A 57,396-nucleotide genomic window follows, 5' to 3' on the forward strand; every position below is an offset into this window, starting at 1 on the left:
CGAAAATCCAAAGAAAAACCTCAGCCAAAAGTCACACGCATAAGTTGAACGCCGACTTTTTCTGACCGTGGAAATTTACACATAATTTTGGACTTGATCAAATCCCCGGGAGGTTCACAGAAAAAGCAAGTGAAAATAGGATTTTAGAATAAAATACAGAAAGATAAATAAAAACGGCAGTTGATAGATTTATTAGAAAATATTATTTTGAATTAATCTCCTTAAAGAACAACATTATAATTTCTACGACAGAAGAAAGGGGTGACGTTCTTTCAAATGCGTGTTGAAGTGAAATTTCATTTAGCGAAAGAAATCCTGTTGCCTTATGATCTGAGCTACTACATAAGCAGTTATATCTATCGTTGCATTAAGCAAGCCGCACCTGAACTGTCCGAATGGTTGCATAACACTGGTTTGAAATACAAAGGAAGAAGATACAAACCGTTTGTTTTTTCCCGGTGCAACTTCGCTTCAAGAGTGAACTTGGATTCGGTCATGAAAGTGAAAGGTACGCTTTCTTTTCAGATCGATTCGATCATGCCAGAGATCGTTCACCGGTTTGTTGAAGGTGCATGGGCAAATGGGCATTTGGATCTGTTTGAATTCAAGTTCCCATTACAGGAGACCTGTTTCCTGCCCCCTGTATCTTTTAGCGAAACCATGGTCTACAAAGCGTTAAGCCCAATTGTGATCCCGATACAAAAAAATAACCAAATCGTCTTTAGCCATCCCTTGGATAGCCGTTTTTACGACAGTATGCGAAATTCATTAAAGAATTGGTACTACCTGCGCTGGCAGGAAGAGTTTCCGGAAGGGGAGGAGATACACATTCAACTTTACCGCCCCGAAAAATTCCAACTGGGTAAAGCGGCTGTATTAACCCGTTTTAAGGATAAAAATATCAAGGGATATCTTGTTCCATTGGAAGTAGAGGCCCCGGTGAAGATGCAACAAGTGATCTATGAGGCGGGGATCGGCTCTTATGGTTCACAAGGGTTTGGCATGGTTGAAGCTCTAAAGGAGGTGAAATGAATGGGAGCAATCCTGCGGTTTGCCACCTTACAAGTTAACTGGCATCAAATAATCGAGTCACTAGGGCGTGTCTGGTGAATCACTAATTGAGCCAAATCATCAGGGAAATCATTGGGCCATGAACCATGGACGTTTAATGCCACTCGTCCGTTGTTATAACCGAAAATGTTGTTGAAAAGCAGGGCAGGAGCTTGGTCTCCAAGATTGTTAACTGCACGAGCTGCTGAACCTAAATCCGGTTCAGGATAAACTTGTTGCGTAATACGCACTAGTTGTCCTTCTTCTTCGAGCTTTTCCAAGAACGAACGCAAGTCCCTGTAAACCATCCGTAAATCACCTCATGCACATTGATTACAAAATGGTAGGTCTATTGGATAACCTTTCGTTTGTTACTTACATTTTTTACGTTAGCACTAGTTCGAAGATAAGTAAAATATATATAATATATCCAAATCATATATATTACATATGATAGAGGCGATTGGCCATGGATTTGAAGAAACTGCTTTATTTTGTAACGATTGTCGAAGAAGGACAAATTACACGCGCTGCGAATCGTCTGCACATCGCTCAACCTCCTCTTAGCCTGCAATTGAAAGCACTGGAGGAGGAGCTTGGCGTAACGCTGATTGAACGCAATAACAAAAAGTTAAATCTTACTCCGGCCGGATGGACTTTTTATCATAGAGCAAAGGAAATTTTAAATTCAGTTGATGGAATGATATCGGAAGTAAAGGAACAAGGGGCCGGTATTCGGGGGAAACTGTCAATAGGTACAGTAATGTCCTGTATATCTTACTTACCCAGATCTATCCAAACTTTTCAGCGAAAGTATCCGCTCGTTTCCTTTCACCTTTGGGTGGAAGATTCCTACAGAGTCGAGGAACTCTTGCAGAATAGGGATATTGAGCTTGGCATAATAAGATTGCCCTTACAAACCACAAATTTATCCATGGTTCGCTTACAAGCAGAACCTCTTGTTGCTGTTCAACCAAGGGATTGGAATATTTTCGAAAAGGAAACGATTGCAATAGAGGAGCTTGATAAGTATCCTCTCATGGTTTTACACGGACAAGGCGGGCAAGGGATCTTTAATCAATTTATTGAGGCCTGTCAAGCATTTGGCATTAACCCAAAAATTATTTGCGAAAGTCCTGATGTTGCGACACTGCTGACACTGGCAGACTCCGGTGTTGGGATTGCCATTGTCCCAAAATTGGCGACTCGTTTAAGACCAAAAGGAACATTATCATATGCGGAAATTACACCTAACATAAAATCAGATACTGCGCTTGTATGGGTTAAAGATCGATATATGTCAAAAGCAGCACAACATTTTAAAGAAATCCTGATCGACTCTGTACAATAGCAACTATTTGTAATAATAAACCGGCTCCTGTACGGATACCTTCTCCTTTTAGGCCTGGAGGCAGCGAACGACGATTGATAAAATGGCTTGAAGCCCCATTTGGTTTCAAGCCATTTTTGCTAGTGGTTTGGAGGAGTGAAGGGGACGATACAGGAATGGAATCGGCCCCCACAGGATGATGCTTTTTAAGCAATCTTGATGGAGATGCCAGCCACGACCGAATAATCGTTAGAAAAATAAAAGTGAGATGGCCAAACCCATCTCACTTTGCTCGATAACATTTCCCAAACATTCACCTGTAATTCATTATCTGACAAGCCGTGAAGATTTTCAAAAAGAATGAGTCAGAGTATTTGGGGATATTGGCAACTATAACTTGTTAACCTTCCATTACAAGCTCATTATTTTTAATTACTTGCCGAATCTCGAAATTTCGAAATCTGTTTTGAGGAAGATATGATTTTGCAGGGGATTTAATAGAAAAACAAAAAAACAAGGACAAAATTTCCTTCCAGCGAATCTCTCGGGGTGCCACGTAGAATCGCGGTCTCTCTTATTTGTTCTTTTTAATCAGATCTTGAATAACCAAATATTCATTGTAAAATTGGCAGTAGATGATTAATTTTTGCGTGGGCGGGGAGATTTCCTGCGAATCAAATAGAAAAACAAAAAAGGGAGAGAGCGCGAGTGGAACTTGCCAATATCCTTTATTTTCTCATGGCGTCGGTCACGCTGACACTTTTGCCCGGCCCGGATCTTCTGTTTGTGATCACCCAGAGCGTCTCCCAGGGAAAACGGGATGGCATTGCTGTTTCCCTTGGATTATGTTCAGGTTTGATCGTCCATACCTTTGCAGCGGCGGTCGGGATTTCCGCTTTGCTCTATCATTCGGCGGTTGCCTTTCAGTTGCTGAAGTATGCCGGGGCTGCCTATCTTTTGTATCTGGCCTGGATGTCGCTGAAGGAGACCGGCCGGTCGGGCTTATCGGCAACTGAACCAAAAAGGAGTTTTTTCTCATTGTATAAGCGCGGCATACTGATGAACGTGCTCAATCCCAAGGTGTCCATTTTCTTTCTCGCGTTTCTGCCCCAGTTTATTTCTCCCGCTGTGGGGAAAATTCCGCTGCAAATGATTACGCTCGGCGGGTTGTTTTTTGTCCAGGCCTTGCTGATTTTTTCCCTCGTCTCTGTTTTTTCCGGAATGGCGGGAGAAAAACTGTTGAAAAAATCAATGGGTTCCAAATCGATCAGCTATGTCAAGGCGGCTGTTTATGCTCTTTTGGGTGTGCGGCTGGCCCTGCTGGAAAAATGAGAGATGCCCCTTTCCCGCAATGGAGACAGGGGCATGTTCTTTAAACGAGGGTGATCCGGTATTCTTGCAACCAGAAGTTGACCTGAACCAGATATTCCATCATTTTTCCCACTTCAAAGGGAGCTTCGGAAAACTTATGTTCGACGATGTCGTCTACCAGCTGCTTGTTGATCAGCGGCAGGATCGGCGCATTGGGATCATTTAGCACTTCTTTCATCCATTCGCGCACCGAGCGGTAATAGGTGGGGTCTTGTGCTGTCGGATATGCGCTTTTTTTGCGCCACCGCACTTCTTCAGGCAGATAGCCTTTGAGGGCGCGGCGCAAGATGCCTTTTTCAATCTCACCGATACTTTTCACTTGCCAAGGCATATTCCACAAATATTCAACCAGTCTGTAGTCGCAGAAGGGAACGCGTACCTCAAAGCCGGTGTACATGCTCATGCGGTCTTTGCGGTCGAGCATAAACGGGAGAAAACGGGTGATAAAGAGATAGGACATTTCGCGCTGCTTGGCGGCGATTTCTGATTCTCCGTCGAGGCGGTCGAACTCATTGAGCGCTTCTTCATAGCGGGCCTGACGGTACTCCTGCGGCTTGATTTTCGCCTTTGCGTCTTCATTTAAAACTTCGGCAAAAAAGGCGATGCTCTGATTCCAAGGGAAGGTTCCCGAATTTAAAAATGCTTCCTGGTGGAACCAGGGATAACCGCTGAACACTTCATCGGCTGATTCACCGGATAAAGAGACGGTTGCTTCTTTTTTCATTTCGCGAAAGAGGAGGTAGAGAGATGCTTCCATTTCGCCGATTCCCGGGAGGTCACGCGCCCGCGTGGGAATGGAGAGATGGTCGATCAGGTCAAGATGGCTCAGAACGATCGAATGGTGACGGGAATGGACAAAGTCGGATACCATCTGAACATAAGGTGCATCCAAACTCACATGCAGCAAATCCTTTTGGAAATGCTGATCACTGCCGACAAAGTCGATTGAGTATGTATGCAGTGTTTTGCCTGACTCGCGGAATTCCTTGGCGGCAATGGCTGTCAATCCGCTGGAGTCCAAACCGCCAGAAAGCATGGAAACGACTGGCATGTCGGAAATCAATTGCCGTTTTACCGTATCTTCCAACAGATGGCGAATATAGTCGATTGCGGTTTCCACATCATCGGTAAAGGGTTTGCTTTTCAATTGCCAATATTGCGTAACCCGGGTTTGCTCCTCGGTGATGGAAACGGCATGTCCGGCACGAACTTCCTTAATTCCTCGAAAAACACCGACTCCCGGGGTGCGCATCGGGCCGAGGGCAAAAATTTCCGCCAAACCGTCGGCATCCACTTCGGGCCGGATCTCCGGATGGGCCAACAGCGCTTTCAGTTCAGAGGCGAACAGCACCATGCCGTCACGCTGGGCATAGAACAGCGGTTTCACGCCGAGATGGTCCCGCCCCAAAAACAGCTTTTGCGTTCTCTCATCCCAGATGGCAAAAGCAAAAATTCCGTTCAGGCGCCGTATGCAATCTTCTCCCCATTCCAGATAGGCGTGAAGCAAAACTTCGGTATCCGATTTGGTTTGAAAGGTATGTCCGAGCGTTTCCAACTCCTCGCGCAATTCACGGAAATTGTAGATTTCTCCGTTATAGGTGAGAGCAACGGTGTTCTCTCCGGTCCGGTAAAGCATCGGCTGCGCACCGCCAACAGGGTCGATCACGATCAGACGACGATGAGCGAGCGCCGCACGCGGGGATAACCAAAAACCTTCAGCATCCGGCCCGCGGTGACGAATGGCATCGGCCATTTTTTGCAAAACGGGACGCTCGTTTGACAGATCCCTTTTCCAATCAATCCAACCGGTAATGCCGCACATGAGTAATCATCTCCTAAATAAAAATTCGTTGATTTATAAATAAAAGAATTAACTACCCAATGATTATTATAAAAAAGTGAAAATCAAAAGCCAAAAGTAAAATTTCCAATATTACCAACTGATTGAAATTGATTTGTGCATGTTCTGCGAGAGAAGAGGGCAAGAAAATAGCCGGCTTCCCGCATATAGCAGGAGAAGCCGGTTGTTTTTTGGGCTGAGGTATTTATTTTTTCTTTTTAATTTTTGGCCAGAGCGGACGCTGAACATACCGGGTCATGGTATTGAAAAGAATCCCCCATTGCGATTCCGTTAAAAACCCGATGGACGTCTCATTTTTGATTCCCAAGTTTTTTCTCAGATGCTTCATTTGCGTCGGTGTGAATATGCCTCTTAACGCGGTTTCGACTGCCGCTTTCGGTTCTCTGAGCGCATAGTCTGCAAGTCCCAAAAAAGCGGAATGGTCTTTCTTTGCGATAATGGGTTGCTTTTTTCTCGTGATCATGACCATGGCGGAATCGACGCTTGGCGGAGGAGAAAAATTTTCTCGGGAAATCTCTTTGATGAAACGGAGATCAAACCACATTCTCCAAGCCAAAACATAGGAGTTTTTTATGAATGTTGATGTGAATCGCTTGGCTGCTCCTTTTTCCATCACGATGATCCCTCTTTGCAGGCTGTTTGAAGGATTGTTAAGCAGCATTTTTAAAATAGGCGTCGTAATGGAATATGGAATATTGGACACAACCACAAACGGTTTTTTTGGCAGGTGAATTTTCAAAATGTCTTGATGAATGATTTTGGTATTTGGATTTTGCGCTGTTTTTCGTTTCAGGACATCGACAAACCTGGCATCATATTCTACCGCCAGTACCTTTCCGGCCCGTTGATTGAGGACGGTTGTCAATGCTCCTTTTCCGGCCCCCAATTCCAAAACGGTGTCTGTCTCGCTGATATTCGCCATTTCTACCATTTCTTTGAGCAACTTTTTATTAATCATTAAATGTTGTCCAAGAAAATTGGGAGGTTCTCCCCGGGTTATTTTCCCCCGGCGGGATTTACGATCTTTTTTCATCAGACTCTCTTCCCTTCAAAAGAAAAAATCACAGACCGGCTGCCTGTGATTGAGAGTAAAGGGAGAATCTGTCTTTATCCCTGTACGGGTTGAAGAGAGAAATAGCGATGAGAAACCTTCGTCTGTTCAGGAAAAGTCCGTTATCACATTAAAAAAGAAAGGCAGATCCGGCTCTGCCTTTCTTCATATCAGACTTCTCTATGCAAAAACGAAGACTTAAAAAAGGGCAGACTGATCCCGTTTACTCTGCAAACACAAGCAGAGCCTTTGAACGTATGAAATTACTTGTTCAAAGTTGGGAATCGCAGTCTGACATGATACATCTTTTTAATAGTCCTCCCAAAATATCGATTTGGAATACATTGCACATTGTAAACAGGCGGACGGTATAAAGTCAATACCGAGTCCGTCAAGTTGTATATTCTCTGTTGCCGCGGATGCGGGCCCTCTCAATTGGTTTCCGGCGTGGACGAGCCTTCCGGAGACGGGTTGGCCGGCAGCCGGTAGAGGGGGAGAATCGTGAGTGCACCTGCGATAAACAGAATGGCTGCGATTTCATACATCACCACGACCGACCACATGTTTTTAAGCGAACCGGCGATGCTCATGGTGACCACCATCGCCCCGGTGAAGAGGGGACTCAAAATCCCGTTGACCCGGCCGACGAAGGATTCATCGGAATTCTGCAAAATCATCGTGTTGATCCCGATCTGGATCATCGGTAACACCAGCCCGGAAATAAATTGGACCAGCAACGTCAGCCACAAGATGGTCGACCATCCCGAAACGGCCATGCCCAATGCACTGATCAGCATGCCCAGCATCAATAATCTCTGGGGCGCAACCGTCTTGGACTGGCTCATGGCGACACCGCCGCCGAGAATCATGCCCAATCCGCTGGCGGTCATTAACCATTGCAGTTGTTCTTTCGGCAAGCCCAATTGTTCCGTGACGAGGAAGATCCCCATCGGCTGGATCAAGCCCAGCGCCAATCCGGCCGCCAGAAAGCAGGCTCCCAGTAGTGTGAGCGTCCGTTTGGACAATACATACCGAACACCATCCATCATTTCCTTGAGCAGGGATGTTTCTGTTTTATTCCCGTCTTCCATCGCGCGGTCCGGCGGGAGGAGGAATAGCACGCAGGCTGACAGCAGGAAGCAGATTCCCATAATGCCGATCGCCACGACGATCCCCCATTGCTGATAAACGAAGGTGCCCAATGCAGGGCCCAGAATCATGAAGACGGCAAACATGGTTTGGTAAATCGACATTCCCATCTGAATCAGTTCGCCGGGCACATGCATCTTAAACAGCTTCATCCCTGACGGCTGGGAAAATTGGGATAAAATCGCCGATACGAGCGTGGCAAAAAAGACGGCTCTCCAGGTGCCAAACACGAGTGTCAGCAACACGGCAAAAATGGATGCCGCACTTAAAAAATCGCACCAGATCATGGTCCTTTTGGGGCGCCAGCGGTCGGCGAAAGTGCCGCCGATAAATGAAAAGATAAAGATCGGGGCAAATTCGGCCACAGAGATCATCGAGATGGCAAACGCATCTCCGTGGGTTTTGTCCATTACAAACAACAATACCGCGAAATTCCGAACCCATATGCCAATTTGCAAAAGCAACCCGGACAACAGGATGACCTGAACAAACCGGTTTTTCAATAAATCTGACCGATTGGGACTGTTTTGCGTCGATTGAACGGGCATCGATATTCCCCCTTGATCCTTGAATCATGACAGTTCCTTTTCGTTTCGCCTCTTCATGCAAAAAGCCGTGAATGCAGTTGCACCCACGGCTAATCAGGCAGATTCCGTTCCGGACGAGAAAGGGAGGAATCTGACTGGACAAAAGATCTCAATACATGGGCACATTCAAAGAGAGCATCAGAAAGGGTTTGAAGACCGCTTTCCAATCCCCGGTTGCTTTTATGCAAGCAGTGTCTGCATTCACCTTCTTCTCTTTGCCTGAAGAGAACCTAGAATACAAACAGATGGCCCATGATTGAGATTAATACCACCTTTCTCCTGTTTGACTGTTTTTGGATTTTAGCATATTCTTCATGCACTGTCAATTTATTTTTGAACCTTTCGATCTGCGGCAAAGTAAAGATGTATTAGCACATTTGCGATTTTGATTTACTTTTCTTATTAATTTAAAATATTAATGAATGCATGAAACTATTCTTATTTTTTATGAATTCAGGGGAGGGAGAAATATGCTGCGAATGAAAACATGGCGGATTTTGCTGTCGATGGTTTTGGCCATTGGCTCAATTTCACTTATGACCGCTTTCCGATTCCCGGCGAAAGAGCCTCATTCCTTGCATGTTCAATTGCTCGGCATCAATGATTTCCACGGGCAGTTGGATAAGACGAACATGGTGGACGGCAAACCCGTCGGCACGGCCGCAGTTCTGGCTGCTTACCTGAAAAAGCGGGAGCAGGAAAACCCGAATACACTGCTGGTTCAAGCCGGTGATATGGTGGGAGCCAGCGCACCTGTATCCGCTCTTTTGCAGGATGAGCCGACAATCCGGATCCTGAACGCCTTGGGGTTTGATGCAGGAACCATCGGAAATCACGAATTCGACGAGGGCATCCCGGAAATGATGCGGCTGATCTACGGGGGATACCATGAGAAAACCGGGGATTTTGAAGGGGCTTCCTTTCCTTACACCTGTGCAAATGTTTTGGATAAACAGACACATCAACCCATTCTTCCTCCATACACCATCAAACGTGTCAAAGGAATACCGATTGGTTTTATCGGGGTGGTGTCCAGGACGACTCCCTCGATCGTCATTTCGGATCACGTCAAAGATGTGGAATTTATCGATGAAGCGACCGCTGTCAATCGCTGGGTAAAAGTTTTGAAGCAAAAAGGAGTTCATACCATCATCGTCCTGGCTCATGAAGGCGGAAATCAAAACCGGGATACAGGAAAGATTGAAGGGCCGATTGCAGATATTGCCCGGAAAATCGATCCGGAAGTGGATGTGATCTTTGCCGGTCATACCCACACTTATCTGAACGGAACCGTTGCCGGAAAATTAATTGTACAAGCTTACAGTTATGGGACTGCTTTTTCTGATGTGGATTTGACGATTGATCGCCGCAGTAAAGATGTGACAAGCAAACATGGGGAAATCGTTACTACGTACCAGGAGAGAATCAAACCCGATCCTCAGGTAGCCAAAATGGTAGCGGAGGCGGAGAAAAAAGTGGGTCCGCTGATCAACCAGGTGATCGGGAAGACAGCTGCCGCCATCACACGGACGCAAAATGAGGCAGGGGAGTCGGCGCTGGGCAACTTGATTGCCGATGCGCAACGTGCGGCCATGAATACCGACTTTGCCTTTATGAACCCGGGGGGGATTCGTGCAGATTTGCCTGCCGGGGATGTGACATGGGGCGATTTGTACACAACACAGCCTTTCGGAAACCAATTGGAGAAAATGGAATTGACCGGAGAACAGATCAAGCAACTGCTCAATCAACAATTCCAGGATCCCGACCGCGTCCATATGTTGCAGATATCCGGTTTGAAATACCGTTGGGATCCCAGCCGCCCGGCTGATGACCGGATCGTTTCCATGACGGGAGCGGACGGTACACCGATCGATTTGAACCAGACCTACACCGTCACGACCAACAATTTTCTGGCAAGCGGGGGAGACAGATTTACGGTTTTCACCGGCGGGAAAAATGTCGTGATCGGACCAACTGATTTGGATGCTCTGATTCAATATATCAAACAATTGCCGCAACCTTTCCATGCGGAGATTGAAGGGCGCATCCAATCAGCTCCTTGACCGGAAAGGCGGGCGGATTTACAACTTTACACAGAGAAGCTTCAACCAAGTATTTTTTCAATAAACGGGAGAGCGGACACGGAGCCGCTCTTTTTTCTTTCCGTCGGGAGTCGGAAAACATTGTCCCCGACCGGAGACCGGGATTTTTTGTTTAATTTTTGCGAAGAAGTAAAGAGTATAAATGGGTGAATGATGTGAACAAGCGAATGAGATCTCCCATGGCTGTCGCATGGGTCAGCCTGGTCAGCAATATTCTTCTCACGTTGGTTAAATTTATGGTCGGTTGGTTGTATCGCAGTCCCTCGCTAGTCGCCGACGGAGCTCACAATGCTTCGGATGTGGTCGCTTCCGCTGCCACGCTGGGTTCCATGCGCGTGTCAACCATGCCGGCCGATCGTGAACATCCTTACGGACATGGAAAGGCGGAGGTGATTGCTTCGGGGATCGTGGCGGTGATTCTTTTTCTGGCTGCCATCTGGATGATTTATCAGTCGATCGAAGCGTTGTTCCTGCCTCCGCCAAAAGCTCATGCCATCTCGTTGATTGCGGCCGTTTTTTCATTGCTGTTTAAACTGGTCTTATATATTTACACCATCCGGATCGGCAGGAAAGTAAACAGCAAAGGATTAATCGCTACCGCCTATGATCATCTGTCAGATGTCTATTCCTCTCTGGCTGCGGCGATCGGGATCGGCCTTGCTCTTTTGGGACGCCAAGCCCGCATTCCCTATCTGGAATACGGGGACCCGCTCGCCAGTATTGTGGTTTCTCTGTTGATCCTCAAAGTGGCCATCCATATGGGGAGGGAAGCGGTCGATATCCTGATGGAGCGCAATGTGGCCCAGGAAAAATTGGATCAATTTGCCGCGATCATATCCGCCGTGCCGGGAGTGAAGCGCATTGACCGGATCCGGGCCCGGGAACACGGGCATTATATTCTCGTGGATGTGCGTGTCGGCGTTCCGGGAGAGATGACGGTTCAGGAAGGGCACGATATCTCCCGTGCCATCAAAAAGAACGTGATGGAGCGTTTTGATGACGTGCAGGAAGTATTGGTGCATATCAATCCGTGGTATGAAAATGAATCGGCAGTGAAAGCAAATGAGGTCGATTACTGAGTAAAGGAGGATTTAGCGATGAGTGAAAACAAACAGGGCAAAAGAGGAGAGAATAACCATCCGCAAACGGCAAAGGTGCAAAAGGGGGAGCATAAAAACGGGAGGTTGAGCCAATTTAAAAACCACCACCCCGAAGGAGAGTCTTATCCGAGCGAGTATCTGAGCCGGGAACGGGATTAAGGAGTGGGAAGGCATCCAGCCTGGGATTGGTAATGATCTCAGGCCGGATGAATAATTTATTGACCGAGCACGTCATTGAAAAACGAGAGGGTTTTTGCAAAGGCATCGCGGGCGGCATCCGCGTGGTAAGAGGGGCGTGTATCATTGAAAAAAGCGTGTTGTGCCCCTGGATAAACTTTATAGTTAAATGATTTCCCCGCTTTTTTCATGTTTTCCACAAACTGTGGCAGACCGGCATTAATGCTCTCATCCAGTTCGCCGAAAAAGCCGATGACCGGACATTCAATTTTGGCAATCCTTTCTTCATCCGGAAAGCGGCCGTAAAAAATGACTGCCCCGCCCAAATCCGGAACTTCCGTTGCCAAAAGAGCGGAAAGGGCACCCCCCATGCAGAAGCCGACGGATCCGATTTTTTTGACGAGACGGTATTCCCCGGAAGAAAGGAACCGAACCGTCGCTTTTAATTGAGCAATGAATTTCGGGAATTTTTCCAGGCTGCCAAACACATTTTGAAACGTCTCGTCAATTTCGCTGCGTACCGCTTCGGGCAGTTTTTTCAACTCCGCTTCACGCTTTTCCGGACTGTGCCAGGCCGTTGGCGGAATTGTATTCAGAAACTGTTTCACCTTTGTGATGCGCTCATTTGTCATCGAAGGCGGACGTTGTCCATTTTCGGCAAACAAATCGGGGGAAACGGCCAAATAACCTGCTTTAGCAAAACGCTCAGTCACGTCCAGGATGTGTTCATCAGTCCCCCATATTTCCTGAATGACGATGATCGCCGGGAGCGGGCCTTCAGCCAGTGCCGGCCTGGCGGTGTACAGTCGGTACGTTTGATCACCATCTTGAAATTGAATCCATTCCTTATGTAAGCTCATGCTAGCACTCTCCTTAAAGTAAGTTATTCTTCCTTCTATTATTTCAAACTTTCCTTCGGTTTGCCACTAATTCGGGAGATTAAATATTTATTTATAAAAAGGTTTGCTTCACAAACAAAGATTTTTCTCTTATAAGAAATACAACAACAGGATGAATTTATCCGAAATGAAAAAAACAAGTCAGCCGATCGGTGCCGTCTTTCATCCAACAAATGGATTGCCCGCAACTCATCCGCCAACCCCGTTTCTGCCGGTCGGAAAACAGCGTATTAGACGAAGCGATCCGGGAAAATGATCACAAAACAATGAAATAAATGCGAAAAACCTGATCACAACCTCTGATCGAGGTTAAAATCAGGTTTTTCCGCAAGGATGTCTATGGCAACTTCTTCAGAAATTCCCTCATGAATCCGGGAAGATCAGGCCATGCATGGGCGGAGACCAAATTTCCTTCAACATGTAATGGTTCCTTTATATATTGTCCGCCTGCACTTTCAACTTCAGGACGGCAAGTGGTATAGGCGGTCAACTGGCGTCCGCGCACGCTATCCGGAACGACGCTGAATACGAGCGCAGCATGGCAAATAGCCGCAACAGGTTTATTTGTTTCAAAAAAATGTTGCACGATGGCCGGTACTTCCTTTTCGAGCCGGATATATTCAGGCGCTCTTCCGCCAGGGATGACAAGACCGTCATACTCAGCCGGGTTAATTTCGGAGAAGGAGGCATGCGCATCCAGACCGTATGCTAATTTTTCCGTGAATGTATCCATCCCCGGTTCAAAATCATGGACCACCGTTTGCAATTTCTTTTTGGTCGGAGCGGCAATCGTGACTTCATGTCCTTCCTCAAGCAGCCTGTAATAGGGGTAAAAGATCTCCAGCGCTTCGACCGCATCGCCGGACAGAATCAACACTTTGGCCATGTCAATCCCTCCATTTATTTCGTTCCATTTCATTACTACGATGTCGGTGTCCGATTTTCCTGCAACACTCAAATTATCCTATTGACCAAGTGGTCGATGGGAATTAAAATGGATTTATCAATCGTGTTGACCAAGTGGTCAATGGAGGGGATATACGAAATTGAATGATCTTTACCAGCAGATTCCTGCAGAGAAAAGAGAAAAAATTCTTCAGGCGGCGATTCGCGAATTTGCGGAACGCGGTTATGAAAATGCATCAACCAATCGGATCATCCAGGAAGCCGACATTTCCAAAGGACTGCTGTTTCACTACTTTGGCAGCAAGAAACATCTTTTCCTGGCTACCTTTGACCATTGTGTGCAGCAGTATATCAGTCAAATGAAGGAGGTGGTTCCGGCATCAGCGGACTGGCCGGATGACATTTTCGACCGGATCCTGTATCTGGGAGAAATCAAGTATCGTTATTTTTTGCAACAACCGCTTCTTTACTCTTTTTTGCTTTCGGCTTACAACGAGATTTTGGCAAAGTTCCCGCGCGAGGCGGAGCAAAGCATCGCTTATTTCCAAAAGATTGCCATGCCGTTTCTGATGGAGGGAGTCGATTGCTCGAAATTCCGCGAGGATCTGGATGTGGAAAAAGCGATTTACCTGATCTTTTTAAGCTTGAATGCCATTGCCCAGCAACTGGTGAAACAGGCTTTGGAACAGCCCGGGAAGGGCCTCGATCAATGGGAAGAGTTGTTTAATGATTACAAACAGATGCTCGATATCCTCAAATACGGCGTTTACCGAACCAGCGAAAAGGCTTGAACAGCCAGGCTGAGTGATTTGGGTGAATATAACCATACAGATTGGGGACGTGAATAGTGATGAGCTATGTTCTTCGCTTTGATGAGATCGATCGCCACTGTTTGCCGATGGTCGGCGGAAAGGGTGCGAATCTGGGGGAAATGGCCAAAGCGGGTTTTCCTGTTCCGCCCGGATTTTGCGTCACAACAGAGGCCTATCGCCAGTTTATCGCCAAAAGCGGGGAGTTGGATGAATGGCTGGACGCGTTAAATCGCTTAAAACCGGAACAGCTTGATGAGATCCGCATGTGGGGGGAGAGAATCCGCAACCACCTGCTTGAGCTTCCGTTAACGGAGGAAATACAATCGGCAATCGTCGGAGCTTGGGAGGCGCTGGGCAAAGAGCACGCTTATGCCGTCCGCTCCAGTGCGACCGCCGAGGACCTCCCAACTGCCTCATTTGCCGGGCAGCAGGAAACATATCTGAATGTAAAAGGGGAAGAAGCACTCCTCGACGCCGTCAAAAAATGCTGGGCGTCCCTGTTTACCGATCGGGCCATCACTTACCGGGCCAATAACGGATTTGACCATCGCTCCGTCTTCCTGTCCGTCGTCGTTCAGCAGATGGTTTTTCCGGAAGCATCCGGCATTATGTTTACGGCAGACCCAGTCACCGGACATCGGCGCACCGTTTCCATCGATGCCGGATTTGGTTTGGGAGAGGCGCTCGTTTCCGGCATTGTGACGGCAGATTTGTACAAAGTCCGGGACTATGAGATTATCCAAAAACAGATTGCCAAAAAAGAAAAAGGGGTTTTTCCGGTTCAGGAGGGCGGAACGGAAATCCGTGAACTGCCGCCTGAACTTCGCCAGGAACAAGTGCTCCCGGACCACAAAATCTTGGAGTTGGCGGAACTGGGACGAAGAATCGAAAATCATTACGGTTCCGAGCAGGATATCGAGTGGTGTTTGAAGGGCGATGAACTCTATATTCTCCAAAGCCGCCCGATTACTTCCCTCTATCCGGTCCCACCGTCAAAGAATGGCGAATATTGCGTCTATCTTTCGGTTGGCCATTCGCAAATGATGACCGATTATATGAAGCCGCTCGGGATCTCGGTTTTTCAATCGCTCATTTCCCTTGATGATGTCACCTCTCAGTTTCCTGAGGTGGGCGGGCGTCTTTACTGGAATTGTTCCGGTTTCCTGTTCCTGAAGCCGGTTCAACGAAAGATTCTCAAAAGCACGGTTGCCGATGATAACCTGGTGGCGCTGAAAAAAGTGATCCAAAGCGAAGATTTTCAAAAGCTGGCACCAAAGCGGGGCGGGATGCGAAAAGCATTCGGTACATTGAAATTGATGTTGGGCCTGTACCGGAAGATCATTCCCCGGTTGATCCAGATTTGGTATTGGGAAGATCCGCAACTCGCGCTGAAAAAGGCCTTTGCCACATATGAACAGGATTTGGCCCGGTTCAGACAGGCATTGTCCCAACGCACCGGATCGGAACGGATTCGGTTGATCCGCGATCAAGCCGTTTTTGAGACGATCGTCGATCCCTTGGCCTACACCTATGCCGGATTCATTGCCTTGCCGGTCATCAATAGAAAACTGAAAAAATGGCTGGGAGAAGAATTGAGCCCCTCCATTCAAAAGTCTCCACCCGGAAACATCACCAGCGAAATGGGGCTGGCGATCGGGGATTTGGCAGATGCGGCCAGACCTTATCCCGAAGTCGTCCGGTACCTGGAACAGGCAGAAGACCGCACGTTTTACGAGGGGTTGAGCCGGGTGGAAGGCGGTGACGCATTCCGGGCGGAATTGGAGCGGTTCATGGAAAGATTCGGCATGAGGGCTCCCGGAGAAATCGACATTACACGGGTTCGTTACAGGGAAGCGCCCACCATGCTCGTCCCGTCCATTCTCAGCCATATGAGAAGCAATGCCCCCGGAGAGCACCGGGAAAAATTTAAAAACGGAGAACGGGAAGCCCATGAAGCGATTCAGGACTTGCTTAAACGGGTGAAGGAGCGCTGCGGCAACAGGAAAGCGAAAAAAATGTCCCGGCTCATCTCTCTTTACCGAAATACAGTGGGCATCCGTGAACTGCCCAAATATATCATGATTCGTTATTTCTCTCTTTATCGGGAAACCATTTTGGAAGAAGCCCAAACCCTTGTGAAAAAAGGGGTGTTTGAGCAGAAAGAGGACGTTTATTATTTGCGGCTGGACGAATTGATCGCCTTGCTGGAAGACCGCCTGAAAAAGGATGAAGTTCATGAACGGATCCGTTCCCGCAAGGCATCGGAAGAGATTTACCGAAAACTGACTCCTCCGTTCGTCATCACCAGTGAAGGGGAAACATTTTCAGCGGTCATCCGCAACGAGCAGGCACCGCCTGGGGCTTTGGTCGGCATTCCTGCTTCCGCGGGTGTTGCGGAAGGCTATGTCAAGGTTGTTCGCAGATTGGAAGAAGGAAAACTGAACAAAGGAGACATCTTGGTCGCTCCCTACACAGATCCCGGTTGGACGCCCTTGTTCCATTCGGCCAAGGCACTTGTGACGGAAGTCGGGGGCATGATGACCCACGGTTCCGTCGTGGCCCGGGAATACGGCATTCCCGCCGTTGTCAGTGTGGAAAATGCGACCCGGATTCTGAAGGATGGTCAGTATGTCCGTGTGGATGGAACCAACGGATATGTGGAGATCCTTGATGAAAATAATTGACAGGAATCCCCGCTGATTGCTTTCCGTTTGATAAATGATTGTTTACCCCGCCAGCATCAGGTGGGGTAATTTTCTTGATCATGCCGGATTACTCCATTTTTTGAAGGATGCGAAGAAGCTTGTGGATTGCGTAGTCCAGATCAATCCTTTCATCTTCACCAAGTTGATTGATCCGGTTGATCAGCAAAGAATGTATATCTTCCCACCGCGTTTTCACCAGGTTTTTTCCTTTTTCAGTCAACATGAGCTTGACATATCGCCTGTCGCTGACATCCTGCCTTTTGATGAGATATTCCTTTTCCTCGAGCTTATTGACCAACGGGGTTAATTGCTGTTTGGAAATATTGATGTTTTTGGCCAATCGGGTCATCGAAATTCCGTCTTCAATCGGGAACAGTTCCTCCAAAATGTGAAATTGCAGATGGGTTAAATCGGACTGTTTTTTAAGATTTGATGCATTCTGCAATGCAGGTTTGAACAGCTTGTCCTGAAGCAAAGGAAGAAGCTGAATAATATTAGCTGCGAGTTGTTCGGTTTTGGCAGGCACCGCTCAACTTCCTTTCCTCTGACTCTGTTGACAATCAGTCAACGATAATTTATGATTGAGTTGATCAGATAGTAAATAATTATTTATTTTTTTTATGGGATTTATCGCACTGATCAAGGGTTAAAGGTTAATTTATGTTTACTGTTTGTGCAGATGAGAAATAAGGAATGATTTCTTAGTTTACCACAACAGAGCAGGTTGTTCCATGTGGGGCAAATTTCAAGTGAGAAGGAGAGATTTTCAATGCATTCACCAGGGTTGAAGTTCGGAATTTATCCGCTTGGTGTGGCCGGCACGCCCGCCGGCTTGGCTGTCGGGCCTGAGGACGACTATGAGCAGATTCAACTTGCGTTAAAACGTCTTCGGGGAAAGGCAAAATCACTGTTGCCCAGAATGTATCTCGTTTATACAGGACCGGCTGACACGGATGAGAAACTTTTATCCATTGTGGATAAATATGTACGGTCGGGATTGATCGGAGACTTGACGGTAGGTTCTTTGGCTCCGGACATAGAGATGGAGCGCTGGCTCGGGCTGATCCGGAAAATCATCAGACAGTACGGTTCCGAGATCGCTTCGCTGCAAATTACCAATGAACCCAATTTGACCTTCATGGACGGAGCAAATCCGAATATTGTGCAAATGTTGGTGCAGGGGGTTATTGCGGCAAAGGAAGAAACACAAAAAGCCAATGTGGGAGTGAAGATTGGTTTTGGCTCCGTACCGGACAACGGCCCAAAAACGGCTGCTGATTTCTGGGAGAAGTTGGCCAGGATCGGAGGGGAGACATTTACAGATTCATTGGATTATGTCGCCCATAATTTTTATGTCGATGTATTTGAAGAGCCACTCTCCGCAGATGAGATTCCCGGTTCAGTAGAGCGCTTGCTGCGTCGTTTGCGCGAAGTGAATCTCAGAACAGCCGGAATTCCCGACACCATCCCGATCCACATCGCTGAAAACGGATGGCCCACCGGCAAAAATCCCTTTACCGGCCATGACCGAACTTACGAAAGGCAGGCTGAAGTGCTTGAGCTGATCATCCGCACCGTTTATCAATTGCGCCATGAACTCAATATTACCCATTATAAGCTCTTCGGCCTGCGGGATGCGGACAGTTCCAAGGATGATCTCTTTCATCAATTTGGCATTATGCGGGATGATTACACGCCGAAACCGGCATTTCATACATTCCAACGTCTGGTGCAGGAGCTGGGGGAATAAGAGAAAGGCAGGAATGCAATCGAGGACGTCATAGGGTCCTCGATTTTTTGGTTTGCGGAAATTTCTTGTGAGCAAGAAACAATTCCATGAATTTGTCGAAACGTTCCGGGTCTTCCAGGCGTTTAAAGCCGAATTGGGCGTACAGGCCGTGCGCATCTCTTGTATATAACGTAAATTGATGAATATCTGCCAAACAGGGGCAATTGAGGATGGTTTCAAGCAGCCATTTTGACAGGCCCTGTTTGCGGTGTTCCGGGAGAATAAAAACATCCGCCAGGTAGCCAAAAGTTGTATAGTCGGTGACCACACGGGCGAATCCTGCCTGATTGCCGTCTGTTGTATAGAGCCCAAAACAGAGAGAGTGGTTTATGGTACGTTTGATCTGTTCCAGTGTGCGGTTTTGCGCCCAGTAGGATTGATGATTGAGAAATTGCTGTATAACGGAAAGATCCAACCGTTTCCGGTCAGTGCTGATATAGTATTGCCCCTTTTCCACGCGATAGGGCCGGGTGAGATCCATCTGTATCACCTTCGCTGGATTGTTTTTAGTAGAAATATGTTTTTTATATCTTACTGTATTGAAACCTTTGAAAAAACAAAAATAAAAGAGAAGTTGCTACAATTTTTTACATCATTTTTGACAGGCTGTGACGCTTATCCGATTTTTTCAGTGCAGACAGATAAATGCCGCCAGCGATGAGCAGTGCCCCCAGATAGAAGTTCCATGAGAGTTTTTCCCCTAGGGTGAATGCCCCCAGCAAACTGCCGACAATCGGTTGGATGAAGAAAAAGAGCGAGCCGGTGGCAGCATCCACATATTCAAATCCTTTGTTCCAGAGATAAAAGGCGAGAGCAGTCGAGATGATGCCGATGTAGAGAATGCCGATCCAGATCCAGAGACTGTGGGGAACGGTAAACGGATGGTTCCGGTATTCCCAGACGAAGAACGGTGCGGTAAATATCACCCCGAATGTGTTTGCCCAGAAGGTAACGGTCAAAGAGGTGTAGGTGACGGTTTTGAGTCGGGATAAAACGGTGTAAAGCGCCCAGGTCAGCGCTGCGCCGATCAGAGCGAGATTTCCTGCAAAGGAAGGGGATGAAGCGGTGAGCCCGGTCAGGTCGCTGACGATCAGCACCCCGATCGTCGCGAGGAGAAGGGCACTTGTTTTGGATAAGTTCAATTTTTCTTTCAAGATCCACCATGCGAACAGGGAGATGAGGGCAGGGGAAGCGGAGGTGATCAATGATCCCATCGCCGCACCTGACAGGTGAGTGCCGATGAACTGCAGTCCGATTGAACCTGTATAGCCGACGAGCCCGATCAGCGCAAACAGCCAAAGATCCCCGGGTTTTACCCGCCATTCCCGTTTGCGGAGAGCCCATAGCCCGAGGATGAACAGGGCGATCACAAATCGCCATTCCAGTAAAATCCACGAGGGAATGCAGGCCAAAACCACCTTGCTGACCACATACATCCCTCCCCAAATGGCAGCGGCAGCCGATAAACACAGGGGCCCGAGCCAATGTTTCAATATTTCCACTCCTTTTGCCAATCCACCGTCAAAAACGAGGTGGATTTGTATGATGATCATGCGTGCTATATAATGGATATGATGTGCTTCATTGCTTATCCACGAAACGGATTTGCGATAACTGCTGTTTGACCTGTCCGCGGATCGCTTTCAGGTAGACTTGATATAATCTGGCTTGTTCCTGCTTTTCCTGGTTTGTCAGTCCTTCTGCTTTTTTCTTGCGGGCCAGCTCATTAATGCGCTGGATCAGTTGTTGATCGATCATTTCGAATCACTCCTTCTAAGACACTTTACCCAAATCTCTGTTTTTGTGCAAGAACTTGAGAGGATGATGGTTTTTACTTTATGAAAGCTTTGATCTATGCGAGGGTCAGCACCAAAAAAGAGGAACAGGAAACAAGCCTGGAAAGGCAAATCGAGGAGTTATCGGAATGGGCGCGGGAATTAAACATGGAGACTGTTCAGACCATCGCGGAACAGCACAGCGGATTTGACCTTGATCGCCGGGGGCTGTATGAAATGCTGGAGGCGGTCAAAAAAGAGAAAATTCAGGCGCTTCTGGTTCAGGATGATACAAGGCTCGGCCGCGGAGAAGCCAAGCTGGCGATCATTCACCAGTTGTCCCGTCACAATGTGCGCATCTTCTGCAAACAACAGGGAGGGGAACTGGAACTCGATGCCGGCGAATCGACCGTTCTCTCGATCATCGCCAAAGTTGAAGAATTGCAGCGCAAAATGATGAACCAGAAAATCAGCTGGGGCATGCGGCGGGCCATTCGGGAAAAAGGATTTAATCCGGCCAAAAATCTGAAAAACCAGGGGATGGGAGGAAGAGAGAAAAAAGAAGTGCCGATGGAGCAAATTGTGGCCCTGAAAGAAAAGAAACTGACGTTTGAAGAGATTGCTGCCACACTAAAAGGATTTGGCTATGATGTGTCCCGTGCGACCGTTCATCGCCGTTATCAGGAATGGAAGAAAAAGTTGGAAGAAAGAGATGGCAGAATCAACGATAGAGTTGGAGGAGTAAAGGATGGCAACGATTCAATGGGAACGTTTTGAAAAGTTAACGCAGACTCCCGGTGCGCCGGGGTTTGAGCATGAAGTGAGAAAAATCATGCGTTCATACATATCCGAATATACGGGAGAGATCATCCAGGACCGGCTGGGCGGCCTTTTCGGGGTGAAAAAAGGTGATCCAAACGGCCCCAAGGTAATGGTCGCCAGTCATATGGATGAGGTTGCCTTCATGGTGACCAAAATCACCAGTGAAGGATTTCTGAAGTTTCAACCCCTCGGCGGTTGGTGGTCCCAGGTGATGTTGGCCCAGCGCGTTGACGTGATCAACCGCTCCGGCAAGCGCATTCCGGGGATCATCGGCTCCATTCCGCCTCATCTTTTGAGCGAGGAGCGAAGACGGAAGCCGGTGGAAATCGGGCAAATGTTTATCGATATCGGAGCGGAAAGCGAAGAAGAAGTGAGAGAATGGGGGATTCGCCCCGGGGATGTTGCCGTTCCCCATTTCCCGTTCGTGGAAATGGAAGGTGGGAAACGCTTGCTGAGCAAGGCCTGGGATAACCGGTTCGGCTGTGGCCTTGTCCTGGAGCTGCTGGACGGCTTGAAACATATTCATCATCCGAACGTGGTCTATGCCGGGGCCACAGTGCAGGAAGAAGTCGGTTTGCGCGGCGCAGGAACAGCAGCCACGTTGATTGACCCCGATATCTTCTTTGCAGTCGATTCCGGACCGGCCGGCGATATTCCGGGCGTGAATGACGGCTTTGGCAAGATTGGAAAAGGAGTGGTTATTCGGCTTTACGACCGTTCCATGATCACGCTTCCCGGGATGAGGGACTTTTTGCTCGATACGGCGGAATCGGAAAATATTCCATACCAGTTTTTCGTCTCCCAAGGTGGTACAGACGCGGGCAGGGCGCATCAGACGGGCATCGGGATTCCCTCGGCAGCGATCGGCATCTGCGCCCGCTATATCCACTCTCATGCAGCAGTTGTGGACAAAGAGGATATCGAAGCGGCTAAAGCATTTGCGATTGCTCTGATGAAGCGGTTGGATCGCGCTGCCTTTGAAGCCATTTTGCCCCGTTAAATTGAAAAGACCAGATCGGAAGGCAATCATTTTGCCGCGATCTGGTCTTTTCTTTTCTCCGCACGATTTTCTTAACTGTTTCCCCGGTTTAACAAACGCATTCCGTTGGTGATCAGGGAATGGAGAGATGGGTCATCCTGCCCCAACTGTTCCAGTTCATGTTGGATCCGGTCGGCGAGAAGGCGGTAAATTCCTTTATCCCTGCAAATTTCAAGGATTTCGAGGCGGAGGAGCCAATCGCCGGGGCAGATATCATCCAGGGTGCGGGCAATTGAGGGCAACGCCTCAACCGATGTTTTGCCTTCGCGGATTTCACGCACCGCCTGGTATAAGTGATCCAGGGTAGAATAGGAAGGAACCGGTTCCTCATCCAGCTTCGGCTCTGCTTCATCGGCATAGTATTTTCCAGGATCAGCAGCTCCGGCAAACACGGACACAATCTCCCGGCCAATTACGAGATCGTATTCGCCCCAATCGGGATGAAAAAGCGTCTCGCCTCTGTAAGTGACTGTGCAGTCGGTCAGGGTGAGCAAAAGCGGATGGGAATGTTCTTCGATCCTGTCTGATACTCTGCCGGTTACCCGGAGACCGCTTTCCCAGTGCCAGTCGATGGTACTTCCCGGCTCCCCGCTTCCATTTTGCTTCACTACTCTTCCGATCGGCGCACCGAATCCGGAAGCATGGCGTTTCGTACCCTGACGGGGTAATTCGTTCCCATGAAAGGCGAGAGCGGTCGGTCCTGTCGTTTTCATGTAAACCGCTTCTCCTCTGTCGTCCCGGATCATGTGTGTAAACACGCCGCTCACTTGTAAACCGGTGTTGTACTCCACCGTTGCCACATCGCCGGAAGCGATCGCTTTTTGCAGTCCTTCCGTTCCGCCTGTGCGAAAAGCCATGCGCGCCGAGAATGTTTCCACCGCATCAATCAGTTGCTCAAAATCCCGGCAGACGAACAGCTGCGGCTGCGGTCTGGTGACATCATAGTCCGTCGCGATGCATGTTTCCAAATCAAACGGAAGTTTTCTGACCTGATCGGAAAGGCAATGCTGCCCTTCGCCGATCGACGAGAGAAGGCCTGCGCCGTAAATTTTGGGATTGTCGCAATCACCGATCAAACCGTATTCCACTGTCCACCAGTACAAGCGGGAAATAAGCGTTGCTTCTGATACGGTTGTGGCGGCGGCCCGTTTTTCCTGCAGTTCCTGTTCGGCTTTCCTGATATCATCGGGAGTGGATTCAGGATTTTCCATTACCTGGGTTAACCGTCTCGTTGCCTGAAAAACCTCGTTTTCTTCCCTGCTGGCCAACGCTTTGGCACCGATTTTCCCAAATGTTTTCACATAACGGGCATAGGTTTCATCGCTGAGAATGGGTGCATGTCCGGCTGCCTCATGAATAATGTCCGGAGCAGGCGTATAGGCGATATGCCCCAATGTGCGAATGTCGGTGGCGATGGGCAATAAGCCGTTCGCCTGAAATTCAAAAAAGGCCACCCCGGGAATCAAGCCGTCAATCGGGACAGCGCCCCAGCCAAACGGGGACAGGCATTGATCCATTTCTTCAATGCGCGGAATCCGTTCGATTAAAATGCCTGTTTTCGCCAATCCGTCCTGGTATGCGGCATGAGCCCGCTCCTTGAAGAAATGAACGTTTTGCCTCATTACATATCGCCAAACGGCCTGATCGATCGGAGTATAGCGTTCATATTTTTGCCGGGCGATATAACGTTTCAGGTGAGGCGGGATTTTCTTCGTTTGCAGTGAGACAAAACTCATGGCATTCACTCCTTTACAAAATAAAAAAAGCTCCGTCACCATAGGGACGAAAGCTCCGCGGTACCACCCTATTTGACAAATCGCCTGATTTGCCCACTTTTATGGTTGCCTCATCTTTGACGGCAAGTTGTAATTCACCGGCAGGGCACCCGGGTTTGCACCAACCCACCCGGTCTCTGTTTGCTGTACGTACTGACGGCTACTTTTTTCTTGCAGATGAGAAAATATACGGTTTTCTTTATTGCTTTTAAGCTTATACGCTTTTAAGCGATAAAGTAATTGTAAATAAGCATGCGTATTTTGTCAATCCTGTTAAAGAATTTTCCAGTATGACACAACCTTTAGGCAATGAATTCAGTTATAATGTTTTCGTTGGGAGGTGAGGCAGTGAAGGAACGTTCATACCATGCTCCATATGGGAAGCGGGAGCTGTTGGATGGCGTATTCCGCATACTGCGCCGTCATCTGAAACCGTACTGGTTGTTGTCATTTTTGGGGAATCTGCCGTTTGCCCTGTGGTTTAACTGGATGGATGTGAAACAGATGGTTTCTCCAAGCGCAGTATCGGCAATGGAAATGATCGGCGTTGAAGTTGCCGAAATATTGGTTTTTCTCCTTTTTCTTTACCCATTTTTGCAAAATGCAATATATCAGTCAGTTCAAAGCGGGGAAGCTGGCCTCCGATTTTTGTTTCGCGCCGCCTGGCGAAACGGTCGAAAAGTGTGGCTTGCCCAGCTGATTTTATGTTTGTTCTATTTTGCCCTTTTTTTGGTGATCATCGGGATCATCGGTGTTCCGATTGCTGTTTTGACACAATCCGGCGCGGATGCGGATTTTTCGGTCTTGGCCGCTTCTTTTGTTTCTTTCCTGGCCATTTGCGTGCCGGGGCTTTATTTCTTTGCCAAATTTTCTTTTGTCATCCCGGTGATCCATGAAGAGGGAGGGACGGTCCTGGGGTCCCTGAAGCGGAGTTGGTCTTTGACAAAAGGCTCAGCGGGGATGATCGCCTTGCATATATTTATTCTTTCCTTCATCCTCTCCATTCCTTATCTCGTGCCCGCGGAACTGTACGGAGTGGCCGTTGTGTCATCGCCAGACTGGCTGCTTTTGACCGTTGTGTACGGATATCAATTGCTCATCGCGCCCTTCCTTTATCCGGTGATCCCGATTTATCTGGCATTGGTTTTTGTGAATGAACGAATCAAGAAAGAAGGGCATGACATTTTGCATCACCTTTGATGGGGGTGAGTGTTTATCGCTGCAGATTTTGAGAAGGCCCACCGGCAATTGGAAGAGATTTTGGCAAAGCCCGAATACGGCAGGCAAACCACGACTTTGCCGCAATTTCACCTTCCCGGCTGGATGAATTCGTCTTTGCTGGAAGACACGATGCTGGGAATTTTCATTCTCTTCCTCTGTTGTCTGGTTCTCGGTATTGGATGGATTTTGCTCCGCTATTGGATGAAGCGGGTGAAAAAAGGACCGGTCCATGAAGAAACTCCGGAACAGGAGATCCCTTGGCTTGAAAAAGCAGAGCGTTATGCCGGTCTGGGCGATTACCGTTTCGCTGTTCGCGCGTTATATCATTATGTGTTGTTTTATACATATAAACGGCGGAAATTGGAAGAACTCCCCGGTCAGACCAATGGGGAACAACGGGATCAGATCAGTCAAACGTGGCCGGAAAAAGCGTCTCTTTTTTGCCGGCTGAGCCAGCGGTTTGATGAAATCTGGTATGGACACATGCGGATTGAACCGGCTGAATATGAGCGCTATTTAGAAGGTGCGATGAAGTTTGCAGAGAGTGGGAACAAAGATGCGGAAGAATAAAATCGGGATTGGAATCGTCTTGGCCATCATTGCCTGCTTCCTCGCCGGTCTGATCTGGCTTGAGTGGTCGAATGTCGCGGAAAAAGTTCCTTGGTCTTCGCAAAACCCGGAACCGACAGGGGTAAAAGCATTGTCGGAGTTTTTGTCTGAACGGGGTGTTCCGGCGAAACCGCTGGAAACCGAAAATAACCTGCCCTCCGGTTCCGGAAATACGTTGATGTTTGTCAATCCGCAAACAAATAAACCGAATCCGGAGCGCCTCCGCGCATTGCTGAACTGGGTGAGCCGGGGAAACCAGGTGGTGTTATGGTCTGCTCCTGATTCGGATTGGAGCAAAGCTTTCCGGTTCTCGGGGCAATCCTGCCGATTCGGTGAGGAGTATGTCAGGGTAAAACCGCAATTTCATCAGGAATGGCTGGACGAAGTTCAATTTCTGAGCTGGAAAAGTGCCACGTGCATTGCTCCCAGACAAGGAATTATTCCGGTTCTGAAGGATGATCAAAACCATCTGTTGGTTGGGTATAAACAGTCAGGTCAGGGGCGGATTGTTTATGTCCCGGACCCCTCGATAATCGCAAATAAAAATATTGATAAGGCCGATCACATTGCCCTGTTGCTGTGGATGGTATCCAATCCCTTTCAGAAGGCGGTTTGGTTTGATGAAACGAGTCACTCCTTGCTGGGACAAGGTGAAGCACCCTCCACGGAAACGGACGAGCTGCCTCCGATTCAGGATGAAGGGATCCCGGAGCCGTCGGCAGTCACTTTTTTGGCCGCATTGGGGATCAACGGCGGATTTGTGCTGGTGCAGATCGTTTTGCTGACACTTTTATGGCTGTTTGCCCGCGGAAAACGATTTGCTTCTCCGCGAATGGAACAAGTGGTCGAAAAACGCGATTCGATGGAATATATTGATGCAATGTCCAGATTGTATCGCCGTTCCAATCTGAGAATGGAAGCACTGCTTTTTATGAAGGAACAGTTGCATTTGGCGATATTGCAAAAACTGCGGATGCGGGGGCATGAATCGGAAGCGGAGTTGCTGCATCAGCTGGAAGTCGCGATGGGATCGGAATTTCGCCGAAACTATGAAAACATTGCCCGCCTGATTCAGGATGCAGCCGATGCAGACCGAAAACTGACCTCCTACATTTTTGTGGAGTGGAGTCGGACATTACGGAAATTGAGAAAGGAGATTGAGCAGTGGGGAGTTACGTCATCAACGTTGACCGCATCCAAAAGGTGAGCGAACAGGCGATGCAAGCCATCAATCAGGTTGTGCTCGGACAGGAAGAGAATATCCGTTTTCTGTGGGCCAGCTTTTTGGTCGGGGGACATGTCCTCTTGGAAGGAGTTCCGGGACTCGGAAAAACGTTGCTCGTCCGGACGCTGGCCCGAATCGTCGACTGTTCCTGTTCCCGTCTGCAGTTTACTTCGGATCTGATGCCCTCCGATGTGACCGGAACCAAAGTGTATGATATGCAATCGGGAAAGTTTACGTTTCGGAAGGGCCCGATTTTTGCCGATATCCTGATTGCTGATGAAATTAACCGTACACCGCCGAAAACGCAATCGGCCCTGTTGGAAGCGATGGAAGAAAAACAAATCACAATTGACGGGGAGACTTACACCTTATCTCCACTCTTTTTTGTCGCCGCAACACAAAATCCGATTGAATATGAAGGTACGTATTCCTTGCCCGAGGCGCAGTTGGATCGCTTTGCCGTCAAGCTGGTTGTCGATTATCCGGAGGAAAAGGAGGAGGAGCAGTTGCTCGCCGGCCACCGGATCGGGGGAAGAGAAGAAATAACCTTGAAACCGATCGTCGGGATGGAAGAGATATTGGCGATACGTAATGACTTGGAGCAAATATCTGTTGATCCTTCGGTCGTTCAATATTTGTTGCAAATGTTGCGCGCCACCCGCCGACATCCCAAAGTGATGCTGGGGGCCAGTCCGCGTGCGGGCCTAGCCATTCTGTCCCTCAGCAAGGCGGAAGCTGCGATGAGCGGACGGACCTTTGTGACACCGGACGACGTAAAGAGATTGATCAAACCGGCGCTCAGGCATCGCATCCTTTTATATCCTGAGGGGGAACTGGAGGGATGGAAAGCGGATGATGTTTTGGCAGAAATTATGGAAGCTTCAATGGTTCCAAGGTAGAGCGGTCATCCCGGCCCCCCGCTTTCTGCGGCTGGTTTTTTTCAGTGTTTTGATCACCGGATTTGGTGCTTGGTGGGGGCTTGGCGGTCTGTTTTTCCTCCTTTCAAACGGAATCCTGCTCGGGCTGGTGGCGATCGAATTGCTCCAATTAAGGAAAATGCCGAAGTTCGGGGGGAAACGGGAAGCAAAGGCTCTGTTTGAACTCGGAGAAGAGAATCAGATCCGCCTGTCGCTCCATGCTTCAGCTCCCGCGGTCGGAACGATGTGGGTGCGGGATGATTTCCCCCATGGGTTTTCGGTCAATCAGCGGACATTTCAAATCGAGTGGAAAAGAGAGACAGAACAGGCGATTGTTTATACGGCCCGGCCACATCGCCGGGGAAAGCATTTCTTTCACGATTTGCATGTGCGCATGGAAAGCAAATGGAAGTTGTTTCATTATGAAGAGCGGATTCCGGCGCGGCTGGCCGTCGATGTTTATCCCCGTTTGGAACCGGTTCGCCGGGTAAAACAGGGATTCTACCGGAGCATGCCCGCCTCTGAAGGGCAGCCGATTGCGCGGGTTTTTGGCCGGGGACAGGAGTTTTCCCATATCCGGGAATACCGTCCGGATGATGATCCGCGCCAAATCAACTGGATGGGCACGGCCCGGCGCGGCAAACTGGTCAGTAATGTCTATCAGCCGGAAACAGGGCAACAGGTTGCGATTTTTATCGACTGCGGACGGCTGATGGGGGTGCAGAATGACGGGGAATCCCGTTTGGATCGCGCTTTGGAAGCTGCTTTGGGCTATGCGGCGATTGCCCTGGACCGGGGGGAGCAAGTGAGTGTGATCGCTTTTTCAAACCGGATGTTGCGGATGATTCCGCCGGGAAAAGGGATGGCCTATCTCAATAAAATCATTGAAGGCGTCTATGATTTAGCGCCGGATGATGTCGAGTCGGATTACTTGGCTGCATGGGAGGCGGCCGCCCCTTTCCTGAAAAAGCAGACCTTGGTCACGTTGTTTACCGATGCGGCAAACGTTGCTTTTGCCGATTCGTTGTACCGCATGGTAACCCTGGCGAAAAAACGCCACCTCGTTTTGACTGTTTCGATGCAGGAACCGAAGTGGACCGAGATTTTGCAAAAAGAACCGAATCATGAACTGGATGTCTACCGGCAAATTGCCGTGGAGGAACTCATGTCCGAACGGAAAAAGGCGCTCACACGATGGAATCATAAGAAAGTGATTGCCCTCGATGTTGAACCGGAGCGATTGGCAAGCAGCGTCATTTATTCTTTTCTCGACATTCGCCGCCGCATTTGGACGTAATACAAAAGCCTGTTCCCGATTTTGCGGGAATGGGCTTTTCCGTTAACGGCAATCGAAATCGGAAGCGGAGTATGGCTCTCGTAGACAAAAACCGCCCGGTTTTCCAATGGGGCGGTTTGGCCAACATCATTTATTTTTTATGAACGTAAATTTCTTTGAATGTTCCGGGTTTATTGTTTTCATCATAATAAAATACGAATTCAAGTCGATATTTTCCTTCTTTGTATTGAAAGTAAATCCCGTCCTCCCCGTAAACGACCTGCTCAGGTTTTCCGGCTGTTTCTTCTACGTCGGTGACCGTGATGTTCTCCAGTCTTTGATCAAAAGAAGTAATCCAGGTGACCCGGTTGTTTTCGAGTTGAAAAGATATTTTTCGATCATTGTAGTAAAGATATGCTTCATCTGAGCCTTGATCAGGCTGTCCCCAAACCTTTTGAATGCAAGTTCCTTTTGAACCGATGCCAAATCTTTCACTGTTGATGGTTTTTCCGTGAGAAGCCAGCTTAACCGTTTTGGCGACAACCTGTTTCGGGCTTTCCGACAAGGCTTTCATTTGTGCCCCTGTTGCAGCATGAGCGCCGGCAATGGAGGTCATGAAAATGGTTCCGGTTACAAAAACGGAGAGTAAAATCAGCTTTATCAGCCTGTTCATGCAACTTCCTCCTTTTAATGCTGTTCAAATATATATTCGTAACGAATGGGGAAATTACTTCTATTTTAATTGAGCGGAGGACAAAAAATATTAAAAACAGATAGGATTATCGCTTTATTAATAGAAAATTACTAAATAGACATCTGATTATATGACAAGTGTGGAAGGATTTTGGCCTGGGTGAAGCGGCAGGTTCTTCGTTTGGTGGAAGCAGGAAGGAGGGGAGAGGAGATGGGGTTGGATCCAAGTATTGTAAAGGAGCTGATTCGCATCACGGATGAGGAGCGAGTTTTGCTTTCGCTCGATGAGCGTTACACCTATGCGTTTGATGCGTCTTTTGGAACCTATCTTCCGGATGTTGTCGTCTTTCCGCAAAGCGCGACGGAAATCGCGGAAATTATGAAGCTGGCCAACCGGGAACAAATTCCCGTGACGCCGAGGGGAGGAGGGACTTCCCTCAGCGGCGGCCCTCTTCCCGTGGCCGGCGGGATCGTCCTGGCGATGACGCGGATGAATAAATTGCTCAGGATTGACCGGGACAATTTAATCGCCTTCGTCGAGCCGGGGATTACGACGGCAGAACTGCAAAGGGAAGCGGAGAAAGCAGGGCTCTTCTACCCGCCCGACCCCAGCAGTTCCAACGTTTCGACAATCGGTGGGAACCTGGCCGAAAATTCCGGGGGCCCCCACGGGCTCAAATACGGGGTGACCAAGCATTATGTTATCGGGCTGGAAGTGGTTACTCCGCAGGGAGAGATCATCCGCACCGGAGGGATGACGGTCAAAAATGTAACCGGATATGATCTCACCTCCTTGATCGTCGGTTCGGAAGGAACGCTCGGCATCATTACCAAAGCGGTTCTCCGCCTTATTCCCAAACCTCCGGCCCGTAAAGCGCTGATGGCCATTTTTGATGAGATTGTCGATTCCGGGCGGGCCATCAGCGGTATCCTGAAAAACGGCATCCTTCCGGCAAAGCTGGAGATGATGGATCAAGCCTCGATCCGGGCCGTGGAAAACTATCAACCGTCGGGGTTGCCGCTTGATGCAGCAGCAATTCTTCTGCTGGAAGTGGACGGGCACCCGGCGGCGGTTGACGAGGAAATCCGAAAAGCAGCGCAAATTTGCCGGCAATATGCAGCCAGGGAGGTGCGGCTGGCCGCGGATGAAGCGGAACGGGCGGAACTTTGGAAAGCGAGAAAGCTGGTATCTCCGGCAATCAGTCAGGTAAAACCGACGAAAATCTCCGAGGATGCGACGGTGCCGCGCAGCAAAATTCCGGAGATGCTGGAGCGGCTCAGGCAAATCAGGGAAAAGTACCAGCTCCATCTGGTCGTGTTCGGGCATGCGGGAGATGGAAATTTGCATCCCAATATTATTGCCGACAGCAGGGATCGGGATGAGATGAAGCGGGTTGAAGAAGCTGTTGCAGAGATTTTCAAAGCCGCGGTGGAATTGGGCGGAACCTTGTCGGGAGAGCACGGCATCGGAACCATGAAGCCTGCCTTTATGGAGATGGAGCTCGGTCCCGCCGGTCTGGATATGATGCGCCGCATCAAACAGGCATGGGATCCGAACAATATTTTGAATCCGTTTAAAATCTTTCCGCAGCCGGGTCAAACGCGGGTGGTGTTGACCGAGTGAATGAATGGCAAAAGCTCCTTCCTCATGATGAGACATTCAAGTGTGTCAAGTGCGGGTATTGCCTTCCGGTTTGCCCGACATACAAGGTGTTGGAAAAAGAATCAGCCTCACCCCGCGGCAGGATCGCCTTGGTAAAAGCGGCGGCGGAGGGGAAAATCGATGTGTTGCAGCATCTGGCCGGGCCGATTGACCTGTGTCTGGGCTGTCGTGCCTGCGAAGTGGCCTGTCCGGCGGAAGTGAAGTACGGCGTAATTTTGGAAGGCGCCAAACAGGCGATTCACGGGGCCAAACAGGAGAAAAAAGCGGAAACGCCGCTGTTCCGCTGGTTGGAGAAACTCATTTTTCAGTGGTTGTTTCCATATCCCGGCCGTTTAAAAGCACTGAGCGGGATACTGTGGTTTTACCAAAAGACGGGGTTTGCCAGATTGGTTGAAGTCTTGGGGTTCAGCCGGTTCTTGCCATACCATTTGGGGGAGTTTGCTGCGGCGTTGCCTGCGGCCCCCTTTCCTCTCTCTTTTTTTGGAAGGAAAGAGAGGCTCGCTCCACGCAAGGGGAAAAAAGCCCGTGTTGCTTTTTTTACGGGTTGTATCATGGACTCGCTCTTTTTTGAGACGAACCGAAAGAGTATCGAATTGTTAGCCGCAGTCGGATGCGAAACCATTCTGCCCAAAGGGCAAACCTGTTGCGGGGCGCTTCATGCTCATGCAGGTAAAATCAGTCAGGCCAAGAAGCTGGCCAAACGCAACATCGAAGCGTTTGAAAGGTCCGGTGCCGATTGGGTGGTTACCAATGCGGGAGGATGCGGAGCAATGCTGGCCGAGTATCACCACTTGCTGTCGGATGAGCCGGAATGGGCGAAAAGAGCGCAGGCCTTTGCCGCAAAGTGCCGGGATCTCAGTACGCTGTTGGAGGAATGCGGGCCGCTCCCCTTTAAGAAGAAGATTTCCTGTCGTATTACCTATCAGGACTCCTGCCATCTCAGAAATGTACAAAATGTTATTTCCGCTCCCCGAAAGTTACTTCACTCCCTTCCGGGGGCCGAAGTGGTTGAACTATGCGGAGCCGGGGAATGTTGCGGTTCAGCCGGTATTTACAATTTGATCCAATATGAGACTTCCATGAAGGTGCTCGACCGGAAAATGGAGGCGGTCAGAGAAACCGATGCGGAGATTTTGGTCACTTCCAATCCGGGTTGTTTGCTGCAGATGCGTCTGGGGATCAGGAGGGCCGGTTTGGAAAACCGGATGAAAGCAGTCCATCTCGCCGACTTGCTCCATGAAGCCTGCACGGGGGAATAAGTGAGTGGCAGGAAGATAACTTTTCATTCTATGATTAGAAAGAGAAGGAGGAATGAAGCAATGGATTTGGGATTAAAGGGAAAATCAGTTCTGGTTACAGCAGCAAGCAAAGGACTGGGGAAGGCAAGTGCACTTGAGTTTGCGCGGGAAGGTGCCAAGGTGACCATCGCGAGCCGCAACCTGGAAGAACTGAAGCGGGCGGCGGGGGAAATTGAATTGGCGACAGGGCAAAAAGTGACTGTAGTACAAATGGATGTGACGCGGGAAGAAGATATCGAGCGGGCGGTGAAGACGGCAGCGGAGGCCGGAAACGGTCTGGATGTGCTTGTGACCAATGCCGGTGGTCCTCCGGGAGGGACGTTTGACGACTTTGCCGATGAGGCATGGATGGGGGCATTTGAACTCAATTTGCTCAGCGCGATCCGGCTCATTCGGACCAGCTTGCCTTATATGCGGGCCAAGGGAGGCGGAAGGATTGTTACGATCACTTCGACCTCCATCAAACAGCCGATCCAGGGGCTGATTTTGTCCAATACGATCCGTGCCGGGGTAAATGCCCTGACGAAGAGTTTGTCGGTGGAACTGGCCAAGGATCAAATTTTGGTCAATACAGTTGCTCCCGGACGGATCGCCACAGACCGCGTAGCCGAATTGGATCAGGCCAAAGCCGAAGCAAGCGGGAAATCCGTTGACGAAGTGAAAGCGGAAATGAGCGGACAAATCCCGCTCGGCCGGTATGGACTGCCTGAAGAATTCGGCAGGGCCGTAGCTTTCCTCGGTTCCTTCGCCAATACCTATATTACCGGCCAGGCTCTGCTCGTTGACGGCGGAATGGTCAAAGCGCTTTAAGCAACACTGAGTGAAAACCCTTCCCGCTTGATCAAAATAGATGAAGCGGGAAGTCCTGCTTTTTTTAATAAAGATGACAGAAGAAAAGAGGTCCCAGTAATGGAATCGATTCGCAATATTTACTGTGTTGGCCGCAATTATGTTTTGCATGCAGCGGAACTGGGCAATGAGGTTCCCAAATCTCCGATGATTTTTTCCAAACCGACTCATGCGCTTATCCAAGCCCGGGGGCAGGTGATCGATTTGCCCGGTGACCGCGGGGAAATTCATTATGAAACAGAGTTTGTCATTCAGATCGCCAAACCGTACGAAACGGGAATGAAAGCGGAGGATGTGGTGGATCGTTTTGCCCTCGGCATCGATTTTACCTTGCGCGATGTACAGAGCGAATTGAAAAAGAAAGGCCATCCCTGGCTTCTGGCCAAAGGATTTCCCAACTCTGCCGTCATCACGGAGTTTCGGGAATTTCCCGGGACGGAAGTGTGCAAAGCCCGCTCTTTCTCCCTGATTAAAAATGGCGAAGAAGTTCAGCGCGGCAGCCTCAGCGACATGATTTTCGACCTGGATACAATCATTTCATTTTGCGCCGACCATTTCGGCATCGGGCCCGGCGATCTCATCTATACGGGAACCCCGGCCGGCGTGGGAGCAGTTAAAAACGGGGATGAGTTGCAACTGAAGTGGGACGGGGAGATCCTCGGACATTGTTCGATTCACCTATCTGAAAGAATAGAAGGGGCCGTACAATATGAATGACACACTCTTTGAAAATCCGCCTGTTTTGGAAGGGAAAAGAATCCGGCTTGTCCCGATGGAATTCGAGCATGTAAAGCCGCTTTTCAAAATCAACGACCCGTCGATCTGGACCTATACGCTGACCGAGATAAGGACGGAAAAAGAGATGGAAGACTGGGTGGCAGAAGCGATCCGACTGCGCCTGGAAAAGACGGCCTTACCGTTTGTCGTCATCATCAAGGATACAAACCAGGTGGCCGGAGCGACCAGGCTTTTTAACATGAACGGAAAGCAACGATGCTGCGAACTGGGATCGACTTGGTACGGAGTGGAGTATCAGAGAACGTTTGTCAATTCCGAAGCCAAGTTTTTGCTGTTGCAATTTTGCTTTGAAGAACTGGGATTGATCCGGGTTCAGCTGAAGACCGATGAGCGCAATCTGCGGTCTCAAGCGGCGATCGAGCGTCTGGGTGCCGTTAAAGAGGGCATTTTGCGCAATGAACGTATCCTACACAATGGATATATCCGAAACGCCGTGTTGTATTCAATTACCAATCAGGAATGGGAAAAAGTGAAACAAGGGCTGCTGGAACGGGAAAAGCGCTATGCTTTAAGTCTGGTTCATGGCAGGTGATCGATGAAAGTGCCCATCCCCAGCGCACGGGATGAAGTGCTGAACTGCGAGGATATTTTAAAAGGAGCCTTTTTACAGAGGGTTCCTTTTAATTTTTTGGTTGTATCACATAATAAAACAAGGCTTTTCCAAAATACGGATGGATCACCACGTTGATTTCCGTAAAAAAGGAGGGAATCTGTTGGCGAAAAAATCAATGATTGTGAAGTCCGAGCGTCAACCGAAATTCAAAGTTCGCGCCTATACGCGTTGCAAACGTTGCGGACGACCGCATTCGGTATTGCGCAAGTTCGGGCTCTGCCGCATCTGCTTCCGTGAATTGGCTTATAAAGGGCAAATTCCCGGTGTCAAAAAGGCCAGTTGGTGATGGAACGGATCCGGATGCGGGAAAAGAGCGAAAGGCTCCTGCTTTCAAGGCAAGAGCCTTTACTTGATTCCAATAAACGGAAAAACGATCCTACCAAAAGGGGAGAAAGCGGGATTACGAATGAAACACGCTCATTCCATAAGCGAAATGATGGAGATCTGTTTGCTGGCGGGAAAGTTGCTGCTGGAAAGCGGAGCGGAAACCTATCGGGTGGAAGATACGATCGCAAGATTGGCATCGAGCGGCGGGATTGAATCGATTGAGGTTTTTGTGGCTCCAACGGTGATTATCCTTTCGATGAGGAAACCGGGACAAGCGGAGGATTACACCAAATTGGTTCGGATAACGAAACGGTCGACCGATTTGCACAGGGTTACCCTCGTTAACGATCTGTCACGAAAAGTGAGCCGGGAATTTTGTACATTGGAAGAAGTGAAAGAGAAATTGAAACAGATGGAACGGGATTCGTCGCCCTACCCGCCCGGTATGAGAATCACGGCAGCCGCGTTGGTGAGCGGTTGTTTTACCCTGATGTTTCAGGGGAGCTGGAAGGATTTTTTGCCGGCTTTTATCGATGGGGGACTCGGTTATTTTCTTTTTTTGTTTTCAAAGCGATTTGTTTCTGTTCGATTTTTCTCCGAACTTCTGGCGTCCTGCCTCATTGGGGTGGTTGCGAAACTGGCGGTTTTGTTCGGATTGGGAAAAGAGGTTGACCGCATTATCATCGGCTCGGTCATGCCCTTTGTTCCGGGTGTGCTGATCACCGATGCCGTCAGTGATCTCATGAAAGGCCATTTGTCTTCGGGAATGCTGAGGGGAGCTGAAGCTTTTTTAACCGCGTTTGCGATCGGAACCGGCATTGCAGTGGTGATTGCCGTCTGGTAAGCAGTGAAAAAGGAAGGGATATGTTGAATGATCGTTGCGTTCTTAGTCAGTTTCATGGCTTCAGCAGGCTTTGGCATCCTTTTCAATGCTCCTAAAAAAGCGTTGGTTCCCGGCGGGCTGATCGGGGCGATCGGTTGGGTGCTTTATATGGGATTATCGAGCCGGAACCATTTGGCCCAGGTTTTTGCCACGGTAGTGGCCTCGTTTGCGGTAACAGCGATCAGCCAATGTCTCGCCCGGATTTACCGGATGCCGGTTCTCGCCTTTAATGTTTCCGGGATTATTCCTCTTGTGCCCGGGGGGATCGCCTATCACACCATGAGACAACTGGTGGAAAGCAATTACATTGCCGCGATTCAATCGGCGTCGCAAACCTTTTTGATCTCGGGAGCGATCGCGTTCGGGCTTGGGTTGGGTGGAACCATTATCCCGATTATGATCAATAAATGGTGGCCGGTTGCAAAGCAAAAGTGACGTGTCTTTTTAACGGTTTACGGATCCTGGTACCCTTTTCGCTCATTCAGGGCCTTGTCATCCCCGACCACCATCCGCAGATGGCCGGGCAAGATGGAGAGGGTTACAGGGGTATAACTGTTTTTTTCGCCGTCACAGTCCACTTTCAATGGGGGAGTCGTTTTTACACGGACTTTTTTGGCGTGAAAATAAACCAGATCTTTTCCTTCCGGCTCTTCCGAAGTCAGGTAAGATGTGAGCATCGACCAGAAAGAACTGAAGGAAACCTCCTTGAAAATCAGGACATCGAGCCAGCCGTCGGTGACGCTGCTCTGCGGGAAGTAAGCATTTACCCCTCCGATAAAAGAGCCGTTTCCAACCAGCACCATCGTTGCTTTTCCTTTAAAAGCGGCAGTATCCGCTTCGATATCCAGTTCAAACGCTTCCTGATGATTCAGTGTTTGCACGGCGCTGAGATAGTAGGAAAGGCGCCCAAACTTCTCTTTTAAATCACCGCGGATCTCTTCGGAGACCTGCGTGATGAGTCCGATTCCCCAAAAGTTGAGAAAATAGCGGTCTCCGTGTTTTCCGATATCGACTTTCCGCTCTTTTAAATGGATGATCTGTTCAACCGCTTCCCGGTAGTCCTGGGAGATGCCCAGTGTTCTGGCGAAGTCGTTGCAAGTGCCGCCGGGCAGCATGGCGAATAAAGGCGGATTCCTTAACTTTGCCAGCGCATTGACGCATTCATGAACGGTTCCGTCCCCGCCAACAGCAATTACGAGATCCGCACATGCCCCCTGTTCACCGATAATTCTCGCACTGTCCCCCGGCCTGGAAGTATGACAAATCTCGATTTTATCGGCGATCTCTTGAAAGCGCCGGGATACTGCATCGACATTTGTGATCAGTTCTTTGTTTCCGGCGTTTGGATTTACCAGGAAAATGATTTTGTCCATTCGCATCCCCCATCAGAATCGGGCGCCAAGGAAAGCCCCGTCCGGATTAGTAAATCAAGCGTGGTTTCTTCCAGAATAGCAAAAAATGGTTGCACTTGCGAGGGCGGTCACGCTTTGTTCCTGATTCACTTTTTTCAGATTCATGAAGGGCCTGGATCGTGGAGCAGCCCCTGTCGAGAGGGTTATCGTCGTCCGCATCAGGTTTTTTAAAGATGAAAAACCTCTTCTCCAACGTAACAGTGTTATGTTACAATAAAAGCGGAGGGGGTGTTCGCGATGGAGCAAGAGTTGATTTCCAAAAAGGAACTGCTCGAGATGACCGGGATTTCGTACGGCCAGCTATACCGTTGGAAACGAAAAAATCTGATTCCGGAAGATTGGTTTATCCGCAAATCTACTTATACCGGACAGGAAACATTTTTTCCACGTGAAAAGATCCTGGGGCGGATCAACAAAATCAAAAGCATGAAGGATGACCTTTCGCTGGATGAAATCGCCCGCCATTTTATGCCTGATCTTAAACAAGTTACGCTGTCAAAAGAAGAATGTTTGAAACGAAACATTGTTTCGGAGTTGGTTGTCCGGATTTTTACGGAGCAGAACGGGGAGAAGAATGTTTTCACTTTTGATCAAATCTTTCAGTTGTTTGTGCTGGAAAAGGCGTTGCAAAGCGGGCAAATAAGCTTGGAAGAAGGGAAATTGCTGCTTAAAACTTTGGTTCTGCATGCCGGCGGCTTGAAAGGGAAAAACGGAGAACTCGTTTTTATTCGCAAAATGGGGGTTTCGGCGTTTATTTTGGCGGGGGCAACGGAGATCTTTTTTGATCCCGAAGTGAATGTTCTGCTGCGCTTGAGTTTGGCTGATCTCTTGGAAGAATTGAGATTAAGGATGGAATAGAACGGGGGATGCAGAGTGGAACGGGATAAGATGAGAGACCTGGTGATCTCCGGGAGCGGGAGTGCTTCCGGAGGAACGTTTGATCACGTGAAAATCAGTGGGACGGGCAAGATTGCAGGAGATTTGGAGTGCAGCCATTTAAAAGTTAACGGTGCACTGAAAGTGGATGGGAATGTAAAGGCAAAGAAAGTAACGATTAATGGAACAGCAGAATTCTCGGGAAGGTTGGACTCTGAGGAAATTCATATCCAGGGTACATCCAGCAGCGATGACCTGAAATGCAAAACCTTGAAAATATCCGGTGCTGCCAAAGTGAACGGTTGCCTGAGTGTGGAGGAATTGAAGCTGAAAGGGTCGATCGATGTGGAGAAAGATTGTGAAGCTGAAGTTTTTGAGGCCTCCGGAATTTTTACGATCGGCAGATTATTAAACGCCGGCACAATTGATGTGAAGCTGTACGGGACCTGCCGTGCGAAGGAGATCGGTGGAGAAAAGATCAGCGTGAGGAAAGGCGGTTCCCGTTTTAACCGCTTGATCAAGTCGCTGTTCCTTTTGGCTGATGACACCCTGAAAGCGGAAGTGATTGAAGGGGATGATCTCGATCTCGAAAATATCAAGGCCGATGTGGTGCGGGGAAATAATGTCATCATTGGGGAAGGATGCGAAATCGGCTTGGTTGAATACAAGCAAAACTATAGCGGAGAAAATGGGGCAAAGGTAACAGAGGCAAAAAAAATATAGGTTCAGTCTCACTTGGTTTGGAATCTTAACCGGCGTCAACCCTCGGATCGGGGAGCCGGTTTTTTCTTTTTTGCCGGTCTGGTAGAGTAATGGTGATGAAGGAGATGATGAGATGAAGAGCAAAGATGAGATGACAAAGATCCCTGTTTTTGTTTACGGAACATTACGTTCCGGCTTGGAAAATTATAAACGGATTCTGCAAAATAAAACGGCAAGCGAAATACCGGCTGCGATGAAAGGAAAGATGTACAGTGTAAATACGGAATTAAGTTATCCGTGCGTGATTGAGGGAGAGGATACGATTCAGGGGGAATTGATGGTGATTAAAGAAGAGTACTATTGGGATGTATTGAAAGATTTGGATTGGCTGGAGGATTATCAGGAGGATGATGAAGAAGGTAGTCTCTATTTACGGCGATTAAGGGAAGTGAATTTGCAAAACGGAGAAAAAGCGATCGCCTGGGTTTATCTTTGGAATCGGGGAGTCTCGGAGGATTTATATGTAAAAAGCGGAGACTGGAAACGATATATTCACCAAAGCAAAAGAGATCCCGACAAATCCTGAATTTCGTTTTGATTTTTTATTTTGAAGAATAAAACACCGGCCTTGAGATTCCGCGTTGAGATTGGCCCGGAAATCGGCGAGCAGATTCCCGCTGGCGATGGTGTAGCGGGCGTTCCACGGATAACCGACGCTGTCGGTGGGGGAGGCGCCCAAACCGGAGACGATGACATGTTGCGGGTTCATTCCCCCCATAGCTGCTTCGATCACCGGATTTTTGGCGGCTTCTTCCTGTTCTTTGACCGGAGCTTTATCCAACAAGCGCGCAATCATCGTGGCGATCATTTCCACATGCGCCAGTTCTTCTGTTCCTGTATCCAAGAGCAGGTCCCGGTATTTCGATTTGGTTTTGCAGCGACAGTTCCATCCCTGAAACAAATATTGCATGGCGACAGTAATCTCACCAAATTGTCCGCCCAGAATTTCCTGTAATTTTTTGGCGTAGACCGGATCGGGACGTTCCGGCTTCGCTTCATACTGTAGTTCCTTAATATGAAAAAATATGGAGATCCTCCTTGCTCCTCATTTTTTGTACCAACATATGTGATGAAAGCCCAAATGGAGCCAGTCTGGGCCCGTATTATTTCCATGCAGCGAAAGTGTTTTGCTAGATTATGATCCCCCCTGAACTTTTTGGCCGAATGCGTATCCAATCAAACCCCTGTTCCACATATTTGCGAATTTGCATAATAGATTAATTTATAAGAATTATTAAATAAATAAAGGGGAGTTTTCATGGTGAGACGACCTGAGAATTACCCATATATTTATGCTCCACAGCCTATCCGAAAAGATGGCGCCGGTGGGGTTGATTTAGGCCCGCGAGATGTGATGCGCGACCTTGAGAATCCTGACATGCTCGTTCCACCGTCCACGGATGCCGGGACGATCCCTAACTTGAAGTTTTCTTTTTCCGACACCAATATGGTGTTGGATCATGGCGGCTGGTCCCGGCAAATAACAGCCAGAGAGTTGCCGGTCGCAACGACGCTCGCAGGGGTGAACATGTATCTGACGCCGGGCGGGGTACGGGAGTTGCATTGGCATAAACAAGCGGAGTGGGCTTTCGTGCTTTGGGGTCGTGCGCGGATCACTGTGGTTGATCAGAACGGTCGGAATTTCATAGCCGATGTCGGTATGGGTGATTTGTGGTACTTTCCCCCCGGAATTCCACACTCGATTCAAGGGCTGGAGGAAGGATGCGAGTTTCTGCTCGTCTTTGATGACGGCAACTTCTCAGACCTCGATACGTTCACCATCTCCGATTGGTTTGCGCACACACCGAAGGACGTGCTGGCGGCAAATTTCGGTGTGCCGAAAAGGGCATTTGCCCATATTCCGAAGAAGCAGCGTTACATATTCCAGTCAAAAGTGCCCGGCCCATTGGAAAGGGAGAAGGTATCAAGTCCATATGGGACAGTTCCGATAAGCTTCACACACCGGCTGCTCGCGCAGAAGCCAATCGTAACGCCGGGAGGAACCGTGCGAATAGCTGATTCCACCAACTTCCTCATTTCACTCCGGATCGCGGCTGCTCTGGTGGAAGTCAAGCCGGGAGGAATGCGGGAAATGCATTGGCATCCGAATAACGACGAATGGCAGTATTACATCGCAGGAACAGCACGCATGACGGTATTCGCGGCCAATGGCACGGCCCGCACTTTCGATTACCGGGCTGGTGATGTCGGATACGTACCGTTTGCATTCGGGCACTACATCCAGAACACCGGTGATCAAAGCCTGTGGTTTTTGGAGATGTTCAAAAGTGACCGTTTTGCTGATGTGTCGCTGAACCAGTGGATGGCGCTGACTCCATGGGATCTGGTAGAGGACAACTTGCATGCAGGGCCGGAGTTGATGAACGCGCTGCGGAAGGAGAAGTGGCCGGTTGTCAAATACAAGCACAGATCCAAACGGTAGTGCGTCATATCACGGATTGGAGCAGTATCCCCTAAGCCGCCCGAATACCTCGTGGTGCGATCCATCCCGGAGAAGGAAATGCGATGACTGTCGCAACCTTGGTCGTAAAAAGGGTGACCGGCCAAAAGATTGACGTTTGGCACGGTCACCTTTATAATCATCGGCATCCGGGAGGCTGTTGGATGCCGGGGGCAAGGTAAACAGCGGATATGTTTCCTTTTCGGATTGACCCCCTTTCTGCTTCCGTGTCTTTTGCTGCTAAGCTGGAAGGAGTCGCGTTTATTGAACGTTATGCCTGCGGGATATCGAGAATTTATCGGGGGAAGAGGTTGCTGCAATTTATACTGCCGCGGCGCGAGCCATGTTGCTTCAAATACGTTACTTACCATGCTTTTATCGATTAAAAGGATGTTTCGGTGGGAGGGAACGGATTGACCAGAGTCTATTTGCTGAGGCATGGAGAGACAGAATGGAATCATGACGGTAACCGGTACTGCGGGCGGACGGATCTCAATTTATCCGCGACAGGAAAAAGACAAGCCGAATGGGTGAGTGAGTATTTGCAAGGGGTTCCTTTTACGGCCGCTTATGCCTCCACTTTAAAACGCGCGCGTGCGACTGCCGAAATCATCGCCCGGCACCATGATCTTCCGGTTCGGAGCGATGAGCGAATCGTTGAGGTGGATTTCGGAGAGTGGGAAGGGAAAACGCGGCCGGAGTTTACAAAGACCGACCCTGAATCCTGGGAAATGTGGTGCCAGAACCCGGCAGTATTCAGGGCAGGTCGTACTGGGGAAACAGCCTGTGAGGTATTGGAGCGGGGCAGGTCCTTTTTTGCCGAACTTGCGCAAAAGCATCCGGATGATACGGTTTTGGTGGTTGCTCACAGTTCGTTTAACCGTATTTATCTCGCCGGTATGTTGGGGATGCCGCTGAGCAACTATCGCCGTCTCAGCCAGGATAATACCGGAATGAACATTTTTGAATTATCCCCTGATCACGAACTGATTTTGATTCAGATGAATATAAACCAACATCTGGTTCATGAATAACGGACCGTGAAAAAAGGCCCGTCTCCGGTAAAGGCAGAAGTCACATGCGCGCGGCCAGCTTGGTTAACATGTTCCTCCAACTTTCAGCCAATGCGGGACAAGCAGCCAGCTCCAGGAACGCTTTCTGATCACCTTTCTTATGGTGGAGAAGATCATTGCATTTGGAGACTGTCCATTCGGAGTGGGGGCGATCAAGCAATCTCACTTGTTCCCCGGCTTGAACCTCCCCTTCCTGCAGAACGCGAAAATACCAGCCGGTCCGCCCGGTTGTTTCCATCCGCTTGGTCAGATCATCGATCCCCCAAAGGCGGGCAGGTTTCCAACATGGAATACGCGGTTGGGAAATCTGCAAGATGGCCTTTCCGATTTGATAGATATCCCCGATGCATACGGTTTCTTCCGTTTGATCAGTGATGACAAAATTTTCGCCAAATGCGCCGTAGGTAAAATCGCTGAGGTTCAATTCCTGCCGCCAAAGGGGATAATGGGAGTCAGCATAACCCAGTACTGCCTTTTCCGGTCCGCCATGATGCTTCAAATCCGCTTGATCATCCCCCTCAAGTTTGGTCCTTCCAAGCCAGACGGCACCTTCTGTTTCTGTTTTGTTAATTGCGCTGTGCCACGGTTTTCCCTCAAGAGGAAAAAGAAAGGTTTTTGTCTTTCCAACCAGAACGGTTTTTAAAGTCGCCAGCATGGGACCGCTCCTTTCTCTATCAGCGTTTATATATTATATTCGATGTCGGGGTGATCCGAATATAAAAACAGGGGTCACCGTACCGAAAAAAGAATCATTCACTTCTCGTTCAGATAATTATTATGTATAATAAAATTTTGATTAGTTTTATTGTTTGTATTAGTATAAGATATCCTTGAAGGGAGGAATTAGGATGAGAAACCTTTTCATGTCCATCTCCACTTTATCTCTCTTAATGCTTGTTATGGTTGGCTGTTCATCGACAGAACCACGAAAAAATCATGGTGATCTTTCGCCGAATGTAAAATGTATGGATGAAAAGGGCATTAAATATGAGAAAAGAGCAGATGGTTTTTATATGAGTGACAATGATTGGGATCACTTTATCAAGTTTTGCAGTTAAAAGATTTGACCTGAAGTTAGGAATGGTATGGGGAAAAATCGTTTCAGCGGAGAATTTATCAGGGGATTTTAAAAAACATTGACCAGAAAGTTTATACCCATCTGTTTATCCAGTATCCTGAATAATAGGAATTTATTCATTGACAAAACAAATTAGGTGCTCTTATTATTTTATAAGGTTAACTAATTTTTTTGGAAAGGAGTTTTGGATCATGACATTGCAAGAAAAGTCAATTGCGATCATCGGTGGCGGTCCGGGCGGCTTGATGTTAGCCCTGATTTTACAGCGTAACGGAATAAAAGCGACTATTTATGAACGTGAACCCGATGATAAAAATATGGAGAGAGGTGGATCTTTGGATATTCACGAAGATACTGGGCAGTTAGTTTTAAAAGAAGCAGGTGTATATGAACAATTTCTGAGCAAAGCCCGTTTTGAGGGTGAAGACTTTCGTTTGTTTGATAAAACAGGAAAGATTTATTTGGATGAGGATGCAGATGAAGAATATGGGGCCAGGCCGGAAATAGATCGGGGGGAATTATGTGCATTACTATTAAATGCGTTAGATAAAGAGTGCATTCAATATGGATATAAACTTGATAAATGCATCCCATTGGAAAATGGCAAAACCGAATTGCATTTTGAAAACGGACAGATTGAGATTGCAGATTTGGTGATCGGTGCAGACGGTGCATTTTCCCGGGTGCGGCCAATACTGGCTTCTGAGGATATTTCTTATTCAGGTCTTACGATGTTGGAAATGAATGTGGTAAACGCAGCTGTGAACCATCCTGATTTGGCGTCATTTCATAAACGTGGTACAGTATTTGCTCTTGATGAAGGAAAAGGCATTATTGGTCAGTTAAACGGAAATGGTACGATTAAGGTGTATGTTGGCCTGAAAGTGAATCGGGATTGGTTGGACCGTTGCGGTATTCCTTTTAACAAACCGAAAAAAGCAAAAGAGGCCATTTTGGACTTATTTGGCGACTGGGATGAACAATTGAAAAATTATATTCGTTATGCAGAAGATACAATAATTCCCCGGCGAATTTATATGTTACCAGTCGGATTTAAATGGCAACGCCATCCAAGGATCACGCTGATTGGAGATGCTGCACACTTAATGTCTCCGTTTGCCGGTGAAGGCGTCAATCTGGCGATGTTTGATGCTTATCATTTAGCGTTAGCGATTATGGATAATCAAAACAATGTTTCAAAAGCAATCGAAATATATGAGGAAAAAATGTTTGCTTATTCATCTGAAGCAGCTGCTGAATCAAAAGCAAATTTGGAGTTATGTTTTGGCGATCATGCAGCTGAAAGATTGATGAATGTGATGAATTCATATAAAAATAAGATTTGAAGGGAGGATGTCTGAATATTAAAACAGGTAGCCTTTAAAGTCAGGACTTAAGGAGGGATTTGCATATTGAAACCGATGGCAGACGGACCAACACGCTGGGATCTCCACTCCCTGTATCCTGGAGAAATCGAAGTCACACTTTCCAAAGAATTGAAGGAATTAGAGGTTGCATTGACTTGTTTAAGCGACCGTTTTCAAACATCATCCGCTGATTTTGACTTGATCAATGAAGACCAACTTCTGTTTTTATCTCAATCAGTCAGACAGATTGAAAAAGCAGACTCATTTTATTATTGCCTTTCTGCTGAAACCCCTGGACATCCCATTCTTACCTCATTACAAAGCCGTGTCTCCTCTCTGAAAGTCAGAATACGTACCCTATTGTCTGATTTGGGGCACCGTCTCGCCTCCATGAGCGATGATCAGTTCGAACAACTGATTCATCAACCTGCCATTCGCCCTTTTATTTCAGAAATTTCCGCACTTCGCGAGACAAGAAATTCCCCTTACCGAGTCTTGGAGGATTTTGCAGCGGAGCTTGCCGTGGATGGGTTGAAAGCATGGGAGGATTTGTATATCCAGCTTCGGAACAAACTGGAAGTCACAGTCCATGACGAGGCAAATCAAAAAAAATCGGTGAGGCGAATCGAATTGCCTTAAACGATCCAGATCCATATCAGCGCGAACGACTGTTCAAATCGCTTACGCAAACCTTGGAACGGGATTCCGGGTTATTTGCGTCCGTGTTGAATCATATTGCCGGCTTTCGATTGACACTCTGCGGTTCCGCCAAAAAAGATTTGTTGGAAGAATCATTAAAATCAAATCGCATTGCCCGGTCCACGCTGGATGCAATGTGGAAAGCAATTGATGGATATCTTCCTCAGCTTATTCCATATCTCGGTTTGAAAGCATCCGAATCCGGAGAAAGTCAACTCTCATGGCACCAACTGATGACGCTATCCCTCGACGATCATCAGGAATCCATTCCTTTCCCCAGTGGGGTAGAATGGATCATTCAAGCGTTAAACGATCTGAGCCCGGATATGGGTGACTTTGCCCAATATGCCCTTGCCAACAGGTGGGTGGACGCCGTACCGTTTAAGCACAAGCCCTCAAATGGATTCTGTGCTCCATTTATCAGTGATAAGGAATCCCGTATTTCCCTTCGCTATGACAATAATATGGAGAGCGTTCGGATTCTGGCTCATGAACTGGGACACGCTTGGCATTATCGTCAACTGGAAGACCGCCTCTCCTTATTCTTGCTGGAAGACCAATTTCCAATGACGATTGCCGAAACCTCTTCCATTTTCTTTGAATTGGCTTTGGTGGATACCGTGATCCGGGAGTCAAAAGATCGAAAAACGAAAAAATCCTTGCTCAATTGGAAAATGCAAAGGAGTATCAATTACCTGATGGCCGTCAGGGGAGCTTATTTGTTTGAAACCCGTTTCTATGAAAAAAGGAAATCTGGGCCCTTGAGTGCCAGTCAAATTGAGGAATTGTCGATGGAAGCTCAGAAGGAAGCTTTTGGAGGCAGTCTCAGTCAATATCAGCCTTTTCAATGGATAAAAGCAATACAGTTTTACAGAACAGATGTACCTTTCTACAACTATCCTTATACTTTTGGTTATTTGTTCAGTGTAGGTCTTCTGGAAACAGCAAAGAAAGAAGGAAAGCAATTTGCCCAAAAGTTTACGTATTTTCTAAAAGAATCAGGAACAAAACCCATAGAAGAATTAGCTGACGATCACTTTCATATAAAGCTTTCCCGGCCGGACTTTTGGCAGCAATCCATCAATCGAATTGTTAAAGATATCGAGCAATACACTATTTTATCCAAAAAATAATATTGAGATAAAATGATCCCTTCACGATATAGACCGGCTCCTTAAGCAGGGATGAACATCCTTTTTTAATTTTTGCCAAAACGGGGACAAACACGAAGGAAAAGGAACCTTTTTTAAACGTGATTCCCTGATACAATCGATGTTGAATCGCTCTTATCGGATAGTGGAGGGGAATATGAGAGGATCTAACAGGTTAGGGAAATTTGCTAAAAAAGTGCTGAAACGAAAAAGTTTTTGGATCTGCTTCGCGATTCTCATTTTCATTTATGTTAACAACAGCTCGCTGTTTGCAAAAGCGCCCGCCGGGCAGCCGCATCTTCTTGCGCACCGGGGGTTGGCCCAAACTTTTAACATGACCGGACTGACAAATGACACTTGTACCGCACAGCGCATTTACCCGCTGGAACATCCCTATCTGGAAAACACGATAGCTTCGATGCGGGCCGCTTTTAACAAGGGAGCCGATATGGTTGAATTTGACGTGCAACCGACGAAGGATGGTCAGTTTGCCATCTTTCACGACTGGACCCTTGACTGTCGCACCAACGGAACCGGGGTGACCCGCGACCATACGATGAAAGAGTTGAAGTCCCTGGATATCGGATACGGCTACACGGCTGACGGTGGCAAAACCTACCCATTCCGGGGCAAAGGCGTTGGTCTTATGCCATCGCTCGAGGAAGTGTTGGAGGCATTTCCGAACCGGATGTTTTTGATCGATGTGAAAAGCAATGACCCGACAGAGGGGATTCAGCTGGCCGACCACCTGGCCAAACTGCCGGTTGAAAGACGTGAGCAGTTGGCGGTATATGGTGGTGACGAACCGATCGCAGCGCTCAAGAAAAAGCTGCCCGATATGCGGGTTATGTCCAAGGCGACGGAAAAGGGATGCCTTTTGCGCTATTTGGCGATCGGCTGGACAGGGGTGGTACCGGAAGCGTGCGAAAAGACGGAATTGCATATCCCGGAGAAGTTTGCCCCGTTGTTGTGGGGATGGCCCACCCGTTTTCTCGACCGGATGGATCAGGCCGGAACCCGGGTGATCCTTGTCGCGGGGAGCGGAGATTTCTCCCGAGGATTTGATACGGCAGGGGATTTAAAGCGAATCCCGCCGGACTATAATGGATGGATTTGGACTAATCGCATCGACCGGATCGCTCCTCTTGTTAAAGGAAAAGAAGACGTGGCAAAATAACCAGATCCCCTCCTGTACGGTTCATCCCGGAAGGAGGGGATCTGTTATGAAGCTATTTCAATTTCATTTTCTGCGATTTTCCCTTATGTGAATGTTCACGATCGATCAGCAGCCATCTGCCGGTTGTGGTGGCAATCATGGTCGGGGTGAATGATTGAGACGGATTTTTTTTCAGTTGGTTTAATTCATTGACCTGAATATGAGGAAAACTTAACTCCTTCAACAACAACCGATAACATTGCTCGCGGGCTTCGCGGGGAACCCCTTCGCTTTTGATCCAGCGGATCGCCTCTTTGAATTTTCCCTGTCCAACCAAACATTGAACATAGAAAGGCAAAATATCGTTTAAGGATCGCCTGAATTGCAGTTTGGACCGATTTCCCCGTCCTCCGCCCGGTTTCCAATAGATGAGTCCTTCATTCTCCATGCTTTTTAACAATCGCTTTGCATTGCGCGGGGTGCAATAAAGCAAATCTGCCAATTCGCTGATGCTCATATAGAACGATTGATATTCTTTAATATCTTTGAGTTGTAGACGTAATTCCAAAAAGTATTCGATTGTTTTCACATGAATCACCTACAAAATCATTATAGCGAATTTTATACGAGCAAAGATAGAAAAGAAGCAAAATGAGTAAGTATGAGAAATACATCCTTTCGCAAGGAGGGGGAGATGGATCACAATGTCATAGGTGATTATTCAAGAGAAGGAAATTGATTTTTTATACAAATTGGTTTGTTATACAAACCAACTACGTATACGCAAAACAATGCATAAACCGTTCCTGTTGATGAGCAAAAAGGAAGGGAGATGATGGTTTCCCTCTGTCCGCCAAGAAATAGACGAGGGAAAAACCGTTTCAGATCTCCCGAATGAAGGGATGGAGGCTGTTGGCAAAGAGCGAAAGCCTCTTCGTTCCTCTAGGGATGAGTATAGGAAATGACAAAGTGAAGGATCGTCAACGCAGAGGATGGATTGATATATTTATGGGGACGATCTCCTTTAAAACGAATGGAATCGTACTCATCCAAGCAGTAAGTTTCCCGGTCCACTTCGACCGTTAACCGGCCGGACATAACGGTTACAAATTCCATCACCCCTGGCCGGTGCGCTTCCGACAGATATTCCCCTCCCGGCTGCAAGTAACCCCGATAAAGTTCAAACGAGCCATAAGAAGAAAACAATGGTTCAGCGACAAACACCTCGTTTGAGCTGCTCAGCTTCAGTCCGTCCTTTTTGCGGGCGATGGAGACATCCGCTTCAATCGACAACAGCGCGGTAATCGGGATATTCAGGCCGTTTGCGATTTTCCAGATGACGGACAGGGTAGGGTTCCCTTCGCCGCGTTCGATTTTGATCAATGTTAATTTGCTGACATTGATTTGCTTGGCCAAAGCTTCCAGGCTAATCCCCCTGTTGATTCGTAATTGCCGCAGATTTGCGCCGATGCGCTTTCCCACGGATCCTTCTTCCCACGGACTTTCGATGTCCATTTTTTCCTCCTTTGATTAAAAAACAAGGTATTTTATCCTTTTATATATTATAATAAACTATAAGTTAATTATAATATACTTTTGGTTTTTCGTTTACATCCTTAAAAAAGAGAAAGGGATGTGTGCAAAGTGGATGAAAAAAAGAGCGTAAGATCCGGTTTGATTGAAGCTTTGCCATTAGCAATCGCCATTGCCGCCTACGGTTTATCTTATGGTGTACTCGCTTCACAAGCCAAATTCGGTTTGGCGGAGACCGTGGGAATGTCCCTGCTGGTTTTTTCCGGGTCTGTCCAAATGGTTACCGTGGCAATGTTGGCGGCGGATGCAAATCTGACCAATATTCTTTTTACCACCGTTTTGTTAAATCTGCGCAATTTGCTCTATGGTGCCGCCTTGGCCCAGGGAATTGCGCCTGCCGGGAAGTGGAGATGGTTATTATCATTTGGAGTTACAGATGAACCGTTTGTTTTAGGGAGCGCCAGGTTTAAAAGATACGGACCTGACCCGTTGTATTATGCGATTGTGACAGGCACTTTGTATTTGGCTTGGATCATTTCTTCGCTCAGCGGGGCTTTGATCGGAAACCGGATGGATCCGCAGCAATGGGGATTGGACCTGGCATTTCCGGTCACCTTTATGGCTCTTCTCATCCCCGGTCTCAAGGAAAATCCGGTCATTGCAACGGCACTCTCCGCGGCTGTCATTGCCGTTGTGCTTGAATATTTTTTTCCCGGTAACAATTTTACACTCATCCTGACGGGCGTTTTATCACCGCTTATCGGTCTTTATGTGAAGAGGAGGTTCCGGCATGATTAGAAACTGGCTTTTAATCGGTTTGCTGGCGGCTTCCACTTATCTTTCGCGCATCATCGGGCTCGAATTGATGGCCGGGCGAAAGATGAGTCCTGCTTTGCGTTCATATTTTCATTATGTTCCTGTCGGAATTATTTCGGCCCTGATCATCAAACAAATCTTCGTGCCGACGGATGGGCGGATCGTCATTTCTCTTCCGGTTCTGGTCGCCTGTTTTATTACTTTCGTGGCAATGAAGATGTTTAAAATGTTTCTTCCTTCTGTTGTGGTCGGAGTAATCGCCGGATTATTCATCCGTTATCTTTTAAATGCCTGACATGGAGTATTTTTAATTTGGATGAGGAATGGACTGTTCAACAGCCCGACCGTGAGAATTGCCCCGATTCCGTCAAAGCTCTTATTGGTTGAAGCGGACAGGGGAATGCTCTGTAGCGGTGGTTCCTTTCAGATGCTTTTTCGCTACATTGAGGCTTTTGGATAACAATACCGCCTGCTCGGGCGGTTTTTTTATTGGATCGTGATATTTGTTTTCGATTGAGCGCAATGTTCTCCAGTTCAGATCATTTGGTTTGCTTTAAGAGTGTATTTTCTGATTTCGAAGACGGCGGATGAATTTTCCCTTCTGTCCTGTGCAGCACCTTACATAAAATAGGTTCCGATAATCTTACATTATCGGAACCTATTCTTGAAGGTGATAAATCAGGCTGTCTACATACCAAAAAAGGAATCATGCTTTTTGTGAATGAGGAATTGGCCCGAAGCGCAATGGGGAGTGAAGTCCGAAAGGGCGAAGAATAAGGTCGCATCGAAGCTGTCCTGATATAGCTTCAGAAGTAAAGATCGGACCCTTTCGGCCGTGATCCGGGTTATACTGTGTAGAGGTGATCATCAATCCGCGGGAACGCATGAGTGTGAGTGTATACAAATAAACGCTGTTTCCGTTATATGGAGGATTCGGTATGAAGAGTGATTTTTTTTACAAATACCCAAAAAGGCTTTTGAATAAAGGAACAGGGTTTCTTTCGGATTATAGTTATTCTCTCAATCCGTATACTGGTTGTGCATTTGGCTGTTCCTACTGTTATGTGCGTCAAATGCCTGTTTCGTTGTTCCGTAAAGAGGAATGGGGAAGCTGGGTGGACATCAAGAAAAATGCTGCAGACTTACTGCACAAAGAGCTTAAGAGGGCCAAGAAACAAGGAAAAGTGACCATTTTTATGTCATCCAGCACAGACCCTTATCAGCCGATCGAGTACAAGGAGAGAGTAACGAGATCCTTGTTGGAAGTAATGGTGGAAAATAAACCGGATTTTTTGTTTGTGCAGACCAGGAGCCCTTTGGTACGCAGAGATATTGATTTATTTCTTCTTTTAAAAGACAGAGTCCGAATCAGCATGACCATTGAAACAGACAGGGAAGATATGCGTAAACATTTTACGCCCGATGCCCCGCCGATCAGCGCCAGGTTAAAGACGCTGCGTCTTTTATCCGATGCAGGCGTACCGACCCAGGCGACAATTGCTCCGGTGTTGCCCAGCAGCGAGGAGTTTCCGGAAAAGTTGCGATTGGTCGATCGTGTCTGTGTGGATGATTATTTCATGGGAGACGGCAGCGGAGGGAAGCGAACCGGGAAATTGGGGATTTTTTCAGTGTACAAAGAATTGGGTTTGGAAGAATGGTATGATCCTTCAGCATATCGCATCGTATATGACAGGCTGAAAAAAGTATTCTCAAACGACCAAATCTATTTGAGCAAGCAAGGGTTCTCGCCTTGATTAAGTCAATTTGCCAAACATGAAAATAACCGCAAATTTGTTTGCTTCACAAATCGAATCAAAGCAATATCAGAAAACTTCTCCTCAAGTCCATTCATATTGAGTTCATAAACTTGATATATCCTCTTAGTGTCCAGCAAAACCAAGAAGGTGATGGATTAAGGATGATCAAAATTTTAATCGTGGATGATGATCCTCACATTCGGGAACTGATTAAACTTTTTTTAAGTAATGAGGGTTTTTCCCTTTATGAAGCAGCGGACGGGTGCGAAGCGCTCAAACTGCTGGAATCCGTAAAAGTAGACTTGGTGATTCTGGATGTCATGATGCCAAACATGGATGGATGGGAATTGTGCAGGGAACTGAGAGAGCATTATGATATTCCTTTGCTGATGCTTACCGCCAAAGGGGAAACATCGCAAAAGGTAAAAGGGTTTGAGTTGGGAACGGATGATTATCTGGTAAAGCCGTTTGAACCGCTTGAATTGGTGGTAAGAGTAAAGGCGCTCCTCAGACGGTATCAAATTAATATCTCACAAACCGTCCAGGTTGGGAAAATGCTTCTTAATCGCAAAACTTATGAAGTGGTTATGGATGGCCGCAGTATGGTTCTTCCCTTGAAAGAATTCGAACTCCTTTTTAAGCTGGCCAGTTATCCGGGAAAAACGTTTTCCAGAGATCAGCTGATCGAAGAAATCTGGGGATACGATTTCATGGGCGATGAGCGAACCGTTGATGTTCATATCAAGCGGCTGCGGGAACGGTTTCCCGAAGAAGAATCTTTGTTCAGAATCCGGACGGTTCGGGGATTGGGCTATCGGTTGGAGGATGGTTCATGAGCAGGCGGCGAATCGTCTCTAATATCGCGAAAGTATGGATGCTGATCCTCTTATGTTCATCCGTCGCTTATGCAATCACTTTCGGTCTCTTTGGTTTTATCCCGCAGCCCGGTGACTTCATCCGATACATTCTGAGTGAAACGCTTGCCTTTTTGATTTTCGGATTGACCGTATTTTTGATTGGCAGGACTAAAAATTCGAAGCGATCTGACGTATTAAACACGATGACCGACGCTTTGCGGCAGATCGCCAAAGGCAACTTCCGAGTCAAACTGAATGCACAAAAACTGACGGAACAAAATCATCCGTTTGGGAAGATCTTTGACAGCATTAACCATATGGCAGAGGAACTCAACCGGATGGAACAGATGAGGCAAGAGTTCATTTCCAATGTCTCGCACGAAATTCAATCCCCGCTCACTTCAATCCGCGGCTTTGCCAATGCCCTGCAAAACGATCAGCTCAGTCCGGAAGCACGCTGGCGTTATCTCAAAATTATTGAAAAGGAAAGCACCCGGTTATCCAAATTAAGCGAGAACTTGCTCAAACTGACCTCGCTGGAGTCAGCAAATCATCCGTTTGATCCCAAACCATATCGTTTGGACAAGCAACTGAGGCAGGTCATTCTCTCATTGGAACCGCAATGGGAAGAAAAGTCAATGGAGATGGATATATCCCTTGATGAGCTCCGCATCGTGGCGGATGAAGATTTGATGAATCAACTGTGGGTGAATCTGATCAGCAACAGTATTAAATTCACTCCGGAAGGTGGTTGTATCAAGATTCAATTGCGGCAAAAAGGAAAATTTGCCGAGGTGATCCTCGCTGACACGGGAATCGGCATTGCCGAGGAAGACCAGGCGCATATATTTGATCGGTTTTATAAAGCTGACAAATCCCGGAATCGTTCCGTCGGGGGCAGCGGTCTCGGTCTGGCCATTGTGAAAAAAATCATCGATATGCACGGCGGAAAAATCGAGGTCGAGAGCAGACTCGGTGAGGGAACAAAAATGATCGTCACGATTCCTTGCGGTTATGAAATCTAGTTTGGAGGTTTATGGATGGAACAAACAAGACCCGCTGTGAAAGTAACATTAAAGCAGTTTATCGATTTGGTCGATCTACGCGCATTACCCAAATTTTTAGTCGTTCTTATCTTGGGATTGAGTCTGGTTTCAACCATTGCCAGCCTGGTCGTGCCATGGTTCACCAAAAATATCATTGATGTGATGACAGTCAAATCATTGGATCTGAAAACGATCCTGCTTCTGCTCGGATCTTTTATCATTCAGGCGGCTTCAGCCGGTTTTTCCACCTATTTTCTGGCTTTCCTCGGGGAAAAAGTGGTCGCCAATCTGCGTAAACGCCTGTGGAATAAAACTTTGGTACTTCCTGTTTCCTATTTTGATCATCATCAGTCCGGGGAAACAGTGAGCCGCATCAATAACGACACAGCCGTGATCAAAAATTTAATCAGTGTGGAGTTGGTTTCGATTTTTACCGGAGTCATCTCTCTGATCGGCTCATTAGTGGTTTTGCTCTATCTGGATTGGTCAATGACGCTGGTCATGCTTACTTCTGTCCCGATCATTTTTTTCATTATGCGGCCGATCGGGAGGAAAATGTATTCGATTTCCAAGAGTTTGCAAGGGGAGATGGCCAGTTTCACCAGCCTGCTCACACAGGTTGTTTCGGAAATTCGCCTGGTTAAAGCGTATGTGGCTGAGCAGGTGGAAAAGAAAAACGGAGAACAAAAAATTGATCATCTGTTTCAAGTCAGCCTGAAAGAGGCAAAATGGACGGCGGTCCTGCAGCCGATGATGTCCTTTGTGATGATGTTCATGCTCGTCGTGATCATCGGTTATGGGGGATATCGCGTTGCATCTGGTGCTTTGAGTGCGGGAGACCTGGTCGCCTTTATTCTGTATTTGTTCCAAATCATCATGCCGCTCACCATGATGACCCGCTTTGTTACCAGTGTGCAAAAAGCGATGGGGGCCACCGAACGGTTGATGCAAATTTTGGATCATGAGCAGGAAGAAGTGAACTCCGGGAACAAAAAGATTGATCTGTCCCAGCCGATCCATTTTGATCAGGTCAAATTTGCTTATCCAGACCATGAAACGGTTATTCACGGTGTGAGTTTTACCATTCATCCCGGCAAGATCACGGCGATTGTCGGTCCGAGCGGAAGTGGGAAAACAACGCTCTTTGCGCTGTTGGAGCGGTTCTATCAGCCGACAGAAGGAGCAATCCGCCTCGGCGATACGCCGCTTTCCGAATTCGGGCTCCGGCAATGGCGCAGTGAGATCAGTTATGTATCCCAGGAAAGTCCGCTTTTGGCAGGAACGATACGGGAAAATATCTGTTATGGGATGGATCGCGAAGTTTCGGATGAAGAGCTGGAGAGAGCGGCCGAACTTGCTTATGCGGATGAGTTCATCAGGCAGTTGCCCAACGGGTTTGATACAGAAGTAGGCGAACGGGGGATCATGTTATCCGGAGGGCAGCGACAGCGGATTGCCATTGCCCGGGCGATTCTGCATGATCCCAAAATCCTGATGCTGGACGAAGCGACATCGGCTTTGGATTCCACTTCGGAGAAAGTGGTTCAGGAAGCACTGCAAAATCTGATGAAGGGGCGGACCACGCTCGTCATCGCGCACCGTTTATCCACTGTGGTTGATGCCGACCAGATTTTGGTTCTGGAAAAAGGAAGGGTGACAGGGATGGGCAACCACGAACAGCTGCTCAGAGATCATCCGCTTTACCGAAAGCTGGTGGAACAACAGTTTAAGTGGGAATTGCAAAACGGGAGGGCCAGTTAGGTTTTATTGCAAATTAATGTTGTTTGTCATGGCATGAAAGGATATATTATAGATAGATGTTATCTATAATAGCAACTGGAGTTGTCCCGAGATGCATTGCAGTGTTGGGGTAGAATATGCCTTGCATGGTTTGGTTCGTCTTGTGAATCCACCAGCGAACCAACCGGTCGGGATCAAGGGATCAAGGAATCAGCCAAATATCAAGGTGTATCTGAATCCTATTGATCCAAAATCTTCACGAAGCTGGCCAAAGAGGAGATCATCCGTTCCATCCCGGGAGCAAAAGGCGGTTTTGAGCTGGCAAAAGTGCGAAATCCATCTCTTTTTGGGATGTCGTTGTTGCAATCGAAGGATCAAAACCCATTTTCCAGTGCAGAAATATCACCAGCGAGTGTATTTTGTGTCGGGAAAATGGGATTCCTTCCTGCTTGAATTCAGCCCCCTGCCGGATCAATTTGGTCTTGTTGGAAGCGGAGATCCCGAAAGAAGTAAGAAGAAAACGATGGAGTGGTTCAAATCGGCCAGTAACATGTCATTTTTTTCAATATAATTATAGATAATATCTATCCTCGATATCCTTTGAAAGGAGAATGACCATGCGAATAAAGGCCCAGGAGGTAAGTCCTGAAGCTTACACTGCCATGTATGGACTGGAGAAATTCGTCAAGCAAAGTGGATTGGACCCCAAACTTTACGAACTAATCAAAATCCGTGCCTCGCAAATCAATGGCTGCGCTTTCTGTTTGAATATGCACACGCAAGACGCTCGAAAAATGGGAGAATCTGAACAAAGGATTTATATGTTGAATGCCTGGCGTGAATCCCCCTGTTATACAGAAAAAGAACGCGCAGCCTTGGCCCTGACCGAGGCAGTTACTCTGATCTCTGAACAAGGGGTTCCGGATGATCTATATCA

At 47.9% G+C, this 57,396-nt stretch carries 57 protein-coding genes and 2 pseudogenes (1 of these 59 only partly in view); 42 read left to right on the top strand and 17 right to left on the bottom strand.

The features are described from left to right. The first annotated feature begins 276 nt into the window (after positions 1-276). A complete protein-coding gene (cas6, locus tag I8U18_RS12985) occupies positions 277-1,032 on the top strand; it encodes a CRISPR-associated endoribonuclease Cas6 (RefSeq protein WP_198055810.1) in 756 nt (251 codons plus the stop codon). A gap of 110 nt (positions 1,033-1,142) precedes the next feature. On the opposite strand, the pseudogene I8U18_RS12990 reads toward cas6, so the two are convergent. Further along, positions 1,143-1,358 (bottom strand): annotated as a pseudogene (locus I8U18_RS12990) (phenolic acid decarboxylase); the annotation flags it as partial. 161 nt (positions 1,359-1,519) lie between these two features. On the opposite strand from I8U18_RS12990, the gene I8U18_RS12995 reads away from it, so the two are divergent. Further along, positions 1,520-2,401, top strand: coding sequence for a LysR family transcriptional regulator (locus I8U18_RS12995; protein WP_198064810.1), 882 nt, complete (start codon positions 1,520-1,522; stop codon positions 2,399-2,401). Between the two features lie 687 nt (positions 2,402-3,088). Then, the gene (locus tag I8U18_RS13000) at positions 3,089-3,712 is read left to right on the top strand and encodes a LysE family translocator (protein ID WP_033102297.1); all 624 of its coding nucleotides are present in this window, start codon (positions 3,089-3,091) and stop codon (positions 3,710-3,712) included. 40 nt (positions 3,713-3,752) lie between these two features. On the opposite strand, the gene asnB is transcribed toward I8U18_RS13000, so the two are convergent. The 3 genes from asnB to I8U18_RS13015 all read right to left on the bottom strand — a co-directional run bounded on the left by asnB (position 3,753) and on the right by I8U18_RS13015 (position 8,360). After that, on the bottom strand, positions 3,753-5,573 hold the full coding sequence (asnB, locus tag I8U18_RS13005; protein WP_198064811.1) for an asparagine synthase (glutamine-hydrolyzing): 1,821 nt from the start codon (positions 5,571-5,573) through the stop codon (positions 3,753-3,755). Between the two features lie 223 nt (positions 5,574-5,796). After that, positions 5,797-6,648, bottom strand: coding sequence for a 23S ribosomal RNA methyltransferase Erm (gene erm, locus I8U18_RS13010; RefSeq protein WP_198064833.1), 852 nt, complete (start codon positions 6,646-6,648; stop codon positions 5,797-5,799). A gap of 446 nt (positions 6,649-7,094) precedes the next feature. Continuing rightward, positions 7,095-8,360: an MFS transporter gene (locus I8U18_RS13015; RefSeq protein WP_198056370.1), complete on the bottom strand. Its 1,266-nt coding sequence runs from the start codon at positions 8,358-8,360 to the stop codon at positions 7,095-7,097. A gap of 509 nt (positions 8,361-8,869) precedes the next feature. On the opposite strand from I8U18_RS13015, the gene I8U18_RS13020 reads away from it, so the two are divergent. The 3 genes from I8U18_RS13020 to I8U18_RS13030 all read left to right on the top strand — a co-directional run bounded on the left by I8U18_RS13020 (position 8,870) and on the right by I8U18_RS13030 (position 11,763). Next, positions 8,870-10,465 carry a bifunctional metallophosphatase/5'-nucleotidase gene (locus I8U18_RS13020; protein ID WP_198064812.1) on the top strand — a complete coding sequence of 532 codons (1,596 nt, stop codon included), beginning with the start codon at positions 8,870-8,872 and terminating at the stop codon, positions 10,463-10,465. Between the two features lie 194 nt (positions 10,466-10,659). Beyond that, the gene (locus I8U18_RS13025) at positions 10,660-11,583 is read left to right on the top strand and encodes a cation diffusion facilitator family transporter (protein ID WP_370589255.1); all 924 of its coding nucleotides are present in this window, start codon (positions 10,660-10,662) and stop codon (positions 11,581-11,583) included. 18 nt (positions 11,584-11,601) lie between these two features. Continuing rightward, positions 11,602-11,763 carry a hypothetical protein gene (locus tag I8U18_RS13030; RefSeq protein WP_198064835.1) on the top strand — a complete coding sequence of 54 codons (162 nt, stop codon included), beginning with the start codon at positions 11,602-11,604 and terminating at the stop codon, positions 11,761-11,763. 56 nt (positions 11,764-11,819) lie between these two features. On the opposite strand, the gene I8U18_RS13035 is transcribed toward I8U18_RS13030, so the two are convergent. Further along, positions 11,820-12,641: a dienelactone hydrolase family protein gene (locus tag I8U18_RS13035; RefSeq protein ID WP_198064813.1), complete on the bottom strand. Its 822-nt coding sequence runs from the start codon at positions 12,639-12,641 to the stop codon at positions 11,820-11,822. A gap of 166 nt (positions 12,642-12,807) precedes the next feature. Here I8U18_RS13035 and I8U18_RS18015 point away from each other — a divergent pair, with 166 nt between their 5' ends. Then, complete coding sequence (locus I8U18_RS18015) at positions 12,808-12,936, top strand: hypothetical protein (protein WP_255517858.1); 129 nt, start codon at positions 12,808-12,810, stop codon at positions 12,934-12,936. An 81-nt stretch (positions 12,937-13,017) separates the two neighbouring features. On the opposite strand, the gene I8U18_RS13040 is transcribed toward I8U18_RS18015, so the two are convergent. Further along, on the bottom strand, positions 13,018-13,566 hold the full coding sequence (locus I8U18_RS13040; protein WP_033102294.1) for a DJ-1/PfpI family protein: 549 nt from the start codon (positions 13,564-13,566) through the stop codon (positions 13,018-13,020). A 160-nt stretch (positions 13,567-13,726) separates the two neighbouring features. On the opposite strand from I8U18_RS13040, the gene I8U18_RS13045 reads away from it, so the two are divergent. Together I8U18_RS13045 and I8U18_RS13050 are read left to right on the top strand one after the other, a co-directional pair. Continuing rightward, entirely contained in the window at positions 13,727-14,377 is a 651-nt protein-coding gene (locus tag I8U18_RS13045; RefSeq protein ID WP_033102293.1) for a TetR/AcrR family transcriptional regulator, read from the top strand. A gap of 56 nt (positions 14,378-14,433) precedes the next feature. Next, positions 14,434-17,082 (top strand): phosphoenolpyruvate synthase, encoded by a 2,649-nt coding sequence (locus I8U18_RS13050; RefSeq protein ID WP_198056373.1) that lies wholly within the window; start codon positions 14,434-14,436, stop codon positions 17,080-17,082. 88 nt (positions 17,083-17,170) lie between these two features. On the opposite strand, the gene I8U18_RS13055 is transcribed toward I8U18_RS13050, so the two are convergent. Continuing rightward, positions 17,171-17,629, bottom strand: coding sequence for a MarR family winged helix-turn-helix transcriptional regulator (locus I8U18_RS13055; protein ID WP_033102292.1), 459 nt, complete (start codon positions 17,627-17,629; stop codon positions 17,171-17,173). A gap of 243 nt (positions 17,630-17,872) precedes the next feature. Between I8U18_RS13055 and I8U18_RS13060 the strand changes: the two genes are divergently transcribed. Next, a complete protein-coding gene (locus I8U18_RS13060) occupies positions 17,873-18,853 on the top strand; it encodes a glycoside hydrolase family protein (protein WP_198056374.1) in 981 nt (326 codons plus the stop codon). Between the two features lie 28 nt (positions 18,854-18,881). Here the strand turns inward: I8U18_RS13060 and I8U18_RS13065 are convergent, their stop codons facing one another. The 3 genes from I8U18_RS13065 to I8U18_RS13075 all read right to left on the bottom strand — a co-directional run bounded on the left by I8U18_RS13065 (position 18,882) and on the right by I8U18_RS13075 (position 20,650). Next, positions 18,882-19,373, bottom strand: coding sequence for a GNAT family N-acetyltransferase (locus tag I8U18_RS13065; protein WP_198056375.1), 492 nt, complete (start codon positions 19,371-19,373; stop codon positions 18,882-18,884). A gap of 106 nt (positions 19,374-19,479) precedes the next feature. Beyond that, positions 19,480-20,385, bottom strand: a complete 906-nt coding sequence (locus I8U18_RS13070; RefSeq protein ID WP_033102290.1) for a DMT family transporter — start codon at positions 20,383-20,385, stop codon at positions 19,480-19,482. An 88-nt stretch (positions 20,386-20,473) separates the two neighbouring features. After that, the gene (locus I8U18_RS13075; RefSeq protein ID WP_081944021.1) at positions 20,474-20,650 is read right to left on the bottom strand and encodes a DUF896 domain-containing protein; all 177 of its coding nucleotides are present in this window, start codon (positions 20,648-20,650) and stop codon (positions 20,474-20,476) included. An 80-nt stretch (positions 20,651-20,730) separates the two neighbouring features. Here I8U18_RS13075 and I8U18_RS13080 point away from each other — a divergent pair, with 80 nt between their 5' ends. After that, the gene (locus tag I8U18_RS13080) at positions 20,731-21,444 is read left to right on the top strand and encodes a YneB family resolvase-like protein (RefSeq protein WP_052154443.1); all 714 of its coding nucleotides are present in this window, start codon (positions 20,731-20,733) and stop codon (positions 21,442-21,444) included. Continuing rightward, positions 21,416-22,489 (top strand): M42 family metallopeptidase, encoded by a 1,074-nt coding sequence (locus tag I8U18_RS13085; protein ID WP_198064814.1) that lies wholly within the window; start codon positions 21,416-21,418, stop codon positions 22,487-22,489. Before I8U18_RS13080 ends, I8U18_RS13085 begins: the two co-directional genes overlap by 29 nt. Positions 22,490-22,560: 71 nt before the next feature. On the opposite strand, the gene I8U18_RS13090 is transcribed toward I8U18_RS13085, so the two are convergent. Beyond that, positions 22,561-24,264 carry an aromatic amino acid hydroxylase gene (locus tag I8U18_RS13090; protein WP_033102288.1) on the bottom strand — a complete coding sequence of 568 codons (1,704 nt, stop codon included), beginning with the start codon at positions 24,262-24,264 and terminating at the stop codon, positions 22,561-22,563. A 387-nt stretch (positions 24,265-24,651) separates the two neighbouring features. Here I8U18_RS13090 and I8U18_RS13095 point away from each other — a divergent pair, with 387 nt between their 5' ends. The 5 genes from I8U18_RS13095 to I8U18_RS13115 are packed head-to-tail and all read left to right on the top strand — an operon-like array spanning position 24,652 to position 29,572. Beyond that, complete coding sequence (locus tag I8U18_RS13095) at positions 24,652-25,503, top strand: DUF7544 domain-containing protein (protein WP_198064815.1); 852 nt, start codon at positions 24,652-24,654, stop codon at positions 25,501-25,503. 9 nt (positions 25,504-25,512) lie between these two features. Then, positions 25,513-26,094: a DUF4129 domain-containing protein gene (locus tag I8U18_RS18245; RefSeq protein WP_198056379.1), complete on the top strand. Its 582-nt coding sequence runs from the start codon at positions 25,513-25,515 to the stop codon at positions 26,092-26,094. Then, entirely contained in the window at positions 26,081-27,340 is a 1,260-nt protein-coding gene (locus I8U18_RS13105; protein WP_033102285.1) for a DUF4350 domain-containing protein, read from the top strand. The genes I8U18_RS18245 and I8U18_RS13105 overlap by 14 nt, the downstream gene beginning before the upstream one ends. Beyond that, entirely contained in the window at positions 27,298-28,257 is a 960-nt protein-coding gene (locus I8U18_RS13110) for an AAA family ATPase (protein WP_309485183.1), read from the top strand. Before I8U18_RS13105 ends, I8U18_RS13110 begins: the two co-directional genes overlap by 43 nt. After that, positions 28,211-29,572: a DUF58 domain-containing protein gene (locus I8U18_RS13115; RefSeq protein ID WP_198059456.1), complete on the top strand. Its 1,362-nt coding sequence runs from the start codon at positions 28,211-28,213 to the stop codon at positions 29,570-29,572. The genes I8U18_RS13110 and I8U18_RS13115 overlap by 47 nt, the downstream gene beginning before the upstream one ends. A 130-nt stretch (positions 29,573-29,702) precedes the next feature. On the opposite strand, the gene I8U18_RS13120 is transcribed toward I8U18_RS13115, so the two are convergent. Next, complete coding sequence (locus I8U18_RS13120; RefSeq protein WP_198064816.1) at positions 29,703-30,224, bottom strand: DUF4309 domain-containing protein; 522 nt, start codon at positions 30,222-30,224, stop codon at positions 29,703-29,705. Between the two features lie 231 nt (positions 30,225-30,455). On the opposite strand from I8U18_RS13120, the gene I8U18_RS13125 reads away from it, so the two are divergent. The 8 genes from I8U18_RS13125 to I8U18_RS13160 all read left to right on the top strand — a co-directional run bounded on the left by I8U18_RS13125 (position 30,456) and on the right by I8U18_RS13160 (position 37,110). Further along, a complete protein-coding gene (locus tag I8U18_RS13125; RefSeq protein ID WP_198056382.1) occupies positions 30,456-31,868 on the top strand; it encodes an FAD-binding oxidoreductase in 1,413 nt (470 codons plus the stop codon). Further along, positions 31,865-33,166, top strand: a complete 1,302-nt coding sequence (locus I8U18_RS13130) for a (Fe-S)-binding protein (RefSeq protein WP_198056383.1) — start codon at positions 31,865-31,867, stop codon at positions 33,164-33,166. Before I8U18_RS13125 ends, I8U18_RS13130 begins: the two co-directional genes overlap by 4 nt. 60 nt (positions 33,167-33,226) lie before the next feature. Next, complete coding sequence (locus I8U18_RS13135) at positions 33,227-34,015, top strand: SDR family oxidoreductase (RefSeq protein ID WP_033102280.1); 789 nt, start codon at positions 33,227-33,229, stop codon at positions 34,013-34,015. A 99-nt stretch (positions 34,016-34,114) separates the two neighbouring features. Beyond that, positions 34,115-34,771, top strand: a complete 657-nt coding sequence (locus I8U18_RS13140; RefSeq protein WP_033102279.1) for a fumarylacetoacetate hydrolase family protein — start codon at positions 34,115-34,117, stop codon at positions 34,769-34,771. Then, on the top strand, positions 34,764-35,384 hold the full coding sequence (locus I8U18_RS13145) for a GNAT family N-acetyltransferase (protein ID WP_198056384.1): 621 nt from the start codon (positions 34,764-34,766) through the stop codon (positions 35,382-35,384). Before I8U18_RS13140 ends, I8U18_RS13145 begins: the two co-directional genes overlap by 8 nt. 181 nt (positions 35,385-35,565) lie before the next feature. Next, positions 35,566-35,751: a type Z 30S ribosomal protein S14 gene (locus I8U18_RS13150; RefSeq protein ID WP_033102278.1), complete on the top strand. Its 186-nt coding sequence runs from the start codon at positions 35,566-35,568 to the stop codon at positions 35,749-35,751. Between the two features lie 120 nt (positions 35,752-35,871). Further along, entirely contained in the window at positions 35,872-36,636 is a 765-nt protein-coding gene (locus I8U18_RS13155) for a threonine/serine exporter family protein (RefSeq protein ID WP_198064817.1), read from the top strand. Positions 36,637-36,663: 27 nt separating this feature from the next. Then, entirely contained in the window at positions 36,664-37,110 is a 447-nt protein-coding gene (locus I8U18_RS13160) for a threonine/serine exporter family protein (RefSeq protein ID WP_033102276.1), read from the top strand. A gap of 17 nt (positions 37,111-37,127) precedes the next feature. Here I8U18_RS13160 and I8U18_RS13165 read toward each other — a convergent pair whose 3' ends face one another. Next, on the bottom strand, positions 37,128-38,048 hold the full coding sequence (locus I8U18_RS13165; protein ID WP_198059454.1) for a diacylglycerol/lipid kinase family protein: 921 nt from the start codon (positions 38,046-38,048) through the stop codon (positions 37,128-37,130). 276 nt (positions 38,049-38,324) lie between these two features. Between I8U18_RS13165 and I8U18_RS13170 the strand changes: the two genes are divergently transcribed. The 3 genes from I8U18_RS13170 (at position 38,325) to I8U18_RS13180 (ending at position 40,251) form a co-directional block, all read left to right on the top strand. Beyond that, positions 38,325-38,945 (top strand): YhbD family protein, encoded by a 621-nt coding sequence (locus tag I8U18_RS13170; protein ID WP_033102275.1) that lies wholly within the window; start codon positions 38,325-38,327, stop codon positions 38,943-38,945. A gap of 15 nt (positions 38,946-38,960) precedes the next feature. After that, positions 38,961-39,686 carry a polymer-forming cytoskeletal protein gene (locus tag I8U18_RS13175; protein ID WP_052154440.1) on the top strand — a complete coding sequence of 242 codons (726 nt, stop codon included), beginning with the start codon at positions 38,961-38,963 and terminating at the stop codon, positions 39,684-39,686. Between the two features lie 112 nt (positions 39,687-39,798). Then, positions 39,799-40,251, top strand: coding sequence for a gamma-glutamylcyclotransferase family protein (locus tag I8U18_RS13180; protein ID WP_033102274.1), 453 nt, complete (start codon positions 39,799-39,801; stop codon positions 40,249-40,251). A gap of 36 nt (positions 40,252-40,287) precedes the next feature. On the opposite strand, the pseudogene I8U18_RS13185 reads toward I8U18_RS13180, so the two are convergent. Continuing rightward, positions 40,288-40,752, bottom strand: a pseudogene (locus I8U18_RS13185) (manganese catalase family protein); the annotation flags it as partial. A 231-nt stretch (positions 40,753-40,983) separates the two neighbouring features. Here I8U18_RS13185 and I8U18_RS13190 point away from each other — a divergent pair. Both I8U18_RS13190 and I8U18_RS13195 read left to right on the top strand, forming a co-directional pair. Then, on the top strand, positions 40,984-42,168 hold the full coding sequence (locus tag I8U18_RS13190) for an oxalate decarboxylase family bicupin (protein ID WP_198064818.1): 1,185 nt from the start codon (positions 40,984-40,986) through the stop codon (positions 42,166-42,168). Positions 42,169-42,599: 431 nt separating this feature from the next. Further along, positions 42,600-43,220, top strand: coding sequence for a histidine phosphatase family protein (locus I8U18_RS13195; protein ID WP_198064819.1), 621 nt, complete (start codon positions 42,600-42,602; stop codon positions 43,218-43,220). A gap of 40 nt (positions 43,221-43,260) precedes the next feature. On the opposite strand, the gene I8U18_RS13200 is transcribed toward I8U18_RS13195, so the two are convergent. Further along, positions 43,261-43,914, bottom strand: coding sequence for an MOSC domain-containing protein (locus I8U18_RS13200; RefSeq protein WP_198064820.1), 654 nt, complete (start codon positions 43,912-43,914; stop codon positions 43,261-43,263). A gap of 193 nt (positions 43,915-44,107) precedes the next feature. On the opposite strand from I8U18_RS13200, the gene I8U18_RS13205 reads away from it, so the two are divergent. The 5 genes from I8U18_RS13205 (at position 44,108) to I8U18_RS13225 (ending at position 48,731) form a co-directional block, all read left to right on the top strand. Next, positions 44,108-44,317: a hypothetical protein gene (locus I8U18_RS13205; RefSeq protein ID WP_033102273.1), complete on the top strand. Its 210-nt coding sequence runs from the start codon at positions 44,108-44,110 to the stop codon at positions 44,315-44,317. Positions 44,318-44,528: 211 nt separating this feature from the next. Continuing rightward, the gene (locus I8U18_RS13210; protein WP_198064821.1) at positions 44,529-45,683 is read left to right on the top strand and encodes an FAD-dependent oxidoreductase; all 1,155 of its coding nucleotides are present in this window, start codon (positions 44,529-44,531) and stop codon (positions 45,681-45,683) included. Positions 45,684-45,749: 66 nt separating this feature from the next. Further along, a complete protein-coding gene (locus I8U18_RS13215) occupies positions 45,750-46,343 on the top strand; it encodes a gluzincin family metallopeptidase (protein WP_198056391.1) in 594 nt (197 codons plus the stop codon). A gap of 83 nt (positions 46,344-46,426) precedes the next feature. After that, positions 46,427-47,536: a M3 family metallopeptidase gene (locus tag I8U18_RS13220; protein WP_160173931.1), complete on the top strand. Its 1,110-nt coding sequence runs from the start codon at positions 46,427-46,429 to the stop codon at positions 47,534-47,536. A gap of 175 nt (positions 47,537-47,711) precedes the next feature. Beyond that, positions 47,712-48,731 carry a glycerophosphodiester phosphodiesterase family protein gene (locus I8U18_RS13225; protein WP_033102272.1) on the top strand — a complete coding sequence of 340 codons (1,020 nt, stop codon included), beginning with the start codon at positions 47,712-47,714 and terminating at the stop codon, positions 48,729-48,731. Positions 48,732-48,783: 52 nt separating this feature from the next. On the opposite strand, the gene I8U18_RS13230 is transcribed toward I8U18_RS13225, so the two are convergent. Together I8U18_RS13230 and I8U18_RS13235 are read right to left on the bottom strand one after the other, a co-directional pair. Further along, positions 48,784-49,299 carry an SgrR family transcriptional regulator gene (locus I8U18_RS13230; RefSeq protein WP_033102271.1) on the bottom strand — a complete coding sequence of 172 codons (516 nt, stop codon included), beginning with the start codon at positions 49,297-49,299 and terminating at the stop codon, positions 48,784-48,786. Between the two features lie 353 nt (positions 49,300-49,652). Further along, positions 49,653-50,225, bottom strand: coding sequence for a helix-turn-helix domain-containing protein (locus I8U18_RS13235; RefSeq protein WP_181735456.1), 573 nt, complete (start codon positions 50,223-50,225; stop codon positions 49,653-49,655). 129 nt (positions 50,226-50,354) lie between these two features. Here I8U18_RS13235 and I8U18_RS13240 point away from each other — a divergent pair, with 129 nt between their 5' ends. The 7 genes from I8U18_RS13240 to I8U18_RS13275 all read left to right on the top strand — a co-directional run. Continuing rightward, positions 50,355-51,041 carry an AzlC family ABC transporter permease gene (locus I8U18_RS13240; RefSeq protein ID WP_198056394.1) on the top strand — a complete coding sequence of 229 codons (687 nt, stop codon included), beginning with the start codon at positions 50,355-50,357 and terminating at the stop codon, positions 51,039-51,041. Beyond that, a complete protein-coding gene (locus I8U18_RS13245; RefSeq protein WP_198064822.1) occupies positions 51,034-51,354 on the top strand; it encodes an AzlD domain-containing protein in 321 nt (106 codons plus the stop codon). Before I8U18_RS13240 ends, I8U18_RS13245 begins: the two co-directional genes overlap by 8 nt. Before the next feature lie 643 nt (positions 51,355-51,997). Continuing rightward, the gene (locus tag I8U18_RS13250; protein WP_033102269.1) at positions 51,998-52,813 is read left to right on the top strand and encodes an SPL family radical SAM protein; all 816 of its coding nucleotides are present in this window, start codon (positions 51,998-52,000) and stop codon (positions 52,811-52,813) included. Between the two features lie 164 nt (positions 52,814-52,977). Next, entirely contained in the window at positions 52,978-53,652 is a 675-nt protein-coding gene (locus tag I8U18_RS13255) for a response regulator transcription factor (protein ID WP_198064823.1), read from the top strand. After that, positions 53,649-54,698 (top strand): sensor histidine kinase, encoded by a 1,050-nt coding sequence (locus I8U18_RS13260; RefSeq protein ID WP_198064824.1) that lies wholly within the window; start codon positions 53,649-53,651, stop codon positions 54,696-54,698. The genes I8U18_RS13255 and I8U18_RS13260 overlap by 4 nt, the downstream gene beginning before the upstream one ends. 15 nt (positions 54,699-54,713) lie before the next feature. Continuing rightward, complete coding sequence (locus I8U18_RS13265; protein WP_198059445.1) at positions 54,714-56,480, top strand: ABC transporter ATP-binding protein; 1,767 nt, start codon at positions 54,714-54,716, stop codon at positions 56,478-56,480. A 590-nt stretch (positions 56,481-57,070) separates the two neighbouring features. After that, on the top strand, positions 57,071-57,396 hold the 5' portion of the coding sequence (locus tag I8U18_RS13275; RefSeq protein ID WP_198056397.1) for a carboxymuconolactone decarboxylase family protein. 112 nt of this gene lie beyond the right edge of the window; the window shows 326 of its 438 coding nt (coding positions 1-326); its start codon is at positions 57,071-57,073; the stop codon falls past the right edge of the window.

Origin of the sequence: Thermoactinomyces sp. CICC 10522, from assembly GCF_016055075.1 — a bacterium.
Lineage (GTDB): Bacteria > Bacillota > Bacilli > Thermoactinomycetales > Thermoactinomycetaceae > Thermoactinomyces_A > Thermoactinomyces_A daqus.

Bases quoted from the DNA above. Each gene is read 5' to 3' on its own strand.
- cas6 (WP_198055810.1), top strand. From the start codon at position 277: ATGCGTGTTGAAGTGAAATTTCATTTAGCGAAAGAAATCCTGTTGCCT.
- I8U18_RS12995 (WP_198064810.1), top strand. From the start codon at position 1,520: ATGGATTTGAAGAAACTGCTTTATTTTGTAACGATTGTCGAAGAAGGA.
- asnB (WP_198064811.1), bottom strand. From the start codon at position 5,573: ATGTGCGGCATTACCGGTTGGATTGATTGGAAAAGGGATCTGTCAAAC.
- I8U18_RS13015 (WP_198056370.1), bottom strand. From the start codon at position 8,360: ATGCCCGTTCAATCGACGCAAAACAGTCCCAATCGGTCAGATTTATTG.
- I8U18_RS13020 (WP_198064812.1), top strand. From the start codon at position 8,870: ATGCTGCGAATGAAAACATGGCGGATTTTGCTGTCGATGGTTTTGGCC.
- I8U18_RS13030 (WP_198064835.1), top strand. From the start codon at position 11,602: ATGAGTGAAAACAAACAGGGCAAAAGAGGAGAGAATAACCATCCGCAA.
- I8U18_RS13035 (WP_198064813.1), bottom strand. From the start codon at position 12,641: ATGAGCTTACATAAGGAATGGATTCAATTTCAAGATGGTGATCAAACG.
- I8U18_RS18015 (WP_255517858.1), top strand. From the start codon at position 12,808: ATGAAAAAAACAAGTCAGCCGATCGGTGCCGTCTTTCATCCAACAAAT.
- I8U18_RS13040 (WP_033102294.1), bottom strand. From the start codon at position 13,566: ATGGCCAAAGTGTTGATTCTGTCCGGCGATGCGGTCGAAGCGCTGGAG.
- I8U18_RS13060 (WP_198056374.1), top strand. From the start codon at position 17,873: ATGCATTCACCAGGGTTGAAGTTCGGAATTTATCCGCTTGGTGTGGCC.
- I8U18_RS13065 (WP_198056375.1), bottom strand. From the start codon at position 19,373: ATGGATCTCACCCGGCCCTATCGCGTGGAAAAGGGGCAATACTATATC.
- I8U18_RS13075 (WP_081944021.1), bottom strand. From the start codon at position 20,650: ATGATCGATCAACAACTGATCCAGCGCATTAATGAGCTGGCCCGCAAG.
- I8U18_RS13080 (WP_052154443.1), top strand. From the start codon at position 20,731: ATGAAAGCTTTGATCTATGCGAGGGTCAGCACCAAAAAAGAGGAACAG.
- I8U18_RS13085 (WP_198064814.1), top strand. From the start codon at position 21,416: ATGGCAACGATTCAATGGGAACGTTTTGAAAAGTTAACGCAGACTCCC.
- I8U18_RS13090 (WP_033102288.1), bottom strand. From the start codon at position 24,264: ATGAGTTTTGTCTCACTGCAAACGAAGAAAATCCCGCCTCACCTGAAA.
- I8U18_RS13105 (WP_033102285.1), top strand. From the start codon at position 26,081: ATGCGGAAGAATAAAATCGGGATTGGAATCGTCTTGGCCATCATTGCC.
- I8U18_RS13115 (WP_198059456.1), top strand. From the start codon at position 28,211: ATGATGTTTTGGCAGAAATTATGGAAGCTTCAATGGTTCCAAGGTAGA.
- I8U18_RS13120 (WP_198064816.1), bottom strand. From the start codon at position 30,224: ATGAACAGGCTGATAAAGCTGATTTTACTCTCCGTTTTTGTAACCGGA.
- I8U18_RS13125 (WP_198056382.1), top strand. From the start codon at position 30,456: ATGGGGTTGGATCCAAGTATTGTAAAGGAGCTGATTCGCATCACGGAT.
- I8U18_RS13135 (WP_033102280.1), top strand. From the start codon at position 33,227: ATGGATTTGGGATTAAAGGGAAAATCAGTTCTGGTTACAGCAGCAAGC.
- I8U18_RS13140 (WP_033102279.1), top strand. From the start codon at position 34,115: ATGGAATCGATTCGCAATATTTACTGTGTTGGCCGCAATTATGTTTTG.
- I8U18_RS13145 (WP_198056384.1), top strand. From the start codon at position 34,764: ATGAATGACACACTCTTTGAAAATCCGCCTGTTTTGGAAGGGAAAAGA.
- I8U18_RS13155 (WP_198064817.1), top strand. From the start codon at position 35,872: ATGAAACACGCTCATTCCATAAGCGAAATGATGGAGATCTGTTTGCTG.
- I8U18_RS13160 (WP_033102276.1), top strand. From the start codon at position 36,664: ATGATCGTTGCGTTCTTAGTCAGTTTCATGGCTTCAGCAGGCTTTGGC.
- I8U18_RS13165 (WP_198059454.1), bottom strand. From the start codon at position 38,048: ATGGACAAAATCATTTTCCTGGTAAATCCAAACGCCGGAAACAAAGAA.
- I8U18_RS13170 (WP_033102275.1), top strand. From the start codon at position 38,325: ATGGAGCAAGAGTTGATTTCCAAAAAGGAACTGCTCGAGATGACCGGG.
- I8U18_RS13180 (WP_033102274.1), top strand. From the start codon at position 39,799: ATGAAGAGCAAAGATGAGATGACAAAGATCCCTGTTTTTGTTTACGGA.
- I8U18_RS13190 (WP_198064818.1), top strand. From the start codon at position 40,984: ATGGTGAGACGACCTGAGAATTACCCATATATTTATGCTCCACAGCCT.
- I8U18_RS13200 (WP_198064820.1), bottom strand. From the start codon at position 43,914: ATGCTGGCGACTTTAAAAACCGTTCTGGTTGGAAAGACAAAAACCTTT.
- I8U18_RS13205 (WP_033102273.1), top strand. From the start codon at position 44,108: ATGAGAAACCTTTTCATGTCCATCTCCACTTTATCTCTCTTAATGCTT.
- I8U18_RS13210 (WP_198064821.1), top strand. From the start codon at position 44,529: ATGACATTGCAAGAAAAGTCAATTGCGATCATCGGTGGCGGTCCGGGC.
- I8U18_RS13225 (WP_033102272.1), top strand. From the start codon at position 47,712: ATGAGAGGATCTAACAGGTTAGGGAAATTTGCTAAAAAAGTGCTGAAA.
- I8U18_RS13235 (WP_181735456.1), bottom strand. From the start codon at position 50,225: ATGGACATCGAAAGTCCGTGGGAAGAAGGATCCGTGGGAAAGCGCATC.
- I8U18_RS13245 (WP_198064822.1), top strand. From the start codon at position 51,034: ATGATTAGAAACTGGCTTTTAATCGGTTTGCTGGCGGCTTCCACTTAT.
- I8U18_RS13250 (WP_033102269.1), top strand. From the start codon at position 51,998: ATGAAGAGTGATTTTTTTTACAAATACCCAAAAAGGCTTTTGAATAAA.
- I8U18_RS13255 (WP_198064823.1), top strand. From the start codon at position 52,978: ATGATCAAAATTTTAATCGTGGATGATGATCCTCACATTCGGGAACTG.
- I8U18_RS13260 (WP_198064824.1), top strand. From the start codon at position 53,649: ATGAGCAGGCGGCGAATCGTCTCTAATATCGCGAAAGTATGGATGCTG.
- I8U18_RS13265 (WP_198059445.1), top strand. From the start codon at position 54,714: ATGGAACAAACAAGACCCGCTGTGAAAGTAACATTAAAGCAGTTTATC.